This window comes from Anabaena sp. WFMT (genome assembly GCF_051781005.1).
GTDB lineage: Bacteria > Cyanobacteriota > Cyanobacteriia > Cyanobacteriales > Nostocaceae > Anabaena.
In genome coordinates, this window is sequence record NZ_JBPWOA010000032.1 from 115,343 (window position 1) to 173,013 (window position 57,671).

Annotated in this window: 55 protein-coding genes and 1 CRISPR repeat array (2 of these 56 running past the window's edge); of the genes, 26 read left to right on the top strand and 29 right to left on the bottom strand. The window is 38.0% G+C overall.

Going from position 1 to position 57,671, the window contains the following annotated elements:
* Positions 1 to 601, top strand: partial view of a cation:proton antiporter gene (locus ACSQ6I_RS20675; RefSeq protein WP_438892174.1) — the 3' end only. The gene continues 698 nt to the left of window position 1, outside the view; the window shows 601 of its 1,299 coding nt (coding positions 699-1,299); its start codon lies off the left edge, out of view; the stop codon is at positions 599 to 601.
* A gap of 147 nt (positions 602 to 748) precedes the next feature.
* Here ACSQ6I_RS20675 and ACSQ6I_RS20680 read toward each other — a convergent pair whose 3' ends face one another.
* Positions 749 to 1,861 (bottom strand): saccharopine dehydrogenase family protein, encoded by a 1,113-nt coding sequence (locus tag ACSQ6I_RS20680; RefSeq protein WP_438892175.1) that lies wholly within the window; start codon positions 1,859 to 1,861, stop codon positions 749 to 751.
* A gap of 625 nt (positions 1,862 to 2,486) precedes the next feature.
* On the opposite strand from ACSQ6I_RS20680, the gene ACSQ6I_RS20685 reads away from it, so the two are divergent.
* Positions 2,487 to 3,092, top strand: coding sequence for a hypothetical protein (locus ACSQ6I_RS20685; RefSeq protein ID WP_438892176.1), 606 nt, complete (start codon positions 2,487 to 2,489; stop codon positions 3,090 to 3,092).
* Between the two features lie 468 nt (positions 3,093 to 3,560).
* Here ACSQ6I_RS20685 and crtO read toward each other — a convergent pair whose 3' ends face one another.
* The 4 genes from crtO to glgA form a co-directional block, all read right to left on the bottom strand.
* The gene (gene crtO / locus ACSQ6I_RS20690) at positions 3,561 to 5,255 is read right to left on the bottom strand and encodes a beta-carotene ketolase CrtO (RefSeq protein WP_438892177.1); all 1,695 of its coding nucleotides are present in this window, start codon (positions 5,253 to 5,255) and stop codon (positions 3,561 to 3,563) included.
* A 101-nt stretch (positions 5,256 to 5,356) separates the two neighbouring features.
* Complete coding sequence (locus ACSQ6I_RS20695) at positions 5,357 to 6,118, bottom strand: LmeA family phospholipid-binding protein (RefSeq protein WP_438892178.1); 762 nt, start codon at positions 6,116 to 6,118, stop codon at positions 5,357 to 5,359.
* Between the two features lie 245 nt (positions 6,119 to 6,363).
* On the bottom strand, positions 6,364 to 7,746 hold the full coding sequence (locus ACSQ6I_RS20700) for a cytochrome P450 (RefSeq protein ID WP_438892179.1): 1,383 nt from the start codon (positions 7,744 to 7,746) through the stop codon (positions 6,364 to 6,366).
* Positions 7,747 to 7,948: 202 nt separating this feature from the next.
* Positions 7,949 to 9,430, bottom strand: a complete 1,482-nt coding sequence (gene glgA / locus ACSQ6I_RS20705; protein ID WP_438892180.1) for a glycogen synthase GlgA — start codon at positions 9,428 to 9,430, stop codon at positions 7,949 to 7,951.
* A gap of 605 nt (positions 9,431 to 10,035) precedes the next feature.
* Here glgA and ACSQ6I_RS20710 point away from each other — a divergent pair.
* The 10 genes from ACSQ6I_RS20710 (at position 10,036) to ACSQ6I_RS20755 (ending at position 17,981) form a co-directional block, all read left to right on the top strand.
* Positions 10,036 to 10,248, top strand: a complete 213-nt coding sequence (locus tag ACSQ6I_RS20710) for a hypothetical protein (protein ID WP_438892181.1) — start codon at positions 10,036 to 10,038, stop codon at positions 10,246 to 10,248.
* A gap of 500 nt (positions 10,249 to 10,748) precedes the next feature.
* The gene (locus ACSQ6I_RS20715) at positions 10,749 to 11,012 is read left to right on the top strand and encodes a hypothetical protein (protein ID WP_438892182.1); all 264 of its coding nucleotides are present in this window, start codon (positions 10,749 to 10,751) and stop codon (positions 11,010 to 11,012) included.
* A 424-nt stretch (positions 11,013 to 11,436) separates the two neighbouring features.
* Complete coding sequence (locus ACSQ6I_RS20720) at positions 11,437 to 13,650, top strand: phosphoketolase (protein WP_438892183.1); 2,214 nt, start codon at positions 11,437 to 11,439, stop codon at positions 13,648 to 13,650.
* A gap of 85 nt (positions 13,651 to 13,735) precedes the next feature.
* On the top strand, positions 13,736 to 15,196 hold the full coding sequence (locus ACSQ6I_RS20725; protein ID WP_438892184.1) for a hypothetical protein: 1,461 nt from the start codon (positions 13,736 to 13,738) through the stop codon (positions 15,194 to 15,196).
* Positions 15,197 to 15,504: 308 nt separating this feature from the next.
* The gene (locus ACSQ6I_RS20730) at positions 15,505 to 15,768 is read left to right on the top strand and encodes a type II toxin-antitoxin system ParD family antitoxin (RefSeq protein ID WP_027401152.1); all 264 of its coding nucleotides are present in this window, start codon (positions 15,505 to 15,507) and stop codon (positions 15,766 to 15,768) included.
* 2 nt (positions 15,769 to 15,770) lie between these two features.
* On the top strand, positions 15,771 to 16,097 hold the full coding sequence (locus ACSQ6I_RS20735) for a type II toxin-antitoxin system RelE/ParE family toxin (RefSeq protein ID WP_438892185.1): 327 nt from the start codon (positions 15,771 to 15,773) through the stop codon (positions 16,095 to 16,097).
* Between the two features lie 112 nt (positions 16,098 to 16,209).
* Positions 16,210 to 16,467, top strand: coding sequence for a DUF2281 domain-containing protein (locus ACSQ6I_RS20740; RefSeq protein WP_438892186.1), 258 nt, complete (start codon positions 16,210 to 16,212; stop codon positions 16,465 to 16,467).
* 188 nt (positions 16,468 to 16,655) lie between these two features.
* A complete protein-coding gene (locus ACSQ6I_RS20745) occupies positions 16,656 to 17,249 on the top strand; it encodes a Uma2 family endonuclease (protein ID WP_438892187.1) in 594 nt (197 codons plus the stop codon).
* 256 nt (positions 17,250 to 17,505) lie between these two features.
* On the top strand, positions 17,506 to 17,715 hold the full coding sequence (locus tag ACSQ6I_RS20750; protein WP_438892188.1) for a hypothetical protein: 210 nt from the start codon (positions 17,506 to 17,508) through the stop codon (positions 17,713 to 17,715).
* Positions 17,716 to 17,720: 5 nt separating this feature from the next.
* Positions 17,721 to 17,981, top strand: coding sequence for a type II toxin-antitoxin system RelE family toxin (locus ACSQ6I_RS20755; protein WP_438892189.1), 261 nt, complete (start codon positions 17,721 to 17,723; stop codon positions 17,979 to 17,981).
* A 168-nt stretch (positions 17,982 to 18,149) separates the two neighbouring features.
* On the opposite strand, the gene ACSQ6I_RS20760 is transcribed toward ACSQ6I_RS20755, so the two are convergent.
* The 6 genes from ACSQ6I_RS20760 to ACSQ6I_RS20785 form a co-directional block, all read right to left on the bottom strand.
* On the bottom strand, positions 18,150 to 18,446 hold the full coding sequence (locus tag ACSQ6I_RS20760) for a type II toxin-antitoxin system RelE/ParE family toxin (protein ID WP_168491952.1): 297 nt from the start codon (positions 18,444 to 18,446) through the stop codon (positions 18,150 to 18,152).
* Between the two features lie 7 nt (positions 18,447 to 18,453).
* Positions 18,454 to 18,669, bottom strand: a complete 216-nt coding sequence (locus ACSQ6I_RS20765; RefSeq protein WP_438892190.1) for an addiction module protein — start codon at positions 18,667 to 18,669, stop codon at positions 18,454 to 18,456.
* 220 nt (positions 18,670 to 18,889) lie between these two features.
* The gene (locus ACSQ6I_RS20770) at positions 18,890 to 19,567 is read right to left on the bottom strand and encodes an HAD family hydrolase (protein WP_438892191.1); all 678 of its coding nucleotides are present in this window, start codon (positions 19,565 to 19,567) and stop codon (positions 18,890 to 18,892) included.
* Between the two features lie 153 nt (positions 19,568 to 19,720).
* The gene (hppD, locus tag ACSQ6I_RS20775; protein WP_438892192.1) at positions 19,721 to 20,800 is read right to left on the bottom strand and encodes a 4-hydroxyphenylpyruvate dioxygenase; all 1,080 of its coding nucleotides are present in this window, start codon (positions 20,798 to 20,800) and stop codon (positions 19,721 to 19,723) included.
* 301 nt (positions 20,801 to 21,101) lie between these two features.
* A complete protein-coding gene (locus tag ACSQ6I_RS20780) occupies positions 21,102 to 21,806 on the bottom strand; it encodes an SDR family oxidoreductase (protein ID WP_438892193.1) in 705 nt (234 codons plus the stop codon).
* Positions 21,807 to 22,017: 211 nt separating this feature from the next.
* Positions 22,018 to 23,685, bottom strand: a complete 1,668-nt coding sequence (locus tag ACSQ6I_RS20785) for an NYN domain-containing protein (RefSeq protein ID WP_438892194.1) — start codon at positions 23,683 to 23,685, stop codon at positions 22,018 to 22,020.
* A gap of 267 nt (positions 23,686 to 23,952) precedes the next feature.
* On the opposite strand from ACSQ6I_RS20785, the gene ACSQ6I_RS20790 reads away from it, so the two are divergent.
* Positions 23,953 to 24,984, top strand: coding sequence for a VOC family protein (locus tag ACSQ6I_RS20790; RefSeq protein ID WP_438892195.1), 1,032 nt, complete (start codon positions 23,953 to 23,955; stop codon positions 24,982 to 24,984).
* Between the two features lie 27 nt (positions 24,985 to 25,011).
* Complete coding sequence (locus ACSQ6I_RS20795; protein WP_438892196.1) at positions 25,012 to 25,830, top strand: DUF1838 domain-containing protein; 819 nt, start codon at positions 25,012 to 25,014, stop codon at positions 25,828 to 25,830.
* A gap of 436 nt (positions 25,831 to 26,266) precedes the next feature.
* A CRISPR array of direct repeats spans positions 26,267 to 27,541; the repeat unit is 37 nt; unit sequence ATTGCAATTTCACATAATCCCTATTAGGGATTGAAAC.
* A 364-nt stretch (positions 27,542 to 27,905) separates the two neighbouring features.
* Here the strand turns inward: ACSQ6I_RS20795 and ACSQ6I_RS20800 are convergent.
* The 5 genes from ACSQ6I_RS20800 to ACSQ6I_RS20820 all read right to left on the bottom strand — a co-directional run bounded on the left by ACSQ6I_RS20800 (position 27,906) and on the right by ACSQ6I_RS20820 (position 34,952).
* The gene (locus ACSQ6I_RS20800; RefSeq protein ID WP_438892327.1) at positions 27,906 to 28,274 is read right to left on the bottom strand and encodes a pentapeptide repeat-containing protein; all 369 of its coding nucleotides are present in this window, start codon (positions 28,272 to 28,274) and stop codon (positions 27,906 to 27,908) included.
* Positions 28,275 to 29,377: 1,103 nt separating this feature from the next.
* The gene (locus ACSQ6I_RS20805; protein ID WP_438892197.1) at positions 29,378 to 30,952 is read right to left on the bottom strand and encodes a hydantoinase B/oxoprolinase family protein; all 1,575 of its coding nucleotides are present in this window, start codon (positions 30,950 to 30,952) and stop codon (positions 29,378 to 29,380) included.
* Between the two features lie 93 nt (positions 30,953 to 31,045).
* A complete protein-coding gene (locus ACSQ6I_RS20810; RefSeq protein ID WP_438892198.1) occupies positions 31,046 to 31,747 on the bottom strand; it encodes a Uma2 family endonuclease in 702 nt (233 codons plus the stop codon).
* Positions 31,748 to 31,807: 60 nt separating this feature from the next.
* Positions 31,808 to 33,904: a hydantoinase/oxoprolinase family protein gene (locus ACSQ6I_RS20815; RefSeq protein ID WP_438892199.1), complete on the bottom strand. Its 2,097-nt coding sequence runs from the start codon at positions 33,902 to 33,904 to the stop codon at positions 31,808 to 31,810.
* A gap of 28 nt (positions 33,905 to 33,932) precedes the next feature.
* A complete protein-coding gene (locus ACSQ6I_RS20820) occupies positions 33,933 to 34,952 on the bottom strand; it encodes a S66 peptidase family protein (protein ID WP_438892200.1) in 1,020 nt (339 codons plus the stop codon).
* Positions 34,953 to 35,304: 352 nt separating this feature from the next.
* Here ACSQ6I_RS20820 and ACSQ6I_RS20825 point away from each other — a divergent pair, with 352 nt between their 5' ends.
* The 3 genes from ACSQ6I_RS20825 to ACSQ6I_RS20835 all read left to right on the top strand — a co-directional run bounded on the left by ACSQ6I_RS20825 (position 35,305) and on the right by ACSQ6I_RS20835 (position 36,718).
* Positions 35,305 to 35,586 (top strand): hypothetical protein, encoded by a 282-nt coding sequence (locus ACSQ6I_RS20825; protein ID WP_323361249.1) that lies wholly within the window; start codon positions 35,305 to 35,307, stop codon positions 35,584 to 35,586.
* 322 nt (positions 35,587 to 35,908) lie between these two features.
* Entirely contained in the window at positions 35,909 to 36,274 is a 366-nt protein-coding gene (locus tag ACSQ6I_RS20830) for a Lin0512 family protein (RefSeq protein ID WP_438892201.1), read from the top strand.
* 105 nt (positions 36,275 to 36,379) lie between these two features.
* The gene (locus tag ACSQ6I_RS20835; protein ID WP_438892202.1) at positions 36,380 to 36,718 is read left to right on the top strand and encodes a hypothetical protein; all 339 of its coding nucleotides are present in this window, start codon (positions 36,380 to 36,382) and stop codon (positions 36,716 to 36,718) included.
* Positions 36,719 to 37,171: 453 nt separating this feature from the next.
* On the opposite strand, the gene ACSQ6I_RS20840 is transcribed toward ACSQ6I_RS20835, so the two are convergent.
* From ACSQ6I_RS20840 to ACSQ6I_RS20880, 9 genes are all read right to left on the bottom strand, one after another.
* Complete coding sequence (locus ACSQ6I_RS20840) at positions 37,172 to 38,119, bottom strand: F0F1 ATP synthase subunit gamma (protein ID WP_438892203.1); 948 nt, start codon at positions 38,117 to 38,119, stop codon at positions 37,172 to 37,174.
* Positions 38,120 to 38,282: 163 nt separating this feature from the next.
* A complete protein-coding gene (atpA, locus tag ACSQ6I_RS20845; protein ID WP_438892204.1) occupies positions 38,283 to 39,800 on the bottom strand; it encodes a F0F1 ATP synthase subunit alpha in 1,518 nt (505 codons plus the stop codon).
* A gap of 75 nt (positions 39,801 to 39,875) precedes the next feature.
* Complete coding sequence (gene atpH, locus ACSQ6I_RS20850) at positions 39,876 to 40,430, bottom strand: ATP synthase F1 subunit delta (protein WP_438892205.1); 555 nt, start codon at positions 40,428 to 40,430, stop codon at positions 39,876 to 39,878.
* A complete protein-coding gene (locus ACSQ6I_RS20855; RefSeq protein WP_438892206.1) occupies positions 40,427 to 40,978 on the bottom strand; it encodes a F0F1 ATP synthase subunit B in 552 nt (183 codons plus the stop codon). Before ACSQ6I_RS20855 ends, atpH begins: the two co-directional genes overlap by 4 nt.
* 111 nt (positions 40,979 to 41,089) lie before the next feature.
* Positions 41,090 to 41,581, bottom strand: a complete 492-nt coding sequence (locus ACSQ6I_RS20860) for a F0F1 ATP synthase subunit B' (RefSeq protein ID WP_015213884.1) — start codon at positions 41,579 to 41,581, stop codon at positions 41,090 to 41,092.
* 147 nt (positions 41,582 to 41,728) lie between these two features.
* Entirely contained in the window at positions 41,729 to 41,974 is a 246-nt protein-coding gene (gene atpE / locus ACSQ6I_RS20865; RefSeq protein ID WP_010994186.1) for an ATP synthase F0 subunit C, read from the bottom strand.
* Positions 41,975 to 42,136: 162 nt separating this feature from the next.
* The gene (gene atpB, locus ACSQ6I_RS20870; RefSeq protein ID WP_015213883.1) at positions 42,137 to 42,895 is read right to left on the bottom strand and encodes a F0F1 ATP synthase subunit A; all 759 of its coding nucleotides are present in this window, start codon (positions 42,893 to 42,895) and stop codon (positions 42,137 to 42,139) included.
* A 131-nt stretch (positions 42,896 to 43,026) separates the two neighbouring features.
* Positions 43,027 to 43,557 carry an ATP synthase subunit I gene (locus tag ACSQ6I_RS20875; protein ID WP_438892207.1) on the bottom strand — a complete coding sequence of 177 codons (531 nt, stop codon included), beginning with the start codon at positions 43,555 to 43,557 and terminating at the stop codon, positions 43,027 to 43,029.
* A gap of 108 nt (positions 43,558 to 43,665) precedes the next feature.
* Positions 43,666 to 44,850 carry a class I SAM-dependent methyltransferase gene (locus ACSQ6I_RS20880; RefSeq protein WP_438892208.1) on the bottom strand — a complete coding sequence of 395 codons (1,185 nt, stop codon included), beginning with the start codon at positions 44,848 to 44,850 and terminating at the stop codon, positions 43,666 to 43,668.
* Between the two features lie 732 nt (positions 44,851 to 45,582).
* On the opposite strand from ACSQ6I_RS20880, the gene ACSQ6I_RS20885 reads away from it, so the two are divergent.
* The 5 genes from ACSQ6I_RS20885 (at position 45,583) to ACSQ6I_RS20905 (ending at position 49,445) form a co-directional block, all read left to right on the top strand.
* Entirely contained in the window at positions 45,583 to 46,161 is a 579-nt protein-coding gene (locus tag ACSQ6I_RS20885) for a hypothetical protein (protein WP_438892209.1), read from the top strand.
* 3 nt (positions 46,162 to 46,164) lie between these two features.
* Positions 46,165 to 47,937 carry a hypothetical protein gene (locus tag ACSQ6I_RS20890; protein WP_438892210.1) on the top strand — a complete coding sequence of 591 codons (1,773 nt, stop codon included), beginning with the start codon at positions 46,165 to 46,167 and terminating at the stop codon, positions 47,935 to 47,937.
* Between the two features lie 95 nt (positions 47,938 to 48,032).
* Positions 48,033 to 48,359, top strand: coding sequence for a barstar family protein (locus tag ACSQ6I_RS20895; RefSeq protein WP_438892211.1), 327 nt, complete (start codon positions 48,033 to 48,035; stop codon positions 48,357 to 48,359).
* 326 nt (positions 48,360 to 48,685) lie between these two features.
* Entirely contained in the window at positions 48,686 to 49,051 is a 366-nt protein-coding gene (locus ACSQ6I_RS20900) for a papain fold toxin domain-containing protein (protein WP_438892212.1), read from the top strand.
* Positions 49,052 to 49,064: 13 nt separating this feature from the next.
* Entirely contained in the window at positions 49,065 to 49,445 is a 381-nt protein-coding gene (locus tag ACSQ6I_RS20905) for a hypothetical protein (RefSeq protein ID WP_438892213.1), read from the top strand.
* 1 nt (position 49,446) lies between these two features.
* Here ACSQ6I_RS20905 and ACSQ6I_RS20910 read toward each other — a convergent pair whose 3' ends face one another.
* Positions 49,447 to 49,875, bottom strand: coding sequence for a type II toxin-antitoxin system HicB family antitoxin (locus ACSQ6I_RS20910; RefSeq protein WP_438892214.1), 429 nt, complete (start codon positions 49,873 to 49,875; stop codon positions 49,447 to 49,449).
* A 602-nt stretch (positions 49,876 to 50,477) separates the two neighbouring features.
* Here ACSQ6I_RS20910 and ACSQ6I_RS20915 point away from each other — a divergent pair.
* The 4 genes from ACSQ6I_RS20915 (at position 50,478) to ACSQ6I_RS20930 (ending at position 55,770) form a co-directional block, all read left to right on the top strand.
* Positions 50,478 to 53,870, top strand: a complete 3,393-nt coding sequence (locus ACSQ6I_RS20915) for a phycobilisome rod-core linker polypeptide (RefSeq protein WP_438892215.1) — start codon at positions 50,478 to 50,480, stop codon at positions 53,868 to 53,870.
* Between the two features lie 448 nt (positions 53,871 to 54,318).
* Positions 54,319 to 54,804: an allophycocyanin subunit alpha gene (apcA, locus tag ACSQ6I_RS20920; protein WP_323310832.1), complete on the top strand. Its 486-nt coding sequence runs from the start codon at positions 54,319 to 54,321 to the stop codon at positions 54,802 to 54,804.
* A 62-nt stretch (positions 54,805 to 54,866) separates the two neighbouring features.
* Entirely contained in the window at positions 54,867 to 55,352 is a 486-nt protein-coding gene (gene apcB / locus ACSQ6I_RS20925) for an allophycocyanin subunit beta (RefSeq protein WP_015213876.1), read from the top strand.
* 211 nt (positions 55,353 to 55,563) lie between these two features.
* On the top strand, positions 55,564 to 55,770 hold the full coding sequence (locus ACSQ6I_RS20930) for a phycobilisome linker polypeptide (RefSeq protein ID WP_015213875.1): 207 nt from the start codon (positions 55,564 to 55,566) through the stop codon (positions 55,768 to 55,770).
* A gap of 75 nt (positions 55,771 to 55,845) precedes the next feature.
* Here ACSQ6I_RS20930 and ACSQ6I_RS20935 read toward each other — a convergent pair whose 3' ends face one another.
* The 3 genes in view from ACSQ6I_RS20935 to ACSQ6I_RS20945 are tightly spaced (at most 9 nt apart) and all read right to left on the bottom strand, a layout consistent with a single transcriptional unit that may run on beyond the window.
* Positions 55,846 to 56,067: a type II toxin-antitoxin system HicB family antitoxin gene (locus ACSQ6I_RS20935; RefSeq protein WP_438892216.1), complete on the bottom strand. Its 222-nt coding sequence runs from the start codon at positions 56,065 to 56,067 to the stop codon at positions 55,846 to 55,848.
* A gap of 5 nt (positions 56,068 to 56,072) precedes the next feature.
* On the bottom strand, positions 56,073 to 56,288 hold the full coding sequence (locus ACSQ6I_RS20940; RefSeq protein ID WP_438892217.1) for a type II toxin-antitoxin system HicA family toxin: 216 nt from the start codon (positions 56,286 to 56,288) through the stop codon (positions 56,073 to 56,075).
* 9 nt (positions 56,289 to 56,297) lie between these two features.
* Positions 56,298 to 57,671, bottom strand: partial view of a hypothetical protein gene (locus ACSQ6I_RS20945; protein WP_438892218.1) — the 3' portion only. Its footprint extends 234 nt past the window's final position; only the last 1,374 of its 1,608 coding nucleotides appear in the window; its start codon lies off the right edge, out of view; its stop codon occupies positions 56,298 to 56,300.

Consider the following 57,671-nt stretch of genomic DNA (forward strand, 5'->3'; position numbering starts at 1 on the left):
GGAAGATTTTGTGGCTATTAGCACGATTTTGCTAACTTATTCTTTAACAGAAGTTGTTAATGGCTATGGATTTTTAGCAGTATTTGTGGCAGGGTTAGCTGTCCAAAGAAGTTATACAAATCCCCAAAAGCCTCTTGCACAATTAGAATTTATTGAACGATTAGAAAAGCTATTAGAAGTTGGTCTAATTTTGCTTTTAGGAACAATTTTATTATGGGAACCCATGTTTAATTATGCTACCCAATCTTTTTTAGTGATAAGTTTGCTATTTTTAGTGATTCGACCTGTGGGAGTATGGGTTAGCACCATTGGTAAACGTCCTCTCAATTCTCACCGTCGAACTTTCAATCCTGAAACTCGCTGGCTATTTGGTTGGTTTGGTATTCGGGGTATAGGTTCTTTATATTATCTTGCCTATAGCTTAAGCAATGGTTTAAAAGGTGAGGCTGCTGAAGAAATTGCCTGGATAACTTACACGACTATTGTCGTTTCTGTGATTGTACATGGAATTAGTGCCACTCCGTTAATGAATTGGTATGAGCGTAATATTGCCAATGGCACAAAATCTCATATTTCTGCGACAATTGATGAATTTGAATAACTTTAATTTACATAAAATTATGTTGTAATTACCTCAGCAAAATTAATTATACATTTTCTCAAAAAATTGAAATCCCTGTCATCTTGTTCTGTTCCCAGTTCCCTTAACGAAATGTGCAATTTAATTTATTTTGCCCGCCTACTTGTATTATATTGTTACCCAATGGGAATTAATTTGTATTTCCCGTTCTTGCATAATCTCTGTAAATAAATTTGTAGGTAATGCTGCTTCTACAGGTGAAACTCCAGGGTGGTTGAGTTTACCTTCTAGTAATAATTTAGCAATACTACCAGTACCTATACCAGAAGCAACAGCAGTATTTTCATGCATTAAAATTGAAGCATAAACAACTGTTTTACCATCTTTTTCTCCTGTTACTTCGGCTCGTACTGCTACTCCAATTCCAGTGAAAATATTTGTAAAATCGGTCATGCTATGACTAACATGAGACAAAAATTCAATCATATAACGGCGCTGCATTAACCATTTTGGAAAAATATGGGCAGCTATCCAAGTCAGGTGGTTGTAAAAATCAGGAATTGATCCAAATTTAGTAATTACAGTTTTCACTGTGGGAAAAGAATGGGGTAGTGTGATAGTTTCTGGCATATCAAACCAGTAAACTCCACTAACTCCATAGGGTGACGGAAAGTTAATATTTTCTTGGTCAGAATAAGGTTCAACTAAACGCCATTCGCGGTTTATCCAAGCTTCAAAAGGATGTTGTAAACCTAGAAAAGTTGTTCGCATGACGGTAACACCAGCACCACCAGAACCAGAGACTAAATAACTTAAATGGATTTTTTCGGCGACATCAAATTGCTCGATTCCTTGGCGGACTAAGCTATTAGAAATACCAGGGAAAATACCTGTATTAATAATTGCCGTTACTCCAGCAGTAGCAGCTTTATCGTGTAAATTTAATGCCTTTTGGGTATAGGAACGATGATCACTGACATCTAAATAGTTTATACCTTGCTCAATGCAAATTTCGAGAACTTGAGTATCTCTGTAGTGAAATGGCCCGGCACAGTGGATGACAAGATTTGATTGTGCGATCGCATCCCGCAATTTTTCAACTTCAGTCAAATCCAAAACTAAAAACTGTTCTCTTCCTCCTGAAGACAAGCTTACAGCCTTTCCCGTCTCTGGAGACCGTCCAGTGATGGTAATATCTGCCTGTGTGTGGCTGAGAATATCATTAGCAACAGCGCTACCAATGCGTCCCCTTCCACCTAGAATCAACACACGATCTGTCATGACTACGGTTTGGACAACATTATCTTTATTTCACCAGATTTATGTCCCCTTTGTCATCGGTAAAAAGTCAGACAAGACTCAATACTGCTTGCTTTGGGTGAGGAATAAAAGTTAAAGATTTGATTCTTGCCCATGAAAAGTAAAAACTGACAAGTATTCCCCAAACTTCAACAAGTTTTCATCTTAACTTAATATCATCTTTATTTTTTCTATGTTAGGCTTACCGACATTACTAAAAATACAGTACCAAAATTCCTGGAGTTAATATCTTCCAGGGATAAAATTAATATGAGAAATCGGCAGATAGCTTTCAAGATAAGATAATTTTCTCTGCCGAATAAACATCTTAATTAGCATCTACGCAACTTTTTTGGTACTCAGACAGGGGAATTTTATCAACTTTTGAGCAAGGATAGCAAAATATCTATTGCTCATCACACATGAAACTAATAATCAACATTTTTAGCTCAATAACTGAATTGATGTCGTAGCTAAAATATCAAAATCAAATTCACTTCACTTTTTCAAAACTATTGAGGGTTATTCACTAATGGTAGTTACTTTTAGGAAAACAATTCGTGATCTAGTGTTCAGTAATCGCCAACTCGCAAAATTATACTACTCAGTGAGTTTAACTCAACCTGTTCTACCGCATTGGGTTGGCGCTGATTACTACCGCACAAAATCATCATGGGAATTACAACCTAATCTCTGTCCATGTGATATTGAACTGAACGAGTATTTGCAAAAGTACAATATTCAGGATAAAAGTATATTTCATTTCGGTACAGGCGCTCATCATATTTTGGGTTTAGAAAATCAAAAACTTGACAGTCCCAATGAAATATTTGGCATTACAGCTTCCATTCCTGAACATGAAGAATATATTCGTATCTGCCGAAAAAATCGCCAACTTGCCAAATTTTATAAAGTGATTTGTACGGATATATACACTCTAACTGCTCGTTTTTTACCTATGTTAGATGTGGTTTCACTCTTTCATATTGGTGAATTTTATATGCCAGAAGAAGCTCCTTTTGTACATCATAATGATGAATCTCTTGTTGAGCTATTTTTGAGTAAGTTGAATCCTGACGGAAAAATTTTGTTTTACACGCAGTCAGTTGGTTGGGGTAAAGCTGAAGAAGTCATCGAATTATTTACAGCCCAAGGAAAAATCAAAAAAATTGAGGAATACAAGAACCTATTGGTTTATTCCAAGAATAACTAAAAACGTAAGAATTCAGGAGTCAGGAGTCAGAATGTTTGATAAATCGGTAGATGATCGAATAGAGATCTTTTCTGTAACCGTTAACAAGCTGACTGCTGATAGCTGAATGCTTAACCTAAAAACGCCTAAGGAGCTTTCGTTGGTGTCAAATTAAGGCTCTGCCTTCCTTTTGTAACAGATATAGGCAGAGCCTTTGTGATAGCATTGCCAGCAGGATAAGGGACTTCCAAGAAATAAATTATCCCGATTAACGTTCGCGGAGCGTGGCGTTAGCCATACCGCAGAGGCGCAGAGGACACAGAGGAATAAGGGTTTGAGAGATTTTTCGCGTTAGGTGGTTGAGTGTTTTTTTATTTGGAAGTCCCTAATTTATTGTTTGATATTCCCTTACTAACAGTAAAATAATATTAGGTTTTCAACGGTTTGCTTGACTGTTAAATGCTGCTGTATTTCAGCCATAACATAATCCTATCCAATCCCAAACACAGAACCCACAGTAGACTTCAGCGAATTTCCTGCATCCTTTAAAGTCTGACTAATTGGATGCTTGGTTTGCAAAAATACCCTTGCACAATTGCGTCCTGGCATACCCGAAATTGAACCACCGGGGTGTGTTCCCGCGCCAGTTAAAAATAGATTATCAATGGGGGTTTTATAATTGGCTAATTCTGGCAAAGGTCGGAAAAATATCATTTGATCCATTGTCATATCAATATGATAATAATTACCCTTGTAAGCACCTAATCTTTCACCTAATTCTGCGGGACTTTCCACACGTCTAGCAATAATTGATGTTTTCAAATTTGGCGAATAAGTCGCTAGTTTATCAACTACCCTGTCTGCAACTTTATTTTTCAATTCATCAGTCCAACCCGTACCTTTTAAACCTGTACCTTCTGCACCTGCAATTTGATAAGGAGCAAAAAATTCAATCCATACAGTGTGTTTACCTGGTGGTGCTAAACTAGGGTCAAGGAAACTGGGCATGACCACATACATTGATGGGTCAGAGTCGGGAATTTCTCCTAATGTACATTTGCTATGAGCCTGTTCTACATGATTCATGGAATCGGCAATTAAGATAGAACCAATGAGATATTCATCTTTGTGGGCGTGATAGGGAAAATGTAGAGGTTGATCTAAGGCTAAATCTATCTTCAGGATAGTTTCATTGTTGTTAATAATGCGGCGTTCTAATCTTTCCCATAATTCAGAATCAACTGCATCAATATCACTTTTGTCAGTCATTTGTAAAAATAAACGTTGGGCATCAATATTAGAAATTACTCCATATTTAGCCCGGTATTCTTGACCACCTGCAACCCTCACACCTACAGCTTTAGCATCATCAATTAAAACTTTTTCAACGTGCTGGTCTGTGAGAATTACCCCGCCTTTACTTGTGACTAAATTCACCAATGCTTGCACCAATGCACCTGTACCTCCGCGAGGTCTAGCCATACCGGGATTATGACGCATTGCCATCATCATGACACCAATTGCCAGGTTTTTTTGTGAAGGGGGTGCACCAAGTTCGGAAGCTAATCTAGCAAGTGGTGCTTTGAGAAATTCTTCATCAAACCATTCATTGAGAATATCTTCAGCACTATTCAACATGGTACGCACAAAATCAAAGCTTTTGGATGGAGAACCAACTACTGAAAATAAATCTTTAAACTTCTGAATGTTGTAGTTTCCAAAAATATCTATAATTGATTTTGGTGGGGCATTAAACATAGGAATCATGGCATTAATAGCCCGTTGCCAGTAATCTGTAAATTCCGCATATTTTTTAGCATCACGTTCATTGTAACGAGCAATTTCTGCACAGGTTTTTTCTAATGATTTATGAGCTAAAAAATACTTACCATCTGGGTGTGGACAAAAAACTACTGGGTCACATTCTAGATATTCCAAGCCGTATTTTGTCAATTCTAATTCTTCAACAACTGGTCCTAAATGAATAAATTCATGGTCAATAGCACACAAGTTAAACTTAAATCCTGGTGCTTGATCTGGGATACATTCTTCTGTTGTGGCAGCACCACCGGGAACAGGACGCTTTTCTAAGAGCAGGACGCTATAGCCTGCTTTGAGTAAATAAGCAGCACACACTAAACCATTGTGTCCTGCACCGATCATTACAACATCATATTCTTGCATGAATTTTATGTTCAAATAAACAAACTTTTTAAGGTGAGTCAGATTTTTATAAATTTACAGCATTTGTTATTTATAAAAATTAATATTGACCAAGGTCGATCCTAATCAGGAGAAAGAATAGTTTCCATTGAAGGAATTTGTTTTATATGGGCTTTGAGTATCAGGATTAAACTACCCTTTTTTACTTCCATATCTATGATAGAAAATACCATATTTTCCCACTCCCAGTCAGGTAAATTGATTATTTCTTTAATTTTCTGCATAGCGGCTGCTATTAATTCTACTCTTATCCCTTCTCCTTCCGTACAATGAAAACTCTTCAACCTGGGTGGTTTTGTCTGAGTTCGGGGATGAGCGATCGCATGATAACCTAAGATATGAGTATTATCCTTGTCTTTGAGCCATACCTTACCTTTAAATTCTAGTTTGCTATCACCGGGTAAAAATACCTGCATTTCTTGCGGTTCAAAGCTGACAATTTCCCCATCTACATTTAACTTAAATTGTCTCACCCACCTGTTAATCATCTCTGAAGTTAAAGCATCGTTAATATCTGCTTCCGTGAGAACAATGCGAAAATTAGAATTGACTGGCTCATTAAGTTTAAGTTGACCAAAAATCACACTTAAGGGATTAATAGAAATTCTATCTGTTTGCATTTTTATATCTTGGACACGGATTTTGTCTTGAATTACCAACCCTTGTCCGGCAAGTTCAACTTTATCTACCTGTCCCTGAAATAATTTACCAATATCAGTTTTTATATCTATATCTATTTGTTCTACTTCATCTAATTCTTCAGATATTCTTCTTTTAGCTTCCTGAGATAGTAATTTTTCCTCAAAAGTTGGTTGGTCTGACATAAAAAAATATTTTTATAAGTTTCTACTACTGGCTAATGTATACGCTGATTCCTAAGAATAGTATCTATAGTGAGACATAATTCAATTGGTAGATTGTATCATGTTCATTTGACTACTGATCATATTTGCTTAGGCTGGCAATTGGTAATTGGTAATTAAGTTTTGCAACGGAGATTTTGCCAGAGAAACTCCGCCACAAAACTTGTCACTTAAGAGAGCTTATTAACTTAAACTGCCAGAATTAATTACATAACACTGGTTTCTAAGGTGCGAGATTTCGCCTGACGCTGACTCTTGACGACCATTTGAATAGGACGGTCTGGCCCCGTCACTAAACCACGGCGTTTTGGTTTTATATCACGAGTATTAGCTAGTTCTAATTGCCAACCACTCAGAATTTTAGCTAATACTAACTTCATTTCAAATTGGGCAAATGCTAGACCAATACAACGTCTTGCACCAGCACCAAAAGGTAGAAATTCATAGGGTGAAAATTGTTTTTCTAAAAAGCGTTCTGGGTTAAATTGTTTGGGGTTGGGATAAATATCTTCTCGGTTGTGGGTTAGATAAATTGAACCCATGATGACTGTACCTGGTTCGAGTTCATGACCACACAAAGAAATAGGCGTTTTTACTCGCCTGGGGAAAGTCAACATTCCGATTGGGTAAATCCGTAAGGTTTCGTTACAAACAGCGGTGAGATAGGGCAATTTAAAGATGGCATTGGAGTCTAGATTTTCGCCTAAAGCATCTATTTCTGGCAATAATTTTTGCCGAACTTCCGGTAGTTTATGAATCCAGTATAAAGCCCAAGCGATCGCAGTAGCTGTGGTTTCATGACCTGCTACTAACAAAGTCATTAATTCATCACGTAATTCTACATCACTCATAGGTTCGCCAGCTTCATCTCTGGCAGCCATGAGTAAACTGAGGATATCTGTGCGCGACGGGTCAGGATTTTCTCGCCGTTCCTGAATTTCTTCATAAATGAGTTGGTCGGCTTTATCTTGCTGCCGCTGCTGTTTTTCCCAAAGTTGGGAGATACCAATCACATCTTTTAAAGCGGGAAAATAAAGTACGGCAACTCTCCAAACCGCACTACCTACTTCTAAAATTTCGCACAGTAAATGTTGTAGCTTTTCAGCACGCTCCCCTTCATAGAGTCCAAAGACAGCTTGCATCATCACACTGAGGGTAATATCTTGAGTAACTGTACGGGCATTGAAGGGTTGATTTAATTGCTGCTTATTGATAGTTTTCTCAGTTATATCACCCATTAAGTCAGCATAATTCCGCATTCTTTCTCCATGTAGAGGCGGCATCATTAACTGGCGTTGTCTTTGGTGTTCTGCGCCACTGAGTGAAATAACAGAACGCTTCCCCAGTAAATATTCAAAAATGCTATTCAACTCTCCTGGGGCTTCTAATTCTTTGGTATCATTGCTTAAAACCTGCTGCATTGCTTCCGGGCTATGGATAAAAACTAGAGGAGGTAAATTTTTTTGCAGCTTGAGAGTGAAAATGTCTCCGTAGGTTTTGGCACATTCTTCCATGTAGAGCATGGGGGCGAATACCCAGCGGAGCATTTGCAAAGTGGCTGGGGTTTTAGGGCTGATTGGTAGAGGCATAAAATTTTGATTAGCGTAAATCTATCTTCTTATCTTCTTATAAATTAACTGAAAAACTCAGAGTGTTTTCATTCACAGATAAAAAGTAAGGCACATTTAACAATGCAGGTTTAATAATGACTGGATATCTCCAAAAATTAAATCTACTTTTGTAGAGACGTTACATAGAACATCTCTACTTTTTTTGCAGATGTCTACTGAGTTACCATTTGTGTTTTACCCAGTCATAAATCTCTAAATATTCGGCTCCGGGAGCATTCCATGAATAGTCATAGTCCATACCCTGAATAGCTAGTTGCTGGAACTGTTCAGGCTGCTGATACCACAAATCAATTGCTCTTCCCATTGCTGACTCTAAGGCTTGGTTATCCATTTCATAAAATACATAACCATTGCGTTTTTCTGGAGGTAGATTTTGGTCGTAATCTCGGTCAAAGACTGTATTTACCAACCCCCCAACACCGCGCACAATGGGAACAGTACCGTATTTTAAACCAATCATTTGAGTTAACCCACAAGGTTCATAATTGCTAGGAACAACAATCATGTCTGCACCAGCATAAATAAGGTGGGATAATTCTTCATTAAAACCTAGTTCTAAATGCACATCTGGGTTACTGTTTAAAAATTGTTTTTCATGTTGGAAATGAGCATTGATTGCTGGTTCTGTGGCTGAACCGAGTAATACAAATTGCGCTCCTTTACTGAGGGCATAATAAATGGCGTGATGAACAAGATGCACACCTTTTTGATTATCTAATCGACCGATGTAAGCCACGATGGGTTTTTTATCATCATGGGCTAACATTAGCCGTTCTCGTAACGCTTTTTTGTTATATGTTTTTTGTTCAAAGTCATCCCGGCTGTAATTATGGAGGATGTAACTGTCAATTTCTGGGTTCCAAAAATCATAATCAATGCCGTTGAGAACTCCAGTGAATTTCTCTTTTTGTAAATGTAATGTATGACCTAAACCACAGCCTACGTCACTGGTTTGGGCTTCTATAGCATGGTTGGGTGAAACTGTGGTGAATGCGTTGGAATAAACAATTCCCCCTTTCATAAAGTTTAAAGCAAAGGGGTTAAAGTTATCACGGAGCTTATCGTATTGGAAGTAATAAGATGGTTGATTTAAACCTGTTCCTTTGAGAGTTTCTACACCACCCATACCTTGATGTTTAAAGTTGTGAATGGTGTAACAAACTCGTTGATATTCCATGCCATGATATTTGTAAATTTCATAAAGCATGACGGGAATTAATCCGGTTTGCCAGTCGTGACAATGAATGATATCTGGTCTTTTATTGCTTCTGAGTAAAAATTCTAAAGCTGCTTTGCTGAAAAATGCAAAACGCATATTATCATCATCGCAACCATAGTAACAACCCCGATTAAAGAAGTTGTCTTCACTATGAGGTTCAATGAAGAAGCATACTCTTCCATGTACCCAACCGCAGTATACTGAACAATGGATTGCTGCTCCATACCAGGGAACCCACAAGTTGAGGTAGGCATCATGTAACCCCCAAATATGGTCATAGCGCATACAATCGTACATAGGCAAAATCAGCTCGACTGTATTTCCTCGATTCTCTAATTCTCTGCTGAGTCCATAAACAACATCCCCTAACCCTCCGGCTTTAATCACAGGAGCGCATTCTGAGGCAATTTGTACTATGTACATTCCTAGCCCTCGCTTCACAAAACTTTATGTTGATTATATAGTAGTATATGACAAATATACTCATTGACAACCAGGTGATGGAATGATAATACCGGGATAGATTTATGAATTTTCAGGGGAAAGGGGAAAGGGGAAATTACCCACCCCTTTGTTATGGAACTCTATCCCAAGAATTACTACAAAAGCATCAAATTTCCAGACAAAACGTATTGAATTATGTCCTTGAATCATGTGCATAAAGCTTTACTATATCGAAATTTTGTATTATTTTAATTTGGTAATCTTCAAATACAGCAGAATTCAGGAGTCAGGCTTCGCCGTGAGCGTCATTGATCTACAATCTGCTGTATAAGATAAGAATTGATTTGCTAGAAAAATGCTTTAATTTATGACCTTAGATTAGATTTTTTGATTTTATTTTCATCTTAATTTTCTAGACAAAATTCTTGTAATTATGTCCTAAGATAATGTGCATATATATTTATTTATATCGAAAGTTTATATTACTTTAAATCTAGTTGGGTAGAAAACATAAAAAACAGTTAACTCTCAAGTGAGGGAAGAAGATAATGAAAAGAATAATTGCCGGCTTGAAGACTCATAAGGTGAACACCCTTTTTCGTGAACTATCACCAGATGAAATAGAGACTGTATCGGGGGGAATAATGGGGGCCGGTTTGGAGATGATTAATACTAATACTGCTGATGTGCAAAATGCTGGCAGTATCGTTGACACTAATGCTCAAGCATTTACCATCCATGAGAATAAGGTCGGCACTGTGGATATGTCCAGATCAGTATACATTTGGAGTTTGTAATTAATGATTAGTATTAAGGTGCTGGCACTAATTCTACAGTGCATTGCAAGTAAATAGGTAGAAAACATAAAGAACAGTTAACTCTTAAGGTAGAGAAGAAGACAATGAAAAGAATAGTAATTACCGACTTGAAGACCAATCATGTGAACACCGCGTTGCATGAACTATCTCCGGCTGAAATAGCAACTGTATGGGCTGGTTTAGAGATTAATACTAATACTGCTGACATAACAAATGCTCACAGTAATATTGAGAAGACTTTTGAAACATTTAGCAACCATGATAATAAGATTCACACTTGGGATATGTCTAGATCGATATATATAAGAACAATTCATTAGGGATGAATTATTGTTAGTCAATCATTCATATTAATGCGCTGACGCTACAAAGACTTTACTTATTGGAGGGTAAAATACTGGCTTTTTAGGGCATCGTCAGATATTTTACCCACAATCAATTTGTATAATTGCTCACTTCTTGATTTGGAAATTAAGACAATGGCTGCAATCATGAATTATGAATTATATTGTGTTGAAGTAAATACGCTTTGTCATAAATTAACTTTAGAAGAAATGGAATCAACGATAGGAGGTAATACTATCATACCTTTATGGAATACTGATTACGCGGATCTCTATTTAAGTCCTTTTACTGATTGGTTAAATAACGTAATGACTACAGATGAGGATCTATTCGATGTCTACAACAACAAGATTTTTACAATTGATTTTTCTGATACAAATGTTTATTTGGTAGTTTAATCATTTGTCATCAGTAAGGCGAATTATATTCGCCGATAAGTTTTCAGATATCGTCTTATAAAATTTGTGTAGGAGTTTAGCATTGCTATATCCTGATTTATACATAAACCAGAAATAGATTCGTTCACAAATCGGTAAAACTAGCTGTTACTATGATTTTTCTAATTGTAATCATTGAGGATTACTATAGATTACTTGAGTTTTTTATTAATGCTATAAACTCAGGCTGAGTTATTGTGATACCGATTCTTTGTAACGTTGTGCTAAATTCGGTTTTGGTATAAAGCTGAGGTAAAAACTTAAACTGCTAAATTAATTTAGTGCATCTTTATAGAGAATTGGTATTACAACCTGAAAGATGTAAAATCTGTATTAACTTGAACAAATAGCACAAGTTTCTTCTGATTTTATTAAGGTACTCAGCATGACAGCAATTACGACAAAGGCATCTTCCGCAGTTCCTGATTTTTGTGAAGGGATACAATATTTTGGGGAAGCGCTGCCAGATTTTGAAACTTATGGTGCAAAACCGGTGATAGAATCGGGCAAAGGTGCGATCGCATCCCCAACAGATACAAATGCAGTATATCAAACTCTACTCGCGGCTGATGCCCTGCGCTACCTAACCCTACAAGTCACTGGTAGTAAGGCTTCTGGACATCCCGGCGGTTTTGCCAGCCAAGCGGAAGCTTATGCAGCTTTGGTCATGCTGGGACATAAAAACATTATCACCGAAGTCGGACATCACGCCCCCGGTTTTTATAGCGCCATGTTTCTAGACCGTTCCTTAGAAGACATGGGCATTTCTACAGTACAACAATTGCGCGATCGCTTTCGAGAAAAGCATGGATTATTAGGACACCTTTCCGGTTACATTCCCGGTATTCTCGCACCGGCTGGACCCCTGGGACAAGGACAACATTTTGCCATGTCTGCTGCACTCTTGCACCGTGACAAACTCTTCCCCTTCACCGTGGGAGACGGGGGACTGGGTGAACCCTATATCATGAGTTCAATGGCACATTTCAACACCGCTTACCCCACCGTCACCAACTTCTTACCCGTGTTGGTGTGGAACGGTTACAGCCAAGAACACCACAGCATGGTATCTTTGAAAACCAACGCAGAGATGATTGCCTATTGGCAAGGTAACGGTTTTGCCGAAGTCGTGTTAGTCAATGCTAAAGATTTTGACGACCAAAACCAAGCCGGTGAATATGTTGATAGTACCGCATTTTCCTTTGCCAACCGCCTAGAATTTACCAAAGCGGTATTAGTAGGCATGGATAAAGCCGCACGTTCAGCACTTAGCGGAAAATTGACCGTATTTATTATCAAACAACTCAAAGGTGCAGGGGTTCACGCCTTGGGGGCAAAATCACACAACCTCTATCCTAAAGATACATTAGACGCGCCCCATATTGTCACCGCTTTACAAAAACGGGCATTATCAGCCGCAGCATGGCAAATTGTGCGGACAAATGCGGAACGGGCTGGAGGTGGTCCGGCTGCGAAAACTGTGGTGACAGAATTTGAATTACCCTTAGCAGATTTAGGTGAATTACCATTAGAAGAATATAAGGTTGGCGCAGTTCCCCAAGTGGCAACAACGGCAATGGGTAGGTTAGTGGGCATAGTCGGAAATAAGGATAAAAATTTCCTGGTGACTAACGCTGACGGAAACGAAGCATCAGGAATTGCTAACATTAACCAAGCTTTAAAAATCAATCACCCCACCACCGATGATTTATATAATCAAGCCCCAGGTGGTCAAGTTTACGAACCTTTGAGCGAAGATGCTTGTGCAGGTTTAGCGGCTGGTTTATCCTTAATGGGTGCGAGAACTTTGTGGTGTTCTTACGAATCTTTTGCGATCAATGGTTTACCAATTTGGCAAACTGTCACCCAAGCAATGGCAGAATTACGCCGTCAAACTCCCTCGACAATTACATTATTTACAGCCGGGGCTTTAGAACAAGGACGCAACGGTTGGACTCACCAAAGACCAGAAATTGAAGCTTATTTTGCTTCTTTGATGAGAACAGGAAATGTCTTTCCATTATTTCCCCCAGATGCTAACAGTATTCAAGTCTGTTATAACTGGGCTTTGCAAACAAAAAATAAGGGCATTGTCATTACTGCTAGTAAGTCTCCTTTGCCAATTCGTAGCACCTTTGCCCAAACTGAAAAAGGCTTAATTGATGGTGCGGTGTTATTACATGAAGTGGCTGGTGGGAAGACTGTTGTATTTGCTGTCATTGGCGATTTGACTTTAATTCCTGTGTTTGAAGCGGCGGCATTTTTAGAAACTGAAGGTATTGGTGTGAAGATTGTTTCTATTATCAATCCCCGCCGTTTATATCGTCCTCATGATACTGCTTGGGATACTTGTTCTGAACCTGATAACGGTTTTTTAAGTGATGCCGATTTTGAGCAATTGTTTGGTGGAGATGCCTTAATTGGTGTGACAGGTGGGGCTGCGGCGATGTTAGAACCGATCATGTTACGCAGTAATTCTAAGCGTGATTCTTTCGCCTGGAAGCGTGGGGAAACTACCGCAAGTGCGGGTGAGTTGATGGCGTTTAATGGTTTGACTGCGGAAGCGTTGACTAAGCGGGCTATTGAGTTGGTGCATTAAAACCTACCTTAGATTACAATGTAATATACCCATCTGGATTTTTATCTGGATGGGGTTCAATATGTCAATTTAGAACTGATAAATTATGCACTGTAAAATCTTTTATTCTTGGCAATCAGATTTACCAAATAAAACCAATCGTGGATTTATTGGAGATGCGCTTGATGCTGCGGCTAAATCTATTCATAATGATGATTCCATAGAAGTTGAACCAGTTATAGATCGTGACACAATAAATGTACCTGGCTCACCTGATATAGCTAATACAATTTTTAGTAAAATAGAAAATGCTCAAGTTTTTGTATGCGACATTTCAATTATTAACCTAAATACACCTTCTAGACCTACTCCTAATCCCAATGTCTTACTTGAACTAGGATATGCAATAAAGACTCTGGGATGGGAAAATGTAATTATGGTGATGAATACAGCTTTTGGTAAACCAGAAGTATTACCTTTCGATCTCAGAATGAGACGAGTTATTACTTACAATATGCCTGAAATAAGCGATGATCGTGCAACAGAACGTAAAAAGCTTCAAAAAACCTTAGATATAGCAATTCGGACTATATTGGAAGGATTAGAAGTGCAAACTCCTGGAGAATTTATAAAACAACCTAGCATAGTAGAACAAACGATAAATGCAATTGAAAATTCTCAGCCAAATCAAGCTTTTCTAGTCCGTCAGTTTATGACATCGTTAAGAGATCAGCTTGATGCACTAAATCCAGATTTTTCAAGAAATGACATACATCATGATGAGTTGCTAATTCAATCAATTGAGCAAACAAAAGAATTGATTATAGATTTTGCTCGTGTTGTAGAAGTAATTGCAGCCATGAATAACTTTGATGCTGCACTCAAATTGTACAAATCTTTTGACCTTATGCTAGAGCGTTACAATTTACCACTTTATTTTTCAGGTAGTTTTCGAGAATATGATTTTGATTTTTATATCTTCATAACTCATGAACTATTTGTAACTTTTTTATCCTTTTTTATTAGAGAAGAACGTTGGGACATAATTGGGCTTATTCTTGACGATAACATTTATGTTAACCATAATCCTACGAATAGATACGGATATAGCGATAATCTTGTCCCATTTACTTATATTTCTCAGGTTGCTAGATTATTAGAACATCATAAAAACCGTCTAAGGCTTAACAGAATATCAATTCATGCAGATATTTTGAATGAACGCCACACGCAGGGAGAGTTAGCAAGAATTGTACCAATACAACAATTCATAGATGCGGACTGCTTTTTATTTTTAAGGTATGAATTTCAAGATAAGAAAGCAGATGAATGGCATAACTGGATACCTTGGACTAAGATTTATATGACAGAAGTTCCAAGATATCTATTGGAGGCAGATAGTATTAGATATGCTGAGAAATTATTACCTTCTCTTGGAGTAAAAGAGATTCACACTTTTAGAATACGTTTCAATGATGTGTCAAATAATTTTGCAAAAATGTTCTCTAATGGTTGGCCATCTTCTCCATTGAGCCGTGTGAACCCCTTAACAATTGGAAGTAAGTAGTTAGTAGTAAGCAGGTTGGGTTGACGCAAAGAAACCCAACAATACCCACCATTAATAACACTAAATTAGAACCCAAAAACCCTGTATCTGTTCACATCATCTCACCCAACCATCACCAACTATCATGTAAATAAGAGAAGACAATAGAACCATCACAGATACATCTGGAAACATTCACCTCACCGGAGAATTATTATAAGCATATTTAGCTACTAAAATTAATTGTTGTAAATACTTATTTTCATAGCAATGGCAGAAAATGACAAAAACTGCCATGATATAAAAAAGTAGATTTAGGAAATCACATTATGAAAAGTATGAATATTTCCTTACCTGACACCATGCGCGATTATATAGAAGAACAGGTAGCGCAAGGAGGTTACAGCAGCGTTAGTGAATACTTTCGGGAATTAGTGCGACAAGATCAAAAACAGAGAGCAAATGAACGACTACAAACCATGCTCTTGGAAGGATTAAACTCTGGAAATGCAACAGAAATGACTGCACAAGATTGGGAAGATATTCGTCAAGCAGTTCGTGAAAAAACTAACAAACGTCAAAGTGCAATTTAGCCATGATGTTTGCAATTAAAAAAAGACCTCAAGTTATCCGTGACTTGATAGATTTAGCAACCTACATAGCAGAAGATAGTTTAGACGTTTCCGACCGCTTTTTAATAGCAGCAGAAACAACATTTAAACAATTAGCTAAAACTCCAGCTATGGGAAAAATCTGTCAATTTCCCCATCCCAATTTAGCAGATATTCGACAACAATCTATCAAAGGATTTAGAAAATATCTCATTTTTTATCGTATCACTGAATCAGAAATTGATATTTTGCGAGTTATTCATGCTGCAAGAGACATTGAAACAATATTAGATGAGGATTTAGAACCATGACAGATACACTTGGAAATATTCACTTCATCTGATATTTATCACCCGAACTAAATCAAATCCTAGTAGTTTATAATAGAATCATACCGAAAAAATTTACTCAACTTAGGAGTTAATGATGGTAATAAAAATTGCAAAAATATCTAAAGATATTGACACCTTACCAGAAGAAGCGCAAATCTTACTACTTGATTTTATTCAGTTGCTCAAAAAACGTTATCCACAACCAGAAAATCATCATCAAGAAAAAAGTATCTATGAAAGATTTGATGAAATTGGATTAATTGGTTGTTGTGCTGTGGAAGAAAATTTATCAACCACATATAAAGAAGTTTTATCTAATACATTACCGAATAAATATAATCATAGTTGATACAGGATTCTGGTTAGCGCTTATTGATCAAAAAGTCACCTACTACGAAACAGCAAAACAAGCTTTAAAAAAATACAGAGAAGACAATAGAACCATCACAGATACACCTGGAAACATTCACCTCACCTGAGAATTATCACCTGACCATGAGTTATAATCAAGATTAAAGTCATAACCATAAAATTACTATGACTATCCAAACCTTAGACAAAACTACCGCAATTTCAGAACAGCGATTTCTTCTACCTGGTTATTACACCTGGAAGGAATTTGAAATAATAGAAACCTTAACCGCAGACGCAGGAAATTTGCGGATAACTTATCTTGATGGGTACATCGAATTTATGACACTTGGTGAACAACACGAAAATATCAAAAAAATTATCGCTATTTTGATAGAAGCATATCTCTTTGAAAAAGGGATAAACTTTATCCCTGTAGGTAGTGCTACTCGTCGTGCAAAAGAAAAGAGTGCTTCCTTTGAACCTGATGAATCTTATTACATCGGAGAAAAAAAGGAAAATCCAGATTTAGCAATTGAGGTTAATATTACCAGTGGCAGTATTGATAAACTAGAAAAATACAAACGGTTTAATATTACCGAAGTTTGGTTTTGGGAAAATAATCAATTGTTTCTATATCATCTCAGAAATGATAATTATGAGCAAATTAATCAAAGTGAATTATTGCCAGATTTAGATATAGATTTGTTAGTAAATTGTGTTTTAATGCCTTCTATTATTGATGCGAGAACAGAATTTATTAAAGGTATTAAAAAGTAATATTTTGTGGGTTGGGTTGACGCAAGGAAACCCAACAATACCCACGATTAATAACACTAAATTACAAACCAAAAATCCTGTATCTATTCACATCATCTCACCATCACCAACTATCATATAAATAAGAGAAGACAATAGAACCATCACAGGTACACCTGGAAACATTCACCTCACCTGAGAATTATCACAGAACTAAATCAAACGTCCTACCCATAGGCTAAAATTAGTAAACAAGCCTTTTCACAAAATCACCAGTATGCAAGTTAATAATCTCACCATTGACGAACTAAAAGCCCTGATTCGAGAAACAGTGAGAGAAACCATAGAAGAACTGCTAACAGACCCAGATACAAATCAAACCATCAAAGAGAATTTAAAACAAGAATTATTAACCATTCAGAAACGCAGAGAAACAGGTGTTAGAGGTATTTCCACAGCAGAAGTAATGCAAAGACTAGGTTTATAAAACAGATGAATTACCTAGTTGAGTATGAACCAGAAGCACTAGCAGACCTAGAAAGATTGACAAAATCGGTTTGTCAAAGAATAGTTAATAAAATTAACTGGTTAGCTGAAAATTTCGACCAAATTACACCGCAACCCCTGACTGCTGACTTATCAGGTTTCTTTAAACTGAGAGTTGGAGATTATCGAGTAATTTATGAATTTGACGCAGAGAAAAGAATTATTTTTATTGACAGAGTTGGACATCGGCGAGAGATTTACAACTAGATCATTTACTTGATTTTAAATCATTTGTTAGGGTGAATTAAAGTATCTGTTTACATCATCTCACCCAACCATCACCAACTATCATCTAAATAAGAGAAGACAATAGAACCATCACAGATACACCTGGAAATATTCACCTCACCTGAGAATTATCACCCGAACTAAATCTTATAAACGCCTTTCCCACTGTTGCGGATCACGTTTAACATGAAAACAACCAATAATAGAAATTGTTTCATCTATAATAATGTAAAGCAATCCATAGGGAAACTTACGAATTAACTTTTTTCTAACTTGTTCATGAACAATTGGACAAGCAAAAGGATTACGTTGAATAGTTGAAAAACTAGCATCAACAACACGAATAAATTCAGAACCTAATCCAACAGTATGCTGTTCATACCAATTATAAGCATCCTCTAAATCAAGTTCTGCTTCTGGTGTAATGAAAATTTTGTAAGTCATATATTAACTAACGATTAAATTTTTGTTTCACTTCCTCCCAACTAGAAACTTGATGAGGATTTTGATAATAAAGTTCTAAACGTCTCTCCAATTCCTGTTTTTGAGCATCACTAATAGTTACATCATCAGCATCTACAGTGATACTATCCCAAATATCTTGGACTAATTGGATTCTTTCGGCAATACTTAATTGTAAAATGTTTTGAGGTAGTAAGTTCTCCATAAATCTTCCCACTTGAGTAGACAATATTTTTTATTTTAACTCATCATAAGCAAGTAGGCAGGGGAAACGCAAAATCCAATGATACTCAGCAATCCGAATTCAATCAAATCTCCTACCCTCACCCAAGTATCTCTTGAGGAAGTTCAAGCTTTACAAAAGAAAATTTAAGATTTTTAAATTTTTACTGGGCGCAAAGGATCATCTTTTGCGCCAAATCACCTTACTTTCTGATAATCTTTAAAGTGGCGCTCAAATCTTTAACAATTAAGTCAGGTTGGTAAAGTTCTAGTTGGGTACGATCGCGGATTCCACTTTCTACACCTATTACCTTAATGCCATGTGTCTTCGCTGCGGTGATATCTGCTTCTGTATCCCCCACCATCCAAGTATCGGCAGCGGGGGGAAGTTCTGCTAAGGCTCTAGCCATTAACAGGGGTTTATCTTCAATGTCGCGGGTTTTCACATAGTCGTTACTGAGGCAATAACGGCGATTTTCTGGGAAAAATTTGCTTAAATCATATTTATTAATAGCATAGTCCAGTTCCCGCACTCGGCGCATGGTCATCACAACCAAATCAATTCCTGCTTGTTGAACTGTGGTTAGGGCTTCTATTGCACCAGGGACGAGGCTATCATACTGAAAATAAGGCTCTGTATGTACTGTTTGTTTGCGGATTTGGGTAAATTTTTGGGACTGTTGTTCATCTAAACCAGATTTTAAGGCAATATATTTTTCGGCTGTGTGCGATCGCTTGAGTTCCCAAAATTCCGCTTTAGAAAGCTCCGTCACTGCTTGCTCAGGATATCGCGTTTTCTGCAAACATAATTGATAAACACGATAGTACCTCTCGGAAACATCCATAATTGGACCATCAAAATCAGTAATTAGTCTCAGCATTAGCAAATCATGTTAATTTTTTTCACATTATCTCAGTAATAGGTAATAGGGAAAAATTCTACTCCCCTACTCCCCTTCGACTTGTCTTCGACACACTACGTGAACGCTCAGGGCAAGCCTGCACCCTGCCCCCTGCCTCTTTCCAGCCTCCAATCACCTACCAAATCCGCGTTTAACTTGTTCGCTTTCAATAGCTTCAAATAAAGCGCGAAAATTACCTTCACCAAAACCAACAGCTTGAGAACGACGTTCAATAAACTCAAAGAAAAAAGTCGGTTTGCCAAAAATTGGCTGAGTGAAAATTTGCAGTAGTAACGCCCCTAGAGGAGCATTTTTTTGACAATCAACCAGTATTTCTTGTTGAGCGATCGCTTGCAGTTCCTGGGCTGATAAAGGAAAATCTAGACGCTGCTGTAGTTGTGAGTAATAAGTTGTGGGAACAGAAAGGAAAGATAGACCGGTTTTGCGAAATTGAGCGATCGCACTGACAAGATCAGAAGTACGTAAAGCAATATGCTGAATTCCTGCCCCCCGATTCACTTCCAGAAACTCCTGAATTTGCGAATTAGGCGAAGCCGGCTCATTAATCGGTAACTGTACCCTCCCATTAGGAGAAATCATCACCTGACTGTGCAAAGCAGAGCGATTAGTTTGAATTTTAAAACTTTGTTGGGGTCGAAAATCCAAAATATTTTGATACCAACTGACAGCAGCCTCTAAATCACCAACCGCCACATTCAAAACCACATGATCTATAGCCGTAAAAGTATGGGGTGATAGGTGACAAGTCACAGGTGATGTATTATTATCCCCCATATCCCCATCTCCTTTTCTTTCAATCAAAGTGTGAGTTAACCCACCCCAAGCCGCAATTTTGGCGTATTTGATCGATACATCATGCTGGACAGGTTGCAAAAGTTTAGCACCCTGAGCGATCGCTCTAGCCGTCACCGCTTCCACATCTGCCACAGCAAAAGCCACATCTGCCACACCAGCAGGATGATGACGAAAAAACTCAGCCACAGGACTAGTCGGTAACAAAGGTGAAGACAGCAAAAAGTAGACATTGCCATTTTTCACAACTTCCGTACAAGTGTGAAACAATTTTCCCTGATTAACAGGGGTAGGAAACATCGAACTCGCTACTGCTTTAAACCCCAGATAATTGACAAACCAATCTCGCCACCCTTGGGCATCTTCTACATAGAAGTGAACGTGATCAATTTGGAGCATAATTTCTGAAAATCCAGAGCAACAGCTAACATATAAGTAAATTTTGCCTCATATGCTCAATTTACGCTTACGTCCTCAGCAATAATTCTGAATCTAGAAAAATCAATGACTATCAAGCTGAATATTAACAGGACTTACCCAACTTGCTTGCTTTGTAGGGTGCGTCAGACCCGATAATTTAGTACACAACAGATTGTCTCTATCTGACGCACCGCACTAAATATGCGATTCCAAAAGCCTGAAACTAGGTAATATCCCTCATACATATCATGTGCAGTTTGTACAGTGCGTAAGTCCTAATCTAGAAAAATAAATGACTATCAGGTTGAATATTAATTTCCATCGGTACAGCTTCCGGTTCAGCAGATAGCGCATAAAAAATAGCATTAGCCGCAGTTTGACAACTCAGCATTTTTTTCCTATCCACCTTCAAACTCACCTGATCCCAAAAAGGAGAATCTACCCCACCAAAATAGAATAAAGTGAACTTCACCCCAAAACGTTTCAACTCCTCCGCCATACACTTACTGAAACCCACAACACCAAACTTAGAAGCAGAATAAGCCGCAGCCATAGCCATCGAATGCTTACCCAGAATTCCTACCACATTACAGATATGACCAGATTTACGTTTTTGCATCTCTTGGGCAGCAGCCTGACTCGTATAAAAACAGCCTTTTAAATTCAAATCCAGCATTTTGTCTAAATCAGCCGGTTCGATATTGTTGTAGGGCTTAAGAACACCCGCACCAGCCGCATTCACCAAAACATCAATTTGACCAAATCTAGCTACAGCCTTTTTTATCAATGCGTCTACTTGTTCCGGTTGAGTAATATCAGTAGGAACTGACAACACTTCCCCTGGTAACTCATTTGCCAACGTTGCTAAACTCACCGCATCTCTAGCAGCTAGTACCAACTTAGCCCCAGTAGGTGCAAGTTGACGACTTAAAGCAGAACCAATCCCACCAGTAGCACCAACAACGACAATAACTTTATCCAGCATCACAGCATTTACATTTCTTTACACAATATATCTATTATACATAGCCCCCTCCTCGCTTGCGGTGAACCAGCGCTGTAGGCGGGTTTCCCACCGTAGGCGACTGGTGAATCCGAAGGAGGAGGGGGTTGGGGGTGGGGTTCTTCTTACGACTGGATCAATTCTCCCTAATTGCTGTTAAAGAATCGTTTGCGCGGAGGGGTTCTTCTTAAGACTATTTACTGATTCCAGAAAGCGACACCATAAATTTATTACCTTTTTGCTGTATTTGAAAAGAACTGCAAGATTGTAAAAATTTAATAAAACTACCACTGATTTGTAATTCCTTCATTTGCTTAGTTATTGGTTTACTATATTTTTGATTAAATTTAATCCCTAAAATACCAATATCCACATAGCTGGTTTTCAATTCTTGAGTTAAATCTGCCAGAATCATCTTAATTGCCTGTTCTAAATCAAATGCAGAATTGATATTAGAAAATGAACTAGAAGAAAAGGTACTAACATTAACCTTACCGATTTCCCATTTTTTATCTTTTTGTTGAAGATGAAAATTATTGCAAGACTGCAAAAACTTGATAAAAGTACCACTTATCTGTAACTCTTGAATTTGCCCCGTAATCGTCTTACCATATTTTTGTTTAAACTTACTCGCCAAAATACTAATATCAAAATAATCATGAACAGATTTTTCTATTAATTCATCGAGAATAATATTCAACGCTTTTTCTAAATCTTGCTTAGAAGTAATGCCACTTAAAGATTGTAGCTGTTTATTTTTATCTATTTCAGATTTTTGACCATCTTCTGCTTGAACTTGATTGTGATCAAAAACAGTTACATATAATTCTGAAACATCATCAATTTGATGAATCACAAAATCAGCAGGATAATTAATAAATATATCTCTTGCTCTTTTACCAGGTAAATATTGAGAAACAATATGGCTAATGTTCAATTGATATTTAATTTTATACAACTTAGAAAGTTGAGAAAGTTTAATCCAATAACTTGCATTTAACTTCTGTTCATCTTGAATTAAATTTTTGAGTTGCCCAATAAACTGCTCAATAGAGGGGATTTCTGGCAGAGGTTTAACTCTATAAATTTTAGTCTCACCTGTAGAGTTATTGAATAAATTGATATTTTCTCCATGTTGACTAACTTGATATACTATTAAACCATGTTGCTGTAAATTATTGCATAAATTAGTCATGACTTTATCTGATGAGCAAACCAAAACTTCCTTAGCATTTGGGTAGCGCTCATGAATAGAAGAACCAAAAGCAATCATTTTGCCATCTGCATTATCTCTACCAGCAGGAACATGAATCAAATCATAACCACGTTCATGTAATTCTATATCTAACTTTCCCCGATTACCCCAATTAGCAAAGGCAATTTTTACCTGAATCGGACTATTACAAACAGTAGCTAAAAACTTTTCTGTATTAGTATTAATTTGTAAATTTTCGGCATCTAAAAGTAAAACAGCAATTCCCACTGGTTGCAAAACAGGAGAAAATGTATTATTTACTGAGCCATTTAATTCAGAAATAATCGGATTAATTTGGCGAACATTAGAAATTAATTCTGATAATATTGGTGAATTTAAAGCTTCAGCAACAAAAATTGCTCTGAGGTATAATTGCAGTTTTTGCAGTAATTCCTCCCAATTTTGAGTTTGGCTTAATAAATCCATGAATTTTGCACTCAAAGCCGATTGATTAGAATTATTATGCCACTGAACTTTTCTATACTTTTCAAGTAATAATTCTGGCTGCTGTTTTTGAATAGTAATGATGACTTGGCAGACCTGAGAGACTATTCTATTTAACAAGGCAGAATCATAGGTAGTCAGCGATCGCTCATGATTTAGCATAGCTCACACAGTACAATAAAGTATCCTGGCTGAAAATACCATTCAAAATACTAATTTATACCAAATTGGGATTTTAGATTTGACGATATCTCTCAAGAAGCATAAAAGTGCTAATTTACCTTTGGCGAAACTACCGTACTTGATATTCATAAGTACAGAGCAGCGTAAATAAGCCACCTATTTAAAAAATCTGAACCCCTGACTGAATGGTAATTACGTATCCCTAGCGCAACTGTAAGCACTATTACGAATTATTCTAAACTTTCCATGAATCAACAAATAACTACCGCAATTCAAGGTATCTACGAAGTCTGCATTGGTGTTCCCGAACAAATTCCAGCACTTCAATATTGGCAACAGTTCGGCTATCACATAGGGCAAATAGGAGAACTAACCGCAGAAGCAGCCCATCAACTATATTGGGTAAATTCCCCCTTAAAAGTAATTCGTCTTTACCATCAAGACGCAGATCATGGTTTAATTCGGCTCATGACTTGGCAAAATCCCACAAATCAAGGATTGGGCATCAGTTCCATGAAAGTTAAAGGTAATCGCTGGACTACCACCTTAACCGCCGACTTACTAGGTATCTTAAATCATGCCGAAAATGCCAAAATCACTGATAAAACAATCAGATACTCATACCCTTACTGGGAAGTCATTTACAACAAAGACCAAAAAAGCCATCCTTTTATAGATCCTGCCATTGGAGTACGTGAAATGCTCCTACTGCAACCCCTAACTCGACAAGTACTATTTCAACGCTTTGGCTATGTCATGCCCCATTACGGCAAAATCAATCATCATGCAGCCTTTAGCACCAGCCAAATTACCCATCTAGGCTTAGTTGTTCAAGATGACAGCAAAGAAACCCTACGCTTTTATGAAGATATTTTGGGTCTATTACGTGTACGCGATGACGTAGAAACCAACTATGAATCTTCCCTAGCCGGTCGAGAATTATTTGACCTTAATCCGGGAGAAAAATTTATAGTTACAGCCTTTGATGACCCCCGTTCCTCCCCAACTAACCTAATGGAAGCACGTAGCGGCAGACTCTACATCATTCGCTTTCCAGAACATATCAACCTAGAATCAAACTTTGAAGCAGCCCAACCAGGAAGCTTAGGAATGTGCCTTTATACCTACCGAGTGCAAGGAATACAAACTTATTTTGACAAGATAAGGGCAAGTAACGTACAAAAATTTACTAATATAGTCAGTAACGAATTTGGAGAACAGAGTTTTTCTTTTATTGCCCCAGATGGCTATTTCTGGACTTTGGTGGAAAAAAATTAATTTAGTCGTGAAATCAGGAAACAGCAAATGGTAGCCTACAACCAAGAAATTGATGCTCAACAATGGGTAAAAACCCGTTCTTCCCTAGACTCTAACGAATCTACTTTCCTTGTTTGGACAGGTAAAATATATAGCTTTGTCCCTGGCGAAAAGCGGCAACTATTATTTAAAATCATCGGCATGAGCGTAAGTCGCTGTATTCTCACTGCTGAAGGACGCTGGGATTTTACCTCCAGAGAACTAACTTATTATCTCCACCCAGAGACAGATGAAATTTTACACAAATGGGAAAACCCTTGGACAGGAGAAACAGTATCAGTGATGCACGTTGCTAACAGTCCCGTACAAGGCAAGTTTAAAGGCAAACTTCCCGTCCAAGTAGAAGCAGAAAATACCACCTTTATCTTTGACCTCTTTCCCCATTATCCCAACCCCCTAGCAGAAGATCCTCAGTTTACCGAATACTGTCCATCACCAATTTATCAAGCCGCAGAATTGTTTAAAATCACAGTTCCCAGTGCAGACTTAGTTAACTCAGAATTAACTTCCGTCACCGAACTAAAACTCAGTTGGGATAGAATCGGTCAATGGTTGCCTTGGATGAAAATGGGTACACGCCCTGGTTATCTCATCTACAGTGCTACTGGCAGCAAAGTAGGCGGTTTTACAGAGTTACCACCACTACTGCAAGAAGAAATCAACACCCGCGTTCCTTTATACAAGCAAGCACCTAAAGCCTTCTTAGAAGGTGAAGATATGACCTCTTGGTTATATTTTCAAAAGCATTTTCCCGCTTACTTAGCCGGAGAAACCTTTCCCAGACCAACACCAGAAGAAAATTTGTAATTCGTAATTATACTGCAAACGGGTGAAATCTGGACTTATGTCATACTGAGCGTAACATAGTGCAGCGAAGTATCTCGGAGATTCTTACGCGAACACTTCTTTCAGAATGACACTTTTAACCCGTTTTTAATATACAATTCCGTAAAGGTTTTAGAGTTTTCAAATGGATGGCTTATTTACGCCATTATGTACTAATTTTTTGCCCCAAATGCGCGGATGGGTAGGTGTAAAATTTGAGGTAATCAAAAAAATGCCTGAATCTCTCTCTATACAAGGATTAGAAGCTATTTCTGTTGGACAACCATCCGCGCACCTTACACAGACTGGGTTTGAGCGATTTTTCCCCTTGACGCAATTCCTGAAATGGACTATCATTAGGCCATCCGCGCAATTGAACCTTGAAAACTACATATATATAGGCTTTCAGCCTCCCGCTATTGCAATTTCACATAATCCCTATTAGGGATTGAAACATCCAAAGAGCAAGCTAGGTGGCTTGCTGATGCAAATTGCAATTTCACATAATCCCTATTAGGGATTGAAACTTATCTGATATCAAAGCATCCCAAGCTTATCGAACATTGCAATTTCACATAATCCCTATTAGGGATTGAAACATTATTACTGGATGCCCTTCACCATAAATAATTTGATTTGATTGCAATTTCACATAATCCCTATTAGGGATTGAAACGCCACTACCTCCAGAAGTAATTGTAAATTCAGCTTCCTCTGATTGCAATTTCACATAATCCCTATTAGGGATTGAAACAATATTGTACGCCCTGCATTAGAAATATTCACCCCTGATTGCAATTTCACATAATCCCTATTAGGGATTGAAACGCTCTTGATGCTGGTAACACCGGATTAGCTACTGATTGCAATTTCACATAATCCCTATTAGGGATTGAAACCAAGCTTTTTAGCACGCCCTTCTGTGTATTGATTATTGCAATTTCACATAATCCCTATTAGGGATTGAAACGGTCAACGATTCCAGGCTTGATTATTTGTGAGATTGCAATTTCACATAATCCCTATTAGGGATTGAAACTGCGAAGGACAGCAACCCATTCTACAACAATCCTTTATTGCAATTTCACATAATCCCTATTAGGGATTGAAACATATCTATCTGTACCAACAATAGAAATCTGTACCATTTATTGCAATTTCACATAATCCCTATTAGGGATTGAAACTTTGAATATACTTAATATAGCTGATTGCCTGTACAAATTGCAATTTCACATAATCCCTATTAGGGATTGAAACAACCTATCTTTATGTATATATTTATTTAATGAAATTGCAATTTCACATAATCCCTATTAGGGATTGAAACAGGTCTATGCCGGAAATACCTTATGGGTGGGGACGATTGCAATTTCACATAATCCCTATTAGGGATTGAAACAAAAAGCTGTTGACGATGTTAGGGATGGCTACAGAAATTGCAATTTCACATAATCCCTATTAGGGATTGAAACCATTCTTTGGTGATATTATTTCTGGGTCTAAATCTATTGCAATTTCACATAATCCCTATTAGGGATTGAAACAATCAAGCTATTGAGTTACTATTTGAAGATCGGCGGAATTGCAATTTCACATAATCCCTATTAGGGATTGAAACTACACAATTAGTGTTGACAGGCTTTTTTATTTTTGATTGCAATTTCACATAATCCCTAATAGGGATTGGAAGCAAGTTGCTCACCTGATTCAAGCGCTTGAATTTCTCGTTGCCATACTCTGTATGGGAATGAATTCTGCCTTCCTTTAGTCAAAGCTTTAGGCAGAGCCTTTGGATAGCATTCCCAGTCAGAGACTGGGAACGAGATAAAAGATATGGTAGGCATGACAATGCGATAATGGTTTGGGATTAATTTCAGTCAGAGACTGGGAACGAGATAAAAGATATGGTAGGGATGTGAGTTTAAGATAAAAACAAAACTTATTTGTAAAAATATATAAAAAGTAATACGAAATTACTATTTATGCTCAAACACACATTTCTAGACTAAACCGTTTAGTTTAAAAATAATAATTAGCCCTTCCTACCAAGCAACTTAAAACTTCCGCATATTATGAATAACCGGGTCAAAACCTCTAGCAAAGCGTGTGCTGTCGTCATAACAAGCACCCGTTAAATTTGCACCGTATAACTTAGTATAGTGCAGTGTCGCACCCCGGAGATTGGCCTCACACAGATTCACACCACACAAATTAGCCCTAGTCAGATTAGCCTTAGCCAAATTAGCCCTACTCAAATCTGCTCCCCACAATTTAGCTTTAGCAAGGTTAGCTTCACTTAAATCTGCTCCCCACAAATTGATTCCAGGTAAATAGGCATCAATCAACTTAACTCTATTTAACTGAGCAGATGGGAAATATCTCTCTCCTGCGACATAGCGTCGTTTAAGATCCTCAGCATCCATATGTATTCCAATAGCTTTCGCCACAAAAGTAATTTCTATTTCTGACTTAGCCATAAAAATAGCCAGTCTCTATTATCTCTAGCACAGCACAGCAGAAATAAAGCTACCATACCCAATCAACAAAAAAGGTTCAAAAACTAATTAAACCGATTTGACTAACTAAACCCTGTATTTTCCTATCTTTACCAGTGCTAACGAAAACCAACAAATTGATACCAGAAAAATAATGACTACTTCTTTATACACGAAAAAGCGCCTGAGTCCTTTTTGCTTACTCAAGCGCTCCCCCGTATAACTTTATACCATATCACTGTGTAATGCAACATTTGGAATCCGCAACATTGCTATTAGGGGAAGCACTGCCAGGATAACCTGTAACAAACATAAGGTGAAGTGGTATCACTCCTTGCATTCATTAAGAATATCTCTTTTAAAACCAAATAGCTAGTGTGGAGAGTGACACTTTATTAACTGACACGAGTTAAAAATGACTCAATCGTCATGGTAGCTAACAAGACAAAGCCAAACAGTAAACATTTTTGAGATGTAGTATAAAAAATTTAGAACTTTTAATAAATCAGTCAAATATTACCCAATCAAACCATGAAGTGACGAAATCCAATTTGTAGCCTGATTTACTTAAATTTGCAAGTTACTAAGTCCGCCAAGTATTAGCATAGAATCTCCTTAGATATTCACATTTAGCTTCTTTAGACAGCCAGAAATCACAATCTCTACCAAGACTGAATGTATCTTTTATCCACCCAAACTCTAAAAATTTTCCTTTTGGAGCGCTTGTGCCTATTTGCTCAACATCATGATGAAACTAGAGTTAGTATAGCTACAAATCATAGGCATAAAAAAGCTACACATTGCCTTTTAGCACTAAATACTGAACCACAGCATCATCAAATCTCAGTTAATACCAGAACTTAGGCAATTGGCTTGCTTTGTAGGGTGCATCAGATGTCAAATATTTGTTGATATACTCAAAACTGCGAGAAACTTTACTTTTTTATAATACAAAGACCAAATTCTCAGCCTCCATTGCGGAGAGAGGTTCCATCCTAAATACTCAAGATTTCTCTAATTAACCGTAAGTTTTAAGAAGGAGGAGTAAGAATATTTGCTCCAAATCCTCCACCACCAGGAGTTTCAATCACAAAAATATCCCCAGGTTGCATTTCTACAGTTGCTGTACTGCCTAAATCTTCTTCAGTTCCATTTTGACGTTGTACCCAGTTGCGTCCTATTTGTCCAGCTTCTCCACCATTTAATCCAAAGGGAGGAACCAAGCGATGACTAGAGAGAATATTAGCCGTCATAGGTTCTAAAAATTTAATACGACGGATCACCCCATCACCCCCCGAATATTTTCCTTTCCCTCCACTATGGGGACGCAGACTAAAGCTTTCTACTTGTACAGGATAGCGAGTTTCTAAAACTTCAGGATCTGTCAAGCGAGAGTTAGTCATGTGGGTATGAACTGCATCAGTACCATCAAAATTAGCTCCTGCTCCAGAACCACCGCAAATAGTTTCATAATATTGATATTTTTGATTACCAAAAGTAAAATTATTCATTGTCCCTTGGGAAGCAGCCATCACACCCAAAGCACCATATAAAGCATCAACAATAGTTTGAGAAGTTTCTACATTACCTGCTACTACCGCTGCTGGATAAATCGGGTTCAACATACAACCTTCAGGAATAATAATTTCTAATGGTTTGAGACAACCAGCATTCAGGGGAATATTATCATCAACTAAAGTCCGAAAAACATATAAAACTGCTGCCTGAGTAACAGCCTTGGGAGCATTGAAGTTACTATTTAATTGTGCAGATGTGCCAGTAAAATCAATCTTAGCACTACGATTTTCTCTGTCAATTATCACTTTAACTTGAATTTTAGATCCGCTATCCATTTCATAAATAAATGAGCCATTTTGGAGAACATCAATTGCTCGTCTGACTGATTCTTCAGCATTATCTTGAACAAACTGCATATAAGCTTTAACTGTTTCTAGTCCATATTGTTTGACCATTTTGCCAAGTTCTTGTACTCCCCTTTCATTAGCAGCAATTTGTGCTTTAAAATCGGCAATATTTTGGTCAGGATTACGGCTAGGATAAGGATGATTTAAGAGGAAATTTCTTACTGCTGTTTCTTGAAAATCCCCCTGTGCAACCAAGAGAAAATTATCAAAAATAATTCCTTCTTCTGCCACTGTGGTACTGTGAGGCGGCATAGAACCGGGAGTAATACCACCTATATCAGCTTGGTGTCCACGGGAAGCAACGAAAAATAGGGGACTGGGAATATTTTTGCTCCTCTCCAAAAAAACGGGGGTAATAGCTGTGACATCAGGTAAATGAGTTCCACCGTTATAGGGGTTATTTGATAAATAGATATTTCCCGGTTTGATTGTATCCCCTTGATCATTAATTAAACAGCGAACACTTTCACTCATTGAGCCTAAATGTACGGGAATATGGGGAGCATTCGCAACTAATAAACCAGAAGCATCAAAAATAGCACAGGAAAAATCTAGCCGTTCTTTAATATTGACTGATGTCGCTGTGTTTTGCAGAACAATTCCCATTTGTTCAGCGATAAATTGATAGAGATTTTTGAATATTTCTAAACGTACAGGATCAGGTTGAGACGTTGTGTACATTTTTTGTACCTAAACCTAAAATAATTAACTTCAACATGAACTGTGTAGGTTGTGTTGAGTAGTAAAAACCAACCTACACTTTCAGTTATTTTTTTAAATGGTATCTGGGTCAATATTTAATTCTCGCAATTTTGCTGCTAAACGTTCTGCTCTTTGAGTTTCACGTTCTGCTCTTTGAGTTTCATTCTCTGCGGTTTCTTCAGGTGTAGGTACTAAATTTCCTTCTGGTGTGAAATAACGTAATAAACTCTGATGAATTCCTAAATATAAACCTAATTGTTCACTCCATAAATGTCCTTTTTCGTTAGCTTTTACGGGTTGATATTTTCCATTTATTAACTGAAAACCTACAAATTCTAATGTATAGGGGTCAAACCAAAAGTATTCCGGTGTGCGGAAAGTTTCTTGATAAAGTTCTTTTTTAGATTCCCTATCAGTCTTGGCTGTTGTTGGTGAGAGAATTTCGACAATTACATGAGGATATTTACCATTTTCTTCCCACACTACCCAACTTTTACGAGTTTTGCGTTCAGTTCCTAAGACTACAAAAAAATCAGGCCCACGAAAATTTTCTGTTTTTTTCTGGTTAGGACTATAGTAAATACTCAGATTTCCTGCTGCATAGAAATCATTTCTTTCTTTCCACAACCATTTAAGACATTTTATTAAGAGCATAATTTGCTCTAGATGTAGTTCTGTTTCCACGGGAGGTTCATCACTATATAAATCGCTAGGAGGGAAAATTACATCTGGGAAGATGTTTTGTTCAGATACTATTTCTTGAGTAATCATCATAATATGATACCAAGTGTTATTTGTTTATTTTAGCATTAATTACAGTCAGTACAAATATAACTAAACAAGACTATGTAAAATTAAATGATTACGTTCATTTAATGTCGCTTGCCAGTTAGGTTCAATGACAATTGTGCTGATTTTTTCGACAATGATTGCAGTACCATTTATACAATCTCCTGGTTGTAAATCTTCCCGACGATAAACTGGCGTATCATGCCATTTTTCATCAGTAAACATCTGGACTATTTTCATGGGTTGTGGAAGTTCCTCTGCAAGGCGTTTACGAATAATTAATGGTTCTTCAGGAGTATCTATTTTTTGTATTACTTCTACTGAAATAGATTCTATAATTAAGGTTTTTTCTGTTTGAATGAACCCATAACGAGATTTATGTTCAATTTCAAACTTTCGTTGCATTTCTGCCACATCTGAGGTAAAATTAACGTTTAAAATAGAGTTAGTTGCCTCATATTTTAAATTAACTTTTTTAACTACTTCTTCTAAATTATTTTCTTCCTGATTTAATTCACTTCTAGCTTGGGTTTCTAAAAATGCCATTAACTGCTGTAATTGAGGAATTAATGTTTGATGTAAAGGTTGTTCTACTCCTGTAACTCTGGTTGCTCTCACATCGGCTAAACCCATTCCATAAGCAGAGAGAACTCCAGCAAAAGGGTGAAGAAATATCTTTTTGATCCCTAAAGTATCGGCAATTAAACAAGCAACTTGTCCTCCTGCTCCACCAAAACAACAAAGCACATATTGACTAACATCATAGCCACGTTGGAGGCTGATTTTTTTAATAGCATTGGCCATATTCTCAACAGCAATTGCAATAAAGCCAGATGCTACTTGTTCAGGAGTTCGATAGTTTCCTGTGACAGATGTAATATTTTCTGCTAGTTGAATAAATTTCTGAATGACAATTTCTTGATCTAGGGGTAATTTACCTTCATTACCAAAAACTGCGGGAAAATATTGAGGCTGAATTTTTCCTAAAATGACGTTAGCATCTGTAACTGTTAATTGTCCACCACGTCGATAACAAGCAGGCCCTGGATTTGAACCAGCAGATTCTGGACCAACACGATAACTAGAACCATCAAAAAATAAAATTGACCCACCACCGGCAGCAATGGTGTTAATTGCTAAGACGGGAACTTGCATCCGCGCACCTGCAATTTCTGAATCTAATTGTCTTTCGTATTCCCCTTTAAAATGAGCAACATCTGTACTTGTTCCTCCCATATCAAAGGTAATAACTAAATTAAAACCTGCTCTTTTGCTAGTTTGTACTGCACCGACAATACCACCAGCAGGACCACTTAGAATGCTATCTTTCCCTTGAAATTTTTCTGCATTGGTTAACCCTCCATCAGATTTCATAAACATTAATCTGACATTGGGTAAGTGACTAGCCACTTGGTTAACATAGCGACGGAGAATAGGTGTTAAATAGGCATCTACTACTGTTGTATCTCCTCGACTTACGAGTTTCATTAACGGACTAACTTGATGAGATACAGAAATTTGTGTAAATCCGATTTCTTGGGCAACTTGTGCTATTTGTTGTTCATGGTGGGGATAGCGATCGCTGTGCATGAGTACAATGGCACAACTCTTAATTCCTGTACTATAAACTGCCTGTAAATCAATTTTAACTTGCTCAATATTTACAGAAGTTAATTCATTGCCTTTTGCATCATATCGTTCATTTACTTCAATTACTTGTTCATAAAGCATTGTTGGTAAAATGATATTTCGAGCAAAGATATTAGGACGATTTTGGTAGCCAATTCTCAGCGCATCTTTAAAGCCTTTAGTAATAATTAAGACAACTCTGTCTCCATGCCTTTCTAACAGCGCATTGGTAGCTACAGTTGTCCCCATTTTAACTACTTCTATTGTTTGATCAGGAATGGGTTCATTAGCAGATAGTCCGATAATATCCCGAATTCCTTGGATTACTGCATCTTGATATTGTTCAGGATTTTCTGACAGTAATTTATAGACTATCACCCATTGATGCTTGGGCAGAGGGACAATTAAAAAATGTTCGGTATTTTTTGAGAGTCTGTCTATGATTGTCTGGTTATTGGTAATAGCAACAATATCTGTAAATGTCCCACCTCTATCTGCAAAAAATTTTAGCATTATTCAACTTCCTCAGTTGCATTATGAATTAAGTTACAGCAGCTTCTAACATTTTAATTGTGCCATTATTAGTATCTATTTCTACCTCTAAACCTATAGGTACTGTAAATTTGTCTTTAATATGACCAATCATAGAACCATACCAAGCGGGAATGCCTAAAGGTTGAATATGATGGTTTAATATTTGGATTAATGTAAATGCTGGTTCATCTCCTGATTGACAATTTGTGCATTGTCCAAAAATAAAACCAGAAATTTGATTGAGAATACCGGCATTTTTTAATTGTGTCAGCATTCTGTCTATGCGATAAATATCTTCACCTATATCTTCCAGAAATAAAATGCTTTTATACCATGATGGTAAATAAGGTGAACCCACCATTGCAGCTACAATTGACAAATTACCACCAATAAGCTTACCTCTAGCTTTTCCCTGTGTAATTATTTCTATTTTCCCCTCATTAGTGGGGGTGTTTTGCATGATTAATTTTTCTCTATCAAATAGGATGTTTTTAAAGTAATCAACTGTAAATTGATTCCATGTGGAAGTAGCAACTGCGCCATGAAATGTAATTAATTGACTGCGAGCATTAATAGCTAATAATAAAGAAGTAATATCACTGTAACCTATAATTATTTTAGGATTTTTACGAATGAGAGGATAATTCAGTAAAGGTAAAATACGATTACAACCCCAACCGCCACGCATAGCCATAATTGCTTTTACAGAATTGTCTACAAACATGGTATGAATATCTTGAGTGCGATCGCTATCTTTTCCGGCTAAATAGCCATAACGATCTAAAATATGTGCGCCTGTTATTACTTTCAGCCCTAACTTGGTCAAAGCTTGTTGTGCGGTTTCGATATCTTTGGGTTCGATAATACCCGCCGGGGCTATTAATCCTACGGTATCACCTATTTTTAGATGTGGTGGTTTGATGATAATGTTTGGTGCAGTCTGAATTTCGGCGATAACTGGGGCAATGTGGGTGGCTATGGTAGTTAATCCCAAGGTGGTGAGAAATTGACGACGGTTAATGCTCATGAAGTATGTAGGCTGAACAATTACGACAACGAAGTTTCCAAGGTTAGGGAAAATTTGAAAAATATAATCTTAAAGATTTCTTAAGAAATTGCCAAAAAAAATTGACCCTCAGAATGGTAAATCAAAGAACGTGTAAAACCGAGATTTAGCAAAAAAATAGCAGAATTTGAACAGGTATTCTATTGTTGTCATGTATTCTCTTGGCGCACTCTGAGCAGGAAAAAAAAGAAGCCCCAATTTTAAAATTGCTTATAGCTGATATACTAATCTTATGATAGGTAGCGAAAGTGTCACACTTAGCAATATCACAAAATGGTGTTTATCTAACCACGCATTTAAACGTGTATAAACTATGGAAACTACTGCAAATTTAATTCCAGAATTTGAACAATTATTTAGACAAAAACTCAAACTAAATAATTGTAAACTCAAAAAGAAAAGACAAGAGAATAATTATGAAATTACTACTCCATCTAAAGACGTTTTTTTGATGTATTGGTGTGAATTTCCAGAAATTAACTTGATATATCAACATATAGGAGTACGCACAGCGCAGACTGGAGTTTATGAAAAGGCTATCCGCTCCCATATTAATTTTTGTGTCACTAGCATTAAGGATAAACCACTCTCTTAATTAAGATTCTTGGTAATACCTTTACTATTCAAATAACAAATAGAATCATATATTATACTCTCGTCAGGTTTTGTGTAAGCATTTCAGTCATTGGTAGGACTTACGCAAGTGTCACACCAAACATCTATTTTATGGTGTGGTTTGGCAAGCTCACCAACCACGTCAGATATCAAATATCTGTTTATTTGCAGGATTCATGAAGTCTGACGCACCCTACAAAGCAAGCCAGTTGCGTAAGTCCTGATTGGCTCTAAACTGACTGATGGTTTGGTAAAATAACCGACGAGAGTTTACTAATTTGGATGTAAATACTTCTTATTCTATGGCACTGAAACGCTTTATTATCGAAATGGGTATGGGTGTAGACCAGCATGGACAGGAACCGACGGTAGCAGCAGCGAGAGCGGTCAGAAATGCGATCGCTCATAATGCCTTACTCGGTATTATGGAAGTAGCAGGGCTAAAAGACCCCAATGATATGATTGTAGAAGTCAAGGTCGCAGTTCCTTACCCTGAACAAGTACGGGAAGCAGAGGTATTAGCCGTACTCCCCTTTGGTCGCAAAACCCTCACCGTAGAAGCTGGGGGAATGGTAGTGGACGGTTTAGCAATTCCTTCCCTCAATGATAAAAATGACGAAATGTTGATAGCAGTGGCAGCAGTGACAGTTTTAATTGAAACTGACTAATCCAGCTTATTGATTTACCTTAATTTTCTGCGCTAAACTAAATTTATCGGGATCATCTCTGGCGGTAGATTCAATTAATCATCTATCTTCATCACTTCAGTTATAATGCCTTCAGAGCCTAACAAATCACTCGAAATCCAGGATATCATCGGACTCAAAGCGCAACACTTCGCAGACTTAATCAGAACTGCACAATTGGTTTTTGATCCTGCGGCAGGACTTACTGGGAGAAATGTAAAAATTGACTGGGAAGACTTTGGTATTCCTGGTGATGTTGCTGTTAATCTCAAAGAACTTGGTCAAGAATATCAGTATGCTTCTCCTCATCTTCCCCCTGAAGTTGTTTGGAGTAAGTTAACCACAGCATCTCGTATTTGGTTTATTGAAAATAAAGATAGTTTGTGGCGGTTTGAAGAACTTTTCCCTGCACTTGACGAAGACTAAAAAGGGTTTGCTGAAAAGTCTTTTCGTTAGGGCTAGGAGTCAGGAGTCAGGAGTCAGGAGGAAGAATTAGAAGGAGATCAGAATAGTCTCGAATCTGGGTAAATGAATGGTTTTTGATGATTTCATCGCTTATTACTTGCACCTTCTCCTACTTTTTTCAGCCTGAAACTGTTGACATATCTAGGTTTTTGGTTTATATGGCTTACGCCACGCTACGCTATCAGCAAACCCTAAAAAGCTGAATAAATTTCAGGAATACACGTTGAAAACAGGATGCAATAATTTTGTATCCTATTTTCCTATGTAATATTAAAAATAGGCTTCGCAGTCATAGATTAAATATAAAAATTTCAAGTAATTGTTGACGTAGGATTTTTAGATTAATAAACCAATAATTGATGATTGGCTATGGTTCATTTAATAATTACCCATTACCAATCACCAATAACCTACTTAAGTTAAAGCCTCTGCACCACCCACAACTTCTAGGAGTTCCTGGGTAATTGCTGCTTGACGGGCTTTGTTGTAAGACAATGACAAGCTTTTTATCAATTCACCTGCGTTTTCGCTGGCGTTACTCATAGCTGTCATTCGCGCAGCTAATTCACTAGCTGCTGACTCTTGGAGCGATCGCAATAACTGATTACTCAGATACAATGGCAACAAAGAATCAAGAATTTGTACAGGGTCTTGCTCGAAAATCATATCACGAGGCAAGGCACGGGCTTGGCTGACCACTTTCTCCCGTTCTACTTGGAATTGACCACCACGGGTAGTTAAGCGGAAGATTTCGTCATCTGCTGCTTCTAAACCTTGGGTATCAAAAGGGAGTAAGGTTTGCACGACGGGACGAGAGCTAACCAAGGAAACGAATTTGGTATAAACTAGCTCAATTCGGTCTACTTTTTCTGATAGAAACAAAGAAAGTAGTTCGTCTGCAATATTAGTAGCTTCTGCTGCGGTGGGAATTTGTTCTAAACCGCTGTAGGTACCATCAATAGGCTGATTGCGACGCTGAAAGTATTGAGTGGCTTTGCGTCCAACAGTTACAAATCTGTAGTCTACACCTTCTGCCTTCAGTTCCTTGGCGCGATTTTCTGCTCTGCGGATGACATTACTATTGTAACCACCGCACAAACCACGGTCGCCAGTAATAACCAACAAACCGACTGATTTAACTTCGCGTTTTTTCAGTAGTGGTAGGTCTACATCTTCAAACCGTAGACGGGTTTGTAAGCCAAATAAGACTTGCGCCAAGCGGTCAGCAAAAGGACGGGTAGCAATTACCTGTTCTTGGGCGCGACGTACTCTGGCCGCAGCCACCAGCCGCATAGCTTCTGTGATTTTTTTGGTGTTTTTGACCGACTGAATGCGATCGCGTATTGCTTTGAGATTAGCCATAATCCGATTTTAGATTTTAGATTTTAGATTTTAGATTTGGAATTTCGGATTTTAGATTAGACTCATCTGCAAATAAGCATTACAGTATCTACTGCCAGGGCTAATGTCTAATTTTTGGATCAGTCTATTTCATCCAAAATCCAAAATCCAAAATCCAAAATTGCTATGCTGCTTGGAAGGTCTTCTTGAACTCGGTTAACGCTGCCTTTAAGGCTGTTTCTTCTTCGTCACCTAGTACTTTCTTGCTTTGTACTGCTTGGAAATATGCAGTGTTCACTGTCTTCAAGTAATCGCGTAGACCTTTAGCAAAGACGGTTACTTTGTTAACAGCAATGTCATCCAAATAACCATTAATACCAGCGTAAAGAACTGCTACTTGTTCTGCTACAGACAGTGGGTCGTTTTGGGGCTGCTTGAGGAGTTCCCGTAAGCGGACACCACGTGCTAATTGATCTTGGGTGGCTTTATCTAAGTCAGAAGCAAATTGTGCGAAAGCTTGCAAGTCATCAAACTGCGCTAATTCCAACTTAATCTTACCGGCAACTTTTTTCATTGCCTTGGTTTGTGCCGCAGAACCTACACGGGATACTGAAATACCGGGGTTTACAGCGGGACGGATACCAGAGTTGAACAAGTCAGAAGACAAGAAAATCTGACCGTCGGTGATAGAAATCACGTTGGTAGGAATGTATGCAGATACGTCACCTGCTTGGGTTTCGATAATTGGTAAGGCGGTCATGCTACCTTTACCCAATTCATCGCTCAATTTAGCGGCACGTTCCAACAAGCGAGAGTGGATGTAGAATACGTCTCCGGGATATGCTTCCCGTCCTGGTGGACGACGTAGTAGCAAGGACATTTGGCGATAAGCCTGGGCTTGCTTAGAAAGGTCATCATAAATTACTAAAGTCGCTTTGCCTTTGTACATAAAGTACTCAGCAATTGTTGCGCCGGTGTAGGGAGCAAGGTATTGTAAGGTGGCTGGGTCACTGGCGTTAGCGGCTACAACTACGGTGTAGTCCATTGCGCCTTTTTGTTGTAATGTTTGAACTACGTTAGCAACGGTGGAAGCTTTTTGACCGATGGCAACATAAACGCAAACTACATCTTCACCTTTTTGGTTGATGATGGTGTCAATAGCGATCGCTGTTTTACCAGTTTGACGGTCACCAATGATCAATTCCCGTTGACCACGACCGATGGGAATCATCGAGTCAATAGCGGTGATCCCGGTTTGCATTGGTTCGTGTACAGACTTACGGGCAATAATCCCAGGTGCTGGGGATTCAATCAAACGGGTTTCGGTGGTTTTTAAATCACCTTTACCATCAATGGGGCGACCCAAAGCATCGACAACGCGACCAACTAAGGCTTCACCTACAGGTACCTGAGCAATTCTACCAGTAGCAGTTACAGAGCTACCTTCTTGAATTTCCCGGCCTTCACCCATTAATACCGCACCAACGTTATCTTCTTCTAAGTTTTGGGCGATACCAATTGTGCCATCTTCAAATTCTAATAATTCCCCAGCCATAGCTTTTTCCAAGCCATAGATGCGGGCAATACCGTCACCAACTTGGAGAACAGTACCAACGTTAGCAACTTTAACCTCTTGGTCGTATTGCTCGATTTGTTGTTGGATAATGTTACTGATTTCGTCAGGTCTAATGGAAATGCTCATTATTTCTGTGCTTTTAGTTTTCTTTCGAGACGGAAGAAGTTAATGGTGATTGGTAATTGGTAAAAATCTTACCCATTACCCATTGTTTAAGCTTAGGGAAAGGCGACGTAGTTGACCGCGCAAACTAGCGTCTATTACCTGAGAACCCACTTTGATAATCACACCACCAATCAACTCGTTGTCTATCTTGGTTTCCAGTTCTACCTGGCGAGCATTGGTGATAGCGATTACTTTTTCTGTAATTGCTTGCTGTTGAGCTTCTGTCAAAGCTACCGCAGAAGTTACTTCTGCTAATACAGTTTGATTTAGCTGGCGCAACAGTACCAAATACTGCTGCAAAATTGCTTCCAAGCAAGAAATACGTCGTCTGTCAACTAACAGCAACAAAAAATTACGTAGGTAAGGACTAACGCCTTCCCCAAGTACTTGTTTGAGCAGATTCTTCTTGTTTTCAGCCTGAGTAAAGGGGTTGCTCAAATAGCTCTCTAGCTCTTTGCTGCCTGCCAATAAGCCGAGGAAAGTACGCGCATCTGTACCAAAATCTTCTGTTAAGTTTTTGGATTGCGCTAGCGACAACAGTGCCTGGGCGTAGGGCTGGGCTATTTCGGCTGTTGCTGCATTACTTCTCATACATTTCCTCCCAATTGTGCGATGCTGCGTTCAATTAAAACTTGTTGAGCATCGTCAGCAATTCCGCTCTTTAGTTGGGCTTCGACTTTTTGCAGTGCTTGAGCAACTACTTTTTGACGTAATTGAGCGATCGCTCTATCTAGTTCTGCACTCAAGTCAGCCGCCCCTGCTTCCTGCATACGGTCAATATCTATAGCAGCTTGTGCCAAGATAGCTTCTTTAGCAGCTTGGGCATTTTCTTGGGCTGATTTTTTAATTCTTTCAGCTTCTGCGGTAGCTCGATCTAGGTTTTGCTGCGCCTCTTTGAGTTTTTCGGCTGCATCCTTAGCTCTTTGCTCTGCACTCTTAATTGCTGTTTCAATATTGTCTCGACGAGTTTTGAGGATATTACCTACAACTTTCCGCCCGAAGACAAACAGCACAGTAATAATAATGGCCAGGTTAATCAGGTTAGTGTCTAAAATATTTGTGTTTAGACTAAACCCTCCTTCTGCCAATTCACCTCCGACGGCACTAGATTCGGCCATCAACAGTAAAAAAGTCCCCATGATTTTCTATCCACAACTGCGCTGCCAAAAATTTTTGTCAGTTGTCAGTTGTCAGTTGTCTTACTTAACGACTAATGACTAATGACTAATGACCAATAACTATTTTGTGAGTTAGCGCTGGTTAACTAAATCGGCTCCTAAAAGCTTTTCTAGCATTTGGCGACTGAGAGCATCAACTTGTGTTTCCAAGGAAGCTAAAGCTTGTTGTTTTTGCTGCTCAATTTCTCCAGCGGCTTGTTCTCTTTGTGCCTGGGCTTCTTGTTGCGCTGCGGCCATTTTCTGACCAGCGATTTTTTGAGCTTCGGCTTGAGCTTCAGCAACTATTGTTTGTGCTTGCCGTCTAGCTCCTGCTAGATCCTGCTCATATTGCTGTGCCAATTTTTCTGTTTTCGACAAACGTTCTTGGGCTTCTAATTGATTGCTACGGATGTATTCATTCCGTCCATCAATGGCATTGCCCAAGGGCTTGTAAAGAGTTGCGTTCAATATTAGGGCTAAGATTAGAAACTGGATTGCCATCAAAGGCAGGGTAGCATCTAGATCAAACAAACCCCCTTCTTTGGCAACTTCTTCTACAGCCAATAAGGTGATCCAGTGTGTCATGTTTGCTTATTCCTATCTACTATTTTAGTGCTGAGTCCTGAGTACTGAGTACTGAGTCCTGAGTTACTAGTTTTGAGTTATCTTTGTTAAACTCCCAACTCTTAACTTGTTCTTACTCAGCACTCATTACTCAGCACTCATGACTGATTATGCGAAGGGGTTAGCAAACAGTAGTACTAGAGCAACTACTAGACCATAGATGGTTAACGCTTCCATGAATGCCAAGCTCAACAGCAATGTACCGCGAATTTTGCCTTCAGCTTCTGGCTGACGAGCAATACCTTCAACAGCTTGTCCTGCTGCGTTACCTTGACCAATACCAGGGCCGATTGCAGCCAAACCAACAGCAAGAGCAGCAGCTAAAACGGAAGCAGCAGAAACTAATGGATCCATGATATTTTTCCTTTCTTTACTGAGTCGAATGGGTCTTGTAGTTGTCGTTTGTCAGTTTCGGGTTGACTGTTGACCGTTTACTGTTCACTGTTGACTATTTGCTGTCAACTGTCACTAGTTTTCTGTCAACTGTCACCTGAACATGACTATTTTCTGAAGGACTTAATGATGTCCTTCATGCTCTTCACCACCATGATGATCTTCCATCGCTTCACCGATGTAAGCAGCAGCTAAGGTGGCAAAAATTAGTGCTTGAATGGCGCTGGTAAATAGTCCCAAGGCCATTACTGGTAAAGGTACGAACAAGGGTACTAGCAGCACTAGCACTCCTACCACCAGTTCATCAGCTAAAATGTTACCGAATAAACGGAAGCTTAGGGACAGGGGTTTAGTGAAATCTTCAATAATTTTGAATGGCAACATAAACGAAACTGGTTGCACGTAGTTGCCAAAATACCCTAAACCCTTTTTGCTGAACCCAGCATAAAAATACGCTAAGGATGTCAACAAAGCTAAGGCAACCGTTGTGTTGATGTCGCTTGTTGGTGCGGTTAGTTCACCTTCTGGCAGATGAATTAGCTTAAAAGGAACTAGCGCCCCTGACCAATTTGACACAAAAATGAACAAAAACAAAGTGCCGACAAATGGCACCCAAGGGCGATATTCTTTTTCGCCAATCTGGTTTTTAGCCAAATCTCGAATGAATTCCAGGGCATACTCCATCAGGTTCTGTAGCCCACTGGGAATTCTTTTGATGTTACTGCTTGCCAAGACGGAAACCAGTACTAGCACACCAATAACAAACCATGAAGTGAGAAACACCTGGCCATGTAGCTTTAAGTTACCTATTTGCCAGTACAGATGTTTTCCCACTTCCAATTCGGCAAGTGGAACAGAGTAGAAATTCAGAAAATTCAGCATTTTCTTTCCAATTCAATCATTTCTCCAATATTACCTGGAGAGGAGGAGCCTTGTTAAGGTTGCCGCAGTTTTGGTAATTCAGCGCGGTCTTGGGGTTTCCCCCAGGAGCTACTGCGAACCCAGAGGGTGATTTAGCGCGGTCTTGGGGGGTTTTCCCCAGGATCTGCTGCCAACCCAGAGGGTGAGTCAGAGATAAACGCCACCCTAACTACGTAGATGATGAGCGTGGCTTTGTAGGTGAGAAATCCCAAAAATATGGGCAGTATTTGCAGTTGATCCAACCGCGAGGCTAGTAGAATCATTCCTACTAATAAAGCTAACCGAGTTTTACTCAGTGATTGTTTCTCTCTGCCCAAACGCTCAACATCTTTTGCCAACATCCTCAAGTAAAGCACACCTGCACACGCTCCTAATAAATAATTCAGGGCGATGTTTACTGAATAGGCAATCCATACAGAGATGAAAATAACCCCTGTCAGAACAAGTGTGATTACTAACAACTCTTTATAGAGTTGATAGAAGTCTTGCATGGAAGAGTCTACTGGTTCTGTGTTTTCAAAACCAGGTTGAGCATCTTGTTGGGTTGTCGGAGTCGGTGCAATTGATTCTTCTGACAAGCTCACAGGACTTGAAACCAGTAAAGCGGAATATGATGACTGCATATTCAGTCAGCTGAATCATATCACGATCCGGTAACAATACTTTAGGAAAAAACAATTAACTTCTTGGCATTGGTCATTGGCAACAGAATTACTTATTACTGATTTCTTTCATGAAGCGGGGGTTAGTAAGAGTAGTTGTTGTTTGATGAGATGTCTGACTCCGTTTAAGTCTAGCTCGATTTGGGCTAAAATGTCAGCCACTGTGGCATGACTATCACATTTTTGCATAAACTCAAACTCGGCTGGTGACAAGTTAACAATTTGGTAATCGTAATTAAATAAACATTGACTAGGAAAACCATCTATGCAAGGGTTAAGTTCGGGAATAGCGGCTAGTAGTATGTTATCTGCCGACCATTCGGTTTTGCTTAGGGGGGGACGACTGAGAAAAAATTCGTAATGGGTGACTTCTGGGTTTAGTAATTCTATCAGCCGATAACGTTCTCTTTGGCTCAATTCTTCTGCTCGTTCAATTAACTCTGGTGCTTTAGCCAATAGTCTTTCTAATTGCCAAAATTCAGGATTAGAGAAACCCACAAATTCTAACCCGGAAGCATCAATTAATTCAAATAGTGTATCAATGTTGTAATCCGTTTCCTGGGGATGTACATACATATCCGCAAAACATTCATCCCGCTGATTTTCCATTGCCCAACGTTCCTTTTCGCGTTTGACAATTCTATTATTTTCTGGTAGTGAAGCAAATATTTGTCTTCCAACTTGAACCCCATCGCGGTAGTCGCCTTTTTTGTTACCTTGGAGGAGTGCGATCGCTTTTTGCATGAGTTGAATTTCCCAGCGTCCCAATTCCCCATACACAAAAATGTGCATCAAACCACCAGGTGCGAGTTTTTTCGCTAAAGCCTGGATACCGCGAATCGGATCTGGCAAGTGATGCAATACACCCACACTATTAATTAAATCAAATTCTCCTGGTAACTGTTCCACATCATACAAACTCAGATGATGGAATTCTACACGGTCAGCACCAGAACTTTGACAGCGTTTTTTTGCTACTTCTAAAGTTCCCGCACTTAAATCAATTCCGACTACCTGCGCGTGGGGGTTGAGATGTACTAAATACTCTGTTCCCACACCCGAACCACAACCAGCATCTAAGATGCGGATATCTTGTTTTTGTGGTTTTCTACCTGTGCAGAAGTTGTAAGCAGCTAACCAATTCCAACGCCAATTATAACCAGGGGGTGGTTCATCGAGTATCGATTCTGGAGGGAATGGATAGGTATCGTAGAGTTTCGCAACAGCAGCACTTACGGTTTGGGAGTCGGACATGATCAGGATTAACGCAGCATTTCTGAGTTTAGCGGATTGGGGTAGTTAGGGCAAAGATTGATTATATAAATTCTCTACATTCGTAGGGGTTTAGCATTGCTAGACCCTGTTTATAGATATAGCTATTGATTACGTAATAATACTACTGTTAAGCTATGTATTAACAAATAAAATCTAATTTATACATTTTGCATCTAATTTTGATTAACAGGAGTATCTAAATGCCAGTAGGTTTACTTGAATTCGTGGAAAACCCTGAAAATCTTTGTCCAGTAATACTCTTGCTTGATACTTCTGGCTTAATGTCAGGAAAATATCACAGAATAAAAAATTACTGGGAGTTAGCTTAACGCACTTTGTTTCAACCCATGACAGAATAATTCTAAGTGATTTTAATGAAATTATTCCAAAACAAAGGTATATTTTTATGGGTAAGCGCGTGTTTGATTGATTAGATAACTCGTTTAGTAGTATACTGTCAGAGGTGGGGTAAATACTAAATATGTAAATAAAAGCAATAGGGTTGAAAGTATGATCGGAATCAGTTTAAATTTGCTTTAATTCCGTGTTTGTATAACAATACCTATGCCAATTTTCTAAATATAAGTCTGAAACCCAATAAAATCGTTACGATATCAATAGGGTTTCAGGGTTTTGGCGAAGGTATTGTGTATAACTTTCAAGCTAGAATCAGGTTTGCGACATAATTCATTTGAGAAGGTAATCTTCTATATGATCCAACTTTCCATAATACAACTACTTTATTTACTGTACGCTCAGGCTTATTCTGATGAGAATACAGTTACTAAAGGCGTTGTTAAATCCTATCTAACTAAAGAGTTACGGCAAGAAGCTGAACAAACCTATGAATACTTACTTGGACAAAAATTAATTGAATCACCTAAAAGGAATAGGCTTTCAGTTACCGATTTAGGGAAAAAAGCATTAACAGCTAATCTGAGAACTACTAAATATAGATTTGATACTGTAAAAGGACACAGAGTTATTAATACTATTGTAGATTTTCTTCAACAAAAGTCTTCTGATTTTTATGATTCATCTTCCATAGATGAAGAAATGGATTATGACACTTTTTTGGAAAAATTCAAGGAACTCTATTTTGCAGAAAGAAAGCAGCAAGAATTACGTGGAGTTGTTGCTATTCGTAGCAGAGAGATTTGTAGACAATTTAGTGAATTAAATTCTATTTCTCAACCACTTATAGATAAATACTTTAACAGACTTAAATCAACTGGTAAGGTATTTGCTGTTATCGACAAAAATGAAGAACTAATTCAATGGGCTGAGTGAACCATGCCAGAAGACGCAGGAAAGAAAAGATACATAAAAGAATTTCTTCAAAAAGTTGCTAATGGAACAGGATTTATTGAAGATATTAGGATTGAGCGTGCTATTCGAGAACCAGGAAGTGATGGAGAAGCCTCAACTGCTCGAAGTCTATCTGGAAGACAAATAACTAATGTCACTGAATTGCTTGAAGATGATCTCAAGCATACATTCGATGAAGGTCTTTTTACATTTAGATTTGTTGCTGCTTTAGTTGGTAGTGGAAAAAGTTCTCTCTTAAGTTATTTAAACGATTTAACTAAAACTAAAGCAACTTTTTTTAAGCATTCAATAGTTTTTGAGTTTCAACTTTCTGATATAACACCACGAGGTGATGACTTTGGTATAAAATTCTATTGCCATATTCTCGCTGAAACCTTTTGGCAATTATTAAAGAATGAAAATTTAGAACCGTCAGTTAGATTAGAGGCTAAAAATATATTAGATGAATATTTAGAAAAAGATCAAGTTGCTCAATTAACAAACGCAAATACACCAAAGCCATTTCGTAGTAAATTCAGAGAGTTAATGTATAAGTATGTAGATGAAGAATTTTTCTTTGATGTTATTGACAAAATATCAAATGTAGATCCAAAATTTACTTTTGTATATCTTGTAGATGAATTAGATGCTTTAGCGCAATTTCCAAACGAGACTAAAGAGACAAGATTAACTTTAAAAGAATTAATCAGAAGGGCATTTGATAAGTTTAGTTCAAAAATTCGTCTACTAATGTATATAGTGGGAACATCTGAGAATGTTGGTAACTTTCTAGAAGAAACTGTAATTCAAAGTCTTATTGGCAACAGGGTGATTAATTTAAATAAAGGTTATATTAATGAATTTGAGATAATTAAAGAAAAAATTAATAACCGAATCAAAGGTGCTTATAGCGGCTATAAAAATTTTAATGAAGCATGGGAAGAAATTGAGAATATCTCTATAAATTCTACAAAAACATTAAGAGAATTTTGTCAGAACTATGGTCATGCAATACTAGAAATTCATGCGAAATACTTCCCAGAAGCACCTGAACAGGCTTTTGAAGGAGATGCTCGAAATTTAATTGAGTCGCAATGCAGGCAACCGTGGGTTAAATTTCTAAACCAAAGAGCATATACTCTATCAGTTGTTTCCACTACAACTGTTCAAGAAAATCATGCTTTTGACTGCTATGTAGAATTGATGCACAATGGAGAGGCTGTTGCTAGAGCTTTTGGAGAGGCTAAGAACTATGAACTTTTGAGTAGTCATTTAAAGACATTTATCCAATGGTTAGAAGATGTCAAATTTAAGCCAGCGAAATCTGATGGAAATCCACCAGACTTAGCTTTTATGATTGCTCCTTCTTGTCCACCTCTCTTACAAAGAAAGTTGGAACTTAAAAATATTCAGTTTATACAATCAGAAAAAATAGTTAATGATTCATATGATGTTGTATTAGCAAACCCCCCATTTGAAAATAATATAAATTACACTCCTAACTGGATTTTTAGCAATTCTGGAAATAATACTACTAATACATATAATCCTATCAATGTTAATACAGCAAACAAGCTAGAATTAACGTCTGCTTTTAAAGGTACTGGTATTAAACAGGGAACTATTGATAAACTAATAAACAAACGACAAAAAATAAATTTAGACAATTTAGATAAAATGGTGGAAGCTCTAAAACTGACCCCTAATGTCAAACAGAAATTGCAAAATAAACTAGATAAAAACGAAATTTGTTTTTGATTAAATCATTAGATGATGTTTTAAATAGTCATGTAAAATAAATTTCAAATCTCAATATTTTACTAACAAATATTAAACAAAATATCCATAAAACAGTGGAACAAAGAGACGCACAGCCAGGAACAAAAGTTTTTTATCTTGATGGTAAAAAAGTTAATAGCAAACAAACATTTTTAAACCAAGCTGCTGAAGCAATGGAATTTCCTTCATACTTCGGCGCTAACTGGGATGCTTTTGATGAATGTATCACCGATTTAACATGGTGTCTGGCTCAAAGATATGTCATATTATATGATCATGCTGATATCTTTGCTCAAGCTGAACCGACACAGTACCAAATAGCATTGGATATTTTAAATTCAGCCAAAGAATACTGGGAAGCTAATAATATTCCTCTTAAGTTTTTAGTTATTAACAAATAGGTAAAGTTACATTTTCACTATTTGTAGATTGTTTGTTGTGGTTGTCTGAATCAGGATTACCAGGATTTAAGGATGTACAGGATTAGAATTTGTAGATTTTCTGTGAATATTTAATGATTATAAATTATGATTTAGAGAAAAATATATTTTATATTATTTACAAAAACCTATATTTTATAAAAAACATCCTGTTAATCCTCTAATCCTGGATATCCTGATTCAGACAAATAATGAAATTTATTCCCTGGCTTCCTCAATTCATGGTATTTTTACCCTGATTATAGTCTTCTATATTTTTTATAATCTGGCTAAAAATATCTTACCTCATGACTAATAATGATATTGTCCGTCAACTACATGATATAGCCGAACAATTTCATATTTTTGAATGTGTTCCTTGTGCTATAGCTTTGCGTCAATTCCTGATTAATCAGAAAATACCTGGTAGAGAAATTAACTTGTTTACAGGAAGTACAGAAGACCCATTCTGTAATATCTACCATGAAGTTTTACAACAAAATATCTCCATTAACGGTAGACATTATGCTATTGCAATAGAAATTAATGGACAAGAACTAATTTTTGACAACATTCACCCTGAAGGAATTTCTAAGGTAAACTGGATAAATAACTTATATTGCGTTATACAAGATTTAGGTGGAGAATTTCAAATCACTGAAACAGAATTTTAACCAGAGGAATATCATGTTAGATTTATACGATTTAATCCGCAATATCCAAAAACGTCCAGCTATGTATTTAGGAAAATCAACCATCGCTAACCTTCGCACCTTTATCGCTGGTTACAGTTTTGCACGTCGTCAAATGGAAATACCTCAAACTTCTCAAGAACAAGAATTTTCAAATTTTCAAACTTGGATACAACAAAAATATAATGTTGCTTATAATCAAACCTGGGATCAGATAATTTTATTTTTTTCTAAAGATGAAAATACTGCTTTTGAGGAATTTTTTAAATTATTTGATGAATTTACACAAATAAATTCTGTATCTCGACAGGAAGAAAATATAAAAGTAAGTTCAGTCAGTCAGTATCACGTAATCTTTGAAAATGGTCTTTCTTGATTCATTCTCTGATCTCATTGTCATGTTTAGGATTACCATATAAATAGTGATCATGTTGACTTGACCAATCACTTTGTGCTTCAATAGTTCCTGTTAATGCCTCTAGCACATCCCAAGCATTACCTTCATCTTCTATATATTCTAGTGCTTCAGTAAAAAGAGGATTATCCTTGTGCATTTCTGCAAATTTAATCAAAGGATGTTCTATTTTCGGTGCTTCAATTTCTAAAGTTACTATTTCTGGTTTTCGGGCTTGAAAAAGTTGAATTAGATTATTTAATGCTTCTTCTTTAGTCGCACCTAAACCTTGACATTCTGGTAAGCTTAACAATGTAGCTTTAACTGTGCCATCTTCTTGATTTTCAATCAACACATCATAAGTTAACTTGGGTGCAATTGTGGAAAGAGCATTTTTAATAGCTAAAATCATGATATTTTTACTCTTACTTAAGTCCAGATTAATTATAACATTAATCACAAACTAGACAATCAATAATTGGATACAACTATAAAAGCAATCGCACTCTCATACTTTGCATAGCTTGGTCTTTTTTCTAAATTGAATTAATTGTATTTAATTCTATTCTAAATAAAATATAGATTCCTTCTATAAAGAAGTTGGAAAGCTGAGTATTAAATCGTATTTGCACGGATTTTTCTCTTACAATCAGAATTAATTCTGATATATACTCGCTTATAAAACAATCCAAATATTAAAAAATATTAAATACTAATACTTTTGTCACAAAATATGCACGCAATTATGTGGAGTCCTGATACAAAAATTCAACATTACACAGATCGTCCAGAGTATGTACTTATTCCTACAGGCAGATTTAGATTACAGATTCGACATACTTCTTAATAAAGCAACAGCGTAAACGCAAAACGTTCTAATCTAAAAATTGACTGGGTTAATTTACTGGCAGTTTTGTAGGCATCACTCTCAAAGCATAAACACGCAAGAGCGTCAAGCCTCAAAGCAACCCAGACTTAACACATAGACTTATTGATAGGAGTTTTAGAAATCCAATGAGTGTTAAGGCAAGTGGTGGAAGCTCCGTTGCGCGTCCGCAACTATATCAAACCTTACCAGTAGCTACCATTTCCCAAGCGGAACAACAAGACCGCTTTTTGGGAAAAGGGGAACTAAGTGAACTGGGAAGTTATTTTGCATCTGGTGCAAAGCGTTTAGAAATTGCTCAGATTCTCACAGAAAATTCTGAGATTATTGTATCTCGTGCTGCTAACCGGATTTTTGTCGGTGGCTCGCCAATGGCTTTTTTAGAAAAGCCCCAAGAGCGAGAAATGGCAATGGCTGGTGGTGGTAGTAATGTCCAAGAGGGCATGATGCTGGGAACTGTCACCTACGTTGAAAGTCGTGGTGGGTTTCTAGAAAACTTGCGCTCAATTTTTAACACATCTGCTGGGGGACCTGTACCAGCAGGCTTTAGACCAATCAACGTTGCTCGTTACGGCCCTAGCAACATGGGCAAGAGCTTACGGGATTTATCCTGGTTCTTGCGTTATGCTACCTATGCGATCGTCGCTGGCGACCCCAATATCATCTCTGTCAATACCAGAGGATTGCGGGAAATTATTGAAAATGCCTGTTCTGGTGAAGCAACCATAGTCGCTTTGCAGGAAATTAAAGCAGGTTCCCTGTCTTACTTCCGCAAAGATCCTGTAGCGACAGAGATTGTGACTCAGTACATGGATGTGTTGCTGACAGAATTCCAAGCACCCACACCTTCAACAAAAGTCCGTCAACGTCCTTCAAGCGACCAACAAGGTTTACAACTGCCGCAAATTTATTTTAATGCAGCAGAACGTCGTCCCAAGTACGCGATGAAGCCTGGTTTGTCTTCTAGTGAAAAGACAGAAGTGATCAAAGCAGCATACCGACAAATTTTTGAGCGCGATATTACCCGTGCTTATAGCTTGTCGATATCTGATTTGGAATCTAAGGTCAAAAATGGCGATATCTCTATGAAGGAGTTTGTTCGTCGTTTAGCCAAATCTCCCCTTTACCAAAAACAGTTTTATCAGCCTTTTATTAACAGCCGGGTGATTGAATTGGCTTTCCGTCACATTTTAGGACGGGGTCCAAGCAGCCGGGAAGAAGTACAAAAATACTTTTCAATTGTTTCCAAAGGCGGTCTACCAGCTTTAGTAAATGCTTTGGTAGACTCTGATGAATACAGCGATTACTTTGGTGAAGAAACAGTTCCCTACATCCGGGGTCTGGGTCAAGAAGCCCAAGAATGTCGTAACTGGGGTCCACAGCAAGACCTGTTTAACTACAGTGCGCCTTTCCGTAAAGTACCTCAATTCATTACTACCTTTGCTGCTTACGAACAGCCGTTACCTGACCAACATCCCTACGGTTCTGGTAATGACCCCTTGGAAATTCAGTTTGGGGCGATTTTCCCGAAAGAAACTCGCAACCCCAGCAGCAGTCCTGCGCCTTTTGCTAAGGATACCCGCCGGATTTTGATTCACCAAGGGCCTGGTATTAATAACCAACTTAGCAATCCTAAAGCACGGGGTGTCGCTCCTAGTACTTTGGGCGCTAAGGTGTTCAAATTAGACCAACTTCCTGGAACTATTGGCAAAAAAGCTGCTAAGGGTGCAAGTGTTAAGTTCTCAGAAAGTTCTACCCAAGCGGTAATTAAAGCTACTTATCTACAAGTTTTCGGTCGTGATGTTTACGAAGGTCAACGCCTAAAACTTGCAGAAATTAAGCTGGAGAATGGTGACATTACTGTCCGCGAGTTTGTGCGGATGTTGGCTAAGTCGGATTTATTCCGCAAGATGTACTGGACTTCGCTTTATGTTTGTAAAGCGGTTGAGTACATTCACCGCCGCTTGCTGGGTCGTCCTACCTACGGTCGTCAAGAAAACAACAAGTATTTTGACATCTGCGCCAAGAAGGGTTTCTATGCCTTGGTAGATGCCATTATTGATACCGTCGAATATAGTGAAGCTTTCGGTGAAGATACAGTTCCTTACGAACGCTATCTAACTCCTGCGGGTGTGTCTTTGCGTCAATTGCGCGTGGGTACAATTCGTGAGGATTTAGCGAATGTTGAGAAGGAAGTAACACCACGCTTTGTGGAATTGGGTGAAGTCACAGAAATGCGGACTGAGCCAGATATTGAGTTCCGCATTAACCAAGGTGTTAGTAAGCAACGTGAGCAAACGAAGGTCTTCAAGCTGACAGCGGTTAAGAATGACAAGGTTGCTGCTGAAACTGTGATTAGCGGTGCTTACCGTCAGATTTTTGAGCGTGATATTGCGCCTTACATTTCTAAGAACGAATTTACGGTTTTAGAAAGTAAGTTGGTGAACGGTGAAATTACCGTTAAGGAATTTATTCAAGGTTTGGGTTATTCTAACCTGTATCTGAAGGAGTTCTACACACCTTACCCCAACACGAAAGTAATTGAGTTGGGTACTAAGCATTTCTTGGGTCGCGCCCCTATTGATCAGGCAGAAATCCGTAAATATAACCAGATTTTAGCTACTCAAGGTATTCGTGCCTTTATTGGCGAGATGGTGGATAGTGCGGAGTATCGGCAGGTGTTTGGTGAGGATACTGTTCCTTATCGTCGTTTCCCAACCTTACCAGCGGCTAACTTCCCCAATACGGAGAAGCTTTACAACCAGCTAACCAAGCAAAATGATGATTTGGTTGTACCTAGCTTTGAAACTGTGAAGCCTCGGATTAAGACTGAGAATACGCCAATGTTAGCGAATGCGATCGCAGATTTGGCGGCTCAAGCTAAACAAATGGACAAGAGTAAGCCCTTGTTTATTGAGTTGGGTCGTTCATTCAATGACGGTCGTGGTCAGTCTGTAGAAGTTGGTGTGGGTACAAGTCGCCGCAAACCAGCCCGCATTTATCGTGCTACCACTGGTACAAATTCCCCAGAAACCAATCAGGTCATTAATGCTATCTACTGCCAGGTCATGGATGTATTTAGCGGTCAAGTTCCTGATTATTTCCGTCGCAGTGAATTAGATAGCAAACTGCGTAACGGTGAAATTACCGTGCGTGAATTTGTTCTCGAACTAGCTAGTTCAGAAATCTATCGCAAGCGGTTCTACACACCTTATCCCAACACCAAGGTGATTGAATTCCTATTCCGTCACCTATTGGGTCGCGCACCAGCTACACAAGGCGAAATCCGTCAGTACAACAAGTTGCTGGCTGATAGTGGCTTGAGAGCGGCTGTAGAAGCAATTGTGAATAGCCCTGAGTATGCTCGGTACTTTGGTGAAGATGTTGTACCTTACAACCGCTACCCATCTTTACCAGCAGGTAACTACCTGGGTAGTGTACAGGCAGAAACTGACTTGGTGAAACAATCCTGGTCTAGTATGTCTCCTGCTGTTTTAACAGGCCGTCCTAGTAACAGGTAGGTAATTGGTAATAGGTGATGGGTAATAGGTAATGGGAAAAATTTAATTTCCACCTCTTGCCCTTTGCTTATTGCCTTTTACCTATTTTCAGATCCTCCGAAAATGAGCAAATCTGAAAATTAATATTACAAAGTGTTAAGAGCAGTAATAAATGCTCAACATAATGCCGGACAATGTTTTCCGGAAGGTAACTTAGTTTTCCACCTTATTTAATTGCATTCAGTCAATCTGACTAGCAATATGCTTAAGATGCAAAGCTATTATCGACCAACTGAAGTCATACCTGCTTTTAAGACACACAGTAAATACTCGCTAGAGGTGGAACCTGCCTAAAAGGTAGGTCAAGTCATCGGACTCCCCATCAAGCAAGAATATCTGTCTCTTTAGAGCCTGGAACTGCCAACAGTTTAATAAATTTTGGTTTCATTAGTTTTGGAGGAATCCATTAATGAGTATCGTCACGAAGTCCATCGTGAATGCTGATGCAGAAGCTCGCTACCTCAGCCCCGGTGAATTAGATCGCATCAAGAGCTTTGTTGCTGGTGGTGCAAGCCGTCTTCGCATCGCTCAAGTATTGACCGAAAACCGCGAACGCATCGTTAAGCAAGCTGGCGACCAACTGTTCCAAAAACGTCCTGATGTTGTTTCCCCCGGTGGTAACGCTTACGGTCAAGAAATGACAGCTACTTGCCTGCGTGACCTTGACTACTACTTGCGTCTTGTTACCTACGGAATCGTTTCTGGTGATGTTACCCCCATCGAAGAAATCGGTATCGTTGGTGTACGTGAAATGTACAAATCTTTGGGTACTCCCATTGATGCTGTTGCTGGTGGCGTTGCCGCTATGAAGAACGTTGCTGCTACTTTGTTGTCTGCTGAAGACTCTAGTGAAGCTGGTTCTTACTTCGACTACGTTGTTGGTGCAATGCAGTAGGTTGAAGCTGTTTACCTGCTGAAACTGAAATATTGCAATTTAGAAATAAGGAAATAACAACAATGCAAGACGCAATTACCTCTGTAATTAATTCTTCTGACGTTCAAGGTAAATACCTTGACACCGCTGCTCTAGAAAAGCTAAAAGGCTACTTCGCTACTGGTGAACTGCGCGTTCGTGCAGCTACAACCATCAGCGCTAATGCTGCTGCGATCGTAAAAGAAGCTGTAGCTAAGTCCTTGTTGTACTCTGATATCACCCGTCCCGGTGGTAATATGTACACCACCCGTCGTTACGCAGCTTGTATCCGTGACTTGGATTACTACTTGCGTTACTCTACCTACGCTATGTTAGCTGGCGATCCTTCCATTTTGGATGAGCGCGTATTGAATGGTTTGAAAGAAACCTACAATTCCTTGGGTGTACCCGTAGGCGCTACCGTTCAAGCTATCCAAGCAATGAAGGAAGTAACCGCTAGTTTGGTTGGTCCTGACGCTGGTAAAGAAATGGGCGTTTACTTCGACTATATCTCCTCTGGCTTGAGCTAGGAGTTAGGTTTGCACTTAATAATTTAGGTGCGGCTTTATTAAGGTCTGGAAATCAATTGTGAGTGCTAGAAAGTTCTATTGCTTATTAATTGTGAGTATTAACTGTCTGGTATTGACGTTTGATTTCCAGCCTTGGAAAGAATAATTAAGATTTGCACTCCAAATTTTGAGATAAAAAGTTTCTGCAAACGATACAGGAGATTTGAAAAATATGGCTCGTTTATTTAAAATTACCGCTTGTGTTCCTAGCCTAACTCGTACTCGCACCCAACGCGAATTACAAAACACATACTTCACTAAGCTAGTTCCTTATGAAAATTGGTTCCGTGAACAACAACGGATTCAAAAAATGGGTGGCACAATTGTTAAGGTAGAATTGGCAACTGGTAAGCAAGGTACTAATGCTGGTTTATCTTAATTCTTATAAATCAGAAATTATTTTAGTAGATTTCTAAGGGGTCAGTTATGACCTTTTTTTTTGTGAATTTGATATTTAAGAGGCAATTTGCATTGTGTTTGGTTCAGGTATAGATTCACCTTCTGCTTGCCAAGCTTCTAAGTACATTTCAATTACTTCTTCACCATTATGAATTGCTTCTTGACGAGTTTTACCGTGAGTACAAGGCATGATGACAAGATGGCTAAATTCTGGAATTGTGACTAAGAAAAGCTGATCCTCGTCTGACCATTGAACAATCATACTGTATTGACTCATAAATTCTAATCCTCCTTTAATTCTTCTAGTTCAGCTAATAACTTTGCTAATTGCTTTTCTAGGTAAAGTGGAACATCATCCCCATCTTTACCAGGAATAGTGAGTGTTTTTCTAATCAAAGGATGTCTCCATCTCTCATGACTCCCTTTCCCTCGTTTTGGTAGATACACAAACCCTTCTCGTGCAATCTCAGCTTTTAACTCCCGAATTTTTCTGGGCATTGATTTTTTCTACATTTCTATTTGAATAAATGCTAATTCTTCATTTTGTAACTCTTCTACTAATTCATTCAAACTCAGATCAATTGATTCTTTGCTAATCACTGTGTCATCAGTGCTTATGAACTGCCGTCCGACAAGAAATCTCTCACCAATCAAACTAGGTTTCTCCCCCAGTATAGATAAAGAGCCAACCACGGCTAAACAACAACCAATAATATAATTTCCAATACAGACTGTTACAAAAAAAATACTTGCTGCCTTAGCACCCTGCTGATACCCTTCTGGTTCAATTGGAAAGGAAAGAGTTACTGCTTTAGCTTTTCCATGCAGTGCTTGATAAAGTAATTGGAAATGAGTATATTCACTAGAAAAACTTTTGATCAATTCTTCAATATTGATCAGCACTTTATCTTCTGGAATATCCATTTTTCTGCATATTTCTATAACTATTTCTGCAAGCTCATTAACTATACTCCAGCTAGATAATTGTCCATTAAAAATTCTTATGTCAAATAACGATTGAGGCAAGTCTTTTGAACTGAGACTCACAATTTGGGGTGAAGTTGAAATTTCAGATTCTATTTCGACTATAAGAGGATTAGATGACTTTTCAAGTAGCGTTAGAAATTGAAGAAAGGTTTTTACTTCTTTAAGAGAAGTACCTTCTGCACTAGGATAAGCTGAAAATTTTATTCCTGTAGCTGATTCAATAATAACTTCAAAAAACCTAGATTCTACTCTAACCTTTCTGCGTTCTTTTGGAATAAATTCACAAAAGGGAGTCATATACAATTTCGCAGAAAAAGATATTCCCGGAGAGAATTTATACTCTTTAAATTTCAATTTTGCTTCTATTGATTTAGTCTGAAGGGATAAAATTGCTTCATCGCTCTCTACATAGGCATCTTTCCACAAAATGCCAAATCTTTTTTGGAAAAGGGTAAGGTTATATATATTAATTTCTTTGCGACTTCCTAAAGACAAATCTAAAATATCTCTAATAGGATCATCACTAGTTATAGTGCAAGTAAACTCATATCCACCATCTTCAAATCCTAAAGTGTTTAATAGCTGATTTTTATTCTCAATATACTTTTCCATACCTTCTGGAATATGTTTCTCAATTGCACTTTTCAAACTCTGTCCAGTTACATCTGCCAAACGATCAGCATCTCTATAACTTATATAGAGTTTGTCCTTATTTAGCTTTAGCTTATCTCCCTTCCCTTCATTGTCTATCTCTCTAATTCTCTTTAAAGTTTTCTCGATTATCTCCTTTCCGACATGAACTAAATAGATAGCTTGCGGTTCAGATTTTCCATCAAATTCAATAAAGCAATAAAAGGCTGGCATTTTTGCCTTAATAAGTCTATGTAAATTAGA

Bases quoted from the DNA above. Each gene is read 5' to 3' on its own strand.
- ACSQ6I_RS20790 (WP_438892195.1), top strand. From the start codon at position 23,953: ATGAATCAACAAATAACTACCGCAATTCAAGGTATCTACGAAGTCTGC.
- ACSQ6I_RS20680 (WP_438892175.1), bottom strand. From the start codon at position 1,861: ATGACAGATCGTGTGTTGATTCTAGGTGGAAGGGGACGCATTGGTAGC.
- ACSQ6I_RS20785 (WP_438892194.1), bottom strand. From the start codon at position 23,685: ATGCTAAATCATGAGCGATCGCTGACTACCTATGATTCTGCCTTGTTA.
- atpE (WP_010994186.1), bottom strand. From the start codon at position 41,974: ATGGATCCATTAGTTTCTGCTGCTTCCGTTTTAGCTGCTGCTCTTGCT.
- ACSQ6I_RS20760 (WP_168491952.1), bottom strand. From the start codon at position 18,446: ATGACTTACAAAATTTTCATTACACCAGAAGCAGAACTTGATTTAGAG.
- atpA (WP_438892204.1), bottom strand. From the start codon at position 39,800: ATGAGCATTTCCATTAGACCTGACGAAATCAGTAACATTATCCAACAA.
- ACSQ6I_RS20835 (WP_438892202.1), top strand. From the start codon at position 36,380: ATGCCTTCAGAGCCTAACAAATCACTCGAAATCCAGGATATCATCGGA.
- ACSQ6I_RS20880 (WP_438892208.1), bottom strand. From the start codon at position 44,850: ATGTCCGACTCCCAAACCGTAAGTGCTGCTGTTGCGAAACTCTACGAT.
- ACSQ6I_RS20715 (WP_438892182.1), top strand. From the start codon at position 10,749: ATGGCTGCAATCATGAATTATGAATTATATTGTGTTGAAGTAAATACG.
- ACSQ6I_RS20825 (WP_323361249.1), top strand. From the start codon at position 35,305: ATGGAAACTACTGCAAATTTAATTCCAGAATTTGAACAATTATTTAGA.
- atpH (WP_438892205.1), bottom strand. From the start codon at position 40,430: ATGAGAAGTAATGCAGCAACAGCCGAAATAGCCCAGCCCTACGCCCAG.
- ACSQ6I_RS20900 (WP_438892212.1), top strand. From the start codon at position 48,686: ATGACTAATAATGATATTGTCCGTCAACTACATGATATAGCCGAACAA.
- ACSQ6I_RS20840 (WP_438892203.1), bottom strand. From the start codon at position 38,119: ATGGCTAATCTCAAAGCAATACGCGATCGCATTCAGTCGGTCAAAAAC.
- ACSQ6I_RS20745 (WP_438892187.1), top strand. From the start codon at position 16,656: ATGACTATCCAAACCTTAGACAAAACTACCGCAATTTCAGAACAGCGA.
- ACSQ6I_RS20700 (WP_438892179.1), bottom strand. From the start codon at position 7,746: ATGCCTCTACCAATCAGCCCTAAAACCCCAGCCACTTTGCAAATGCTC.
- apcA (WP_323310832.1), top strand. From the start codon at position 54,319: ATGAGTATCGTCACGAAGTCCATCGTGAATGCTGATGCAGAAGCTCGC.
- ACSQ6I_RS20820 (WP_438892200.1), bottom strand. From the start codon at position 34,952: ATGAGCATTAACCGTCGTCAATTTCTCACCACCTTGGGATTAACTACC.
- ACSQ6I_RS20765 (WP_438892190.1), bottom strand. From the start codon at position 18,669: ATGGAGAACTTACTACCTCAAAACATTTTACAATTAAGTATTGCCGAA.
- hppD (WP_438892192.1), bottom strand. From the start codon at position 20,800: ATGCTCCAAATTGATCACGTTCACTTCTATGTAGAAGATGCCCAAGGG.
- ACSQ6I_RS20810 (WP_438892198.1), bottom strand. From the start codon at position 31,747: ATGATGATTACTCAAGAAATAGTATCTGAACAAAACATCTTCCCAGAT.
- crtO (WP_438892177.1), bottom strand. From the start codon at position 5,255: ATGCAAGAATATGATGTTGTAATGATCGGTGCAGGACACAATGGTTTA.
- ACSQ6I_RS20780 (WP_438892193.1), bottom strand. From the start codon at position 21,806: ATGCTGGATAAAGTTATTGTCGTTGTTGGTGCTACTGGTGGGATTGGT.
- ACSQ6I_RS20905 (WP_438892213.1), top strand. From the start codon at position 49,065: ATGTTAGATTTATACGATTTAATCCGCAATATCCAAAAACGTCCAGCT.
- ACSQ6I_RS20885 (WP_438892209.1), top strand. From the start codon at position 45,583: ATGATCCAACTTTCCATAATACAACTACTTTATTTACTGTACGCTCAG.
- apcB (WP_015213876.1), top strand. From the start codon at position 54,867: ATGCAAGACGCAATTACCTCTGTAATTAATTCTTCTGACGTTCAAGGT.
- ACSQ6I_RS20935 (WP_438892216.1), bottom strand. From the start codon at position 56,067: ATGAGTCAATACAGTATGATTGTTCAATGGTCAGACGAGGATCAGCTT.
- ACSQ6I_RS20940 (WP_438892217.1), bottom strand. From the start codon at position 56,288: ATGCCCAGAAAAATTCGGGAGTTAAAAGCTGAGATTGCACGAGAAGGG.
- ACSQ6I_RS20720 (WP_438892183.1), top strand. From the start codon at position 11,437: ATGACAGCAATTACGACAAAGGCATCTTCCGCAGTTCCTGATTTTTGT.
- glgA (WP_438892180.1), bottom strand. From the start codon at position 9,430: ATGTACATAGTACAAATTGCCTCAGAATGCGCTCCTGTGATTAAAGCC.
- ACSQ6I_RS20915 (WP_438892215.1), top strand. From the start codon at position 50,478: ATGAGTGTTAAGGCAAGTGGTGGAAGCTCCGTTGCGCGTCCGCAACTA.
- ACSQ6I_RS20695 (WP_438892178.1), bottom strand. From the start codon at position 6,118: ATGTCAGACCAACCAACTTTTGAGGAAAAATTACTATCTCAGGAAGCT.
- ACSQ6I_RS20875 (WP_438892207.1), bottom strand. From the start codon at position 43,557: ATGCAGTCATCATATTCCGCTTTACTGGTTTCAAGTCCTGTGAGCTTG.
- ACSQ6I_RS20755 (WP_438892189.1), top strand. From the start codon at position 17,721: ATGAATTACCTAGTTGAGTATGAACCAGAAGCACTAGCAGACCTAGAA.
- ACSQ6I_RS20830 (WP_438892201.1), top strand. From the start codon at position 35,909: ATGGCACTGAAACGCTTTATTATCGAAATGGGTATGGGTGTAGACCAG.
- ACSQ6I_RS20730 (WP_027401152.1), top strand. From the start codon at position 15,505: ATGAAAAGTATGAATATTTCCTTACCTGACACCATGCGCGATTATATA.
- ACSQ6I_RS20735 (WP_438892185.1), top strand. From the start codon at position 15,771: ATGATGTTTGCAATTAAAAAAAGACCTCAAGTTATCCGTGACTTGATA.
- ACSQ6I_RS20795 (WP_438892196.1), top strand. From the start codon at position 25,012: ATGGTAGCCTACAACCAAGAAATTGATGCTCAACAATGGGTAAAAACC.
- ACSQ6I_RS20890 (WP_438892210.1), top strand. From the start codon at position 46,165: ATGCCAGAAGACGCAGGAAAGAAAAGATACATAAAAGAATTTCTTCAA.
- ACSQ6I_RS20740 (WP_438892186.1), top strand. From the start codon at position 16,210: ATGATGGTAATAAAAATTGCAAAAATATCTAAAGATATTGACACCTTA.
- ACSQ6I_RS20860 (WP_015213884.1), bottom strand. From the start codon at position 41,581: ATGACACACTGGATCACCTTATTGGCTGTAGAAGAAGTTGCCAAAGAA.
- atpB (WP_015213883.1), bottom strand. From the start codon at position 42,895: ATGCTGAATTTTCTGAATTTCTACTCTGTTCCACTTGCCGAATTGGAA.
- ACSQ6I_RS20930 (WP_015213875.1), top strand. From the start codon at position 55,564: ATGGCTCGTTTATTTAAAATTACCGCTTGTGTTCCTAGCCTAACTCGT.
- ACSQ6I_RS20750 (WP_438892188.1), top strand. From the start codon at position 17,506: ATGCAAGTTAATAATCTCACCATTGACGAACTAAAAGCCCTGATTCGA.
- ACSQ6I_RS20910 (WP_438892214.1), bottom strand. From the start codon at position 49,875: ATGATTTTAGCTATTAAAAATGCTCTTTCCACAATTGCACCCAAGTTA.
- ACSQ6I_RS20855 (WP_438892206.1), bottom strand. From the start codon at position 40,978: ATGGGGACTTTTTTACTGTTGATGGCCGAATCTAGTGCCGTCGGAGGT.
- ACSQ6I_RS20770 (WP_438892191.1), bottom strand. From the start codon at position 19,567: ATGCTGAGACTAATTACTGATTTTGATGGTCCAATTATGGATGTTTCC.
- ACSQ6I_RS20725 (WP_438892184.1), top strand. From the start codon at position 13,736: ATGCACTGTAAAATCTTTTATTCTTGGCAATCAGATTTACCAAATAAA.
- ACSQ6I_RS20805 (WP_438892197.1), bottom strand. From the start codon at position 30,952: ATGTACACAACGTCTCAACCTGATCCTGTACGTTTAGAAATATTCAAA.
- ACSQ6I_RS20800 (WP_438892327.1), bottom strand. From the start codon at position 28,274: ATGGATGCTGAGGATCTTAAACGACGCTATGTCGCAGGAGAGAGATAT.
- ACSQ6I_RS20815 (WP_438892199.1), bottom strand. From the start codon at position 33,904: ATGCTAAAATTTTTTGCAGATAGAGGTGGGACATTTACAGATATTGTT.